The following is a 56,404-nucleotide window of genomic DNA, read 5'->3' as shown; positions in this document are numbered from 1 at the left end:
ACAAAATTCAGGCGTCCATGACAAATTCCTGACAGAAGACTGATTTGTTATACTTCCTCGCGGTGACGACGGGAATGCTCTACGAAGAGCTTAACGGATGCTCCTGTATAATCTCTATGGAAGATCCTTCAATCTTGCAATGGACTGAAAGACACCACTCTTTTGTAATAACCACATGCCTAATTTTTCGTCGGCTACCCCTGATACGATCTTATATGTGAAGCGAGGTTCTCCCTGTTCGTCACTTTCGATATTCATTTTATAAAAATCTACTAAAGGAAGAGATTGTAGTTTCTCTGCCAGATCGGTGATATGCGAGGACACGATTACATAGGGACCATCGGTATGGCTGAGGTGCTCTATAATGTCAAAAATAGCATTCGAGGCATCAATATGGTTTGTGCCCTTAAAAAGTTCGTCTAAAATAACCAGCGCATTCGTGTTTTTGTCAAGCTGATCCACTATTTCCTTGAGTCGGATCGCCTCTGCATAAAAATGGCTATACCCCAGTTCGAGGTTATCTTGCAAATTGATGCTGGTAAACACTCCGTCGATCAGGTCGGTTTTCATAGAACTAGCCGGAGCAGGAAACCCAATGTGGGTCAAGTATAGCGCAGTTGAAATAGTTTTGATAAAAGATGATTTGCCCGCCATATTAGCACCTGTCAGATACCATATCCTCTTCTCTCTGGTCATCTGGACAGTGTTCTTAACAGGCTGCTGATGAAAAATATGATAGACATCTTGCATGTGGATCTTGCCCGTATGATGTTTTGGGTAAATTTCTGGATAACAGAACTCATACTCCTTTGCGGTTCGGGCCACGGCGAAATATGCATCGATCTCATAGAAAAAAGCAATTGCCTGTTTGAGCTTACTCGCCAGTTCGTAACGAATAAGACGATCATACGCATCGAGGTTGAATCTATTGATTTTCAGTTGCTCTGGATTGTAAGGGCCGCCCTTGAATATTCTGGACAAGCATTCTTCATGGATTTGGATCATTTCTGCGATATCCTCGTACGCTTGATGGGCATTTACCTTTTCGTAAAACGCTTGGGATTTCAACAAAAAGTCACAAGTCTCGAGGATCGAACTTACTTTGTAATAGTAGATCGGTGCTTTGGCCACAAAAAGATCCAAAAGTCCCCATCCTGATCGTTCTCCTGAATGGGATCTCTTGATGTATTTCTCTACATCCATAACGACCATCCTGTAAAAGGGAAAGTCTTCTTGAACGACCGGTTCTAAACGACGTATTTTTTGCTGGCGGTCTTTGATCGCATCAACATCCGATAAAGGCTTCAAAAAAACTTCGCGCAGAAAATCTTCACCTCCAGCTGTGATAGCATGATTGAAAAATCCCCAAATGGAACGGCCTGTCACCTCAAGTAGTTGAATATCTTGTGTGGTCTGCGGATCGATTAAAAATCTTTTGCTCATAGAACGTTAATATAGCAAAAAAAGAGCGGATCAAATAATTTTCGAACTTCTCGTCCAAGCGCAAGGGAAACATACGATTGGCTTTCCTAAAATTCAGATTTTGTGATAAACTTCGTTAAAGGGAATTCTGAACCGTTCACCCCAAATACCTTCATTTCCCTTTCTTACACCACAGGACACTACCATATTGATCTCCGCACGATAAGGTAATTTAAGAAGCTTTTTGACACGCTTACTATCGAAACCTTCTAAGGGACAGGTATCGTAACCTTCATTTGCCATAGCAATCATAAACGTTTGTGCGGCTAGCGCACAGCTTTTGTGAATGACTATACGCATATCGCTTTCTGATACCTGATATACTATAGGACGGAATATACCGATAGTACTTACTGCTAATTTTCTGGCAAAACCCAACACGCCAAAAAATCGGGCGTAAAGAAATGGCATCAGCTTGCCATAATACAACAGCCTGTCTTTGATTCGCTTTTCTTGGCGTTCCTCAGGACTATTCCTTTGGATGTTTTCATGCTCGAATGCTATATTCGCATTTGCACGTTTTCGATATAGGTCCTGACGAGTTACAAAAACAACCACTTGTGATGCCGTTGAAACGCTTCTCTGGTTAAGACAGGCCCTTGTCATCTGATCTAAAACATGGGGTGTTATGATATGATATGCTTCCCACAGTTGCATATTGGAACTGTTAGGCGCTAGTGTGGCTAGTTCAATACAGTTCTTAACGATATCTGCATCTATATTTTTTTCTTTATCGTAAACCCTTACCGACCGACGATAATTTAAAACTTCTTTTAAATTCATATGGTTATTCCTGAACCGCCAAGAATTTCAAGTTCCTGACCTTTTGTTGGCTGCGCGCCTAAAATCGGTTTTACTCTCGCTATTAGTTCTCTTACACTTTCGACTTTCAGAGAGTTGTCATGATCCTCTTTACTATCCCATATTTCCGTTACGTAAACTGAGTTTAAATCGTTTTCATCTTTACCAATAACATATAATCTGCATCCAATTGCAGTGGAGACGAGTTTAGATGCGTCTAATAACATATCAGCAAGTCGATCGGCTTTTCCATCCTTAGCTGTGAGTTTTCCGTGAAGTAAATACATAATCTCTAATTTATTAAAATTTTCGGGATTCAAAGTTAGTTGCTCTATATCTTCATTGGAAAAATAATCAAACAGAATGTTATATATAATATAAATTTCTAGAATTGAGTCTAATGATCTCATGCCTGCCCTTTTCGGTATATGGCGGATCGAGAGAGGATTAAAGTTTAATTATAAAAATCATTTAGCTAACTTTGTGGCTTGATATTCATTTAACTATTCAGCAGTGTCCTTAGATAAATTAAAGCTTAGTAAACGTCTTCATGCATCCATGAATGATTTGAGTTATTTTACAGCAAAAGAAATTCAGTTAAAAGCACTCTCTCGAATAATCGGTGGCCATAGTATTATCGGCATTGCACCTGAAGGGGCTGGAAAAACGACTACCTACGTTCTCGGGGTATTGATGCGCTTAAAATATACGGAAGATGAGGCGCCGAAAGTCTTAATTTTAGCTCCTAATGAAGAAAGAATTACTGAAATAGTTGATCGTTTTCTGAACGTTAGCAAGAACAAAGACCTCCATATCATAGGGCTTAAAGCTAGTGGAAGTATAGAAGAAGAGATCGAAAATCTGGTCCGCGGGGTAGATATTGTAGTAGCAACTCCAAACCGCGCCCGTGCTATATACCTGAAATTAGGACTTAATTTAAACCGTATTCAGATGTTCATCGTTGATGATGCGGAAGAAATAGTGAAGCAAGGAATGCAAACTCCTGTAAGGGAACTGGCACAAAGCTGCGGAAAAGTCCAGTATTTAGCATTTAGTACCGTCGAGCATGACAAATTGCATTTGATGATCGATGACTTTATGCCGTTTGCTACACTGATTGAGGCGGATGAGCTTAGTGATAAAACAGCTGAAACACATGAGCTCATGTTATATCAGGTTCCTAATTTTACGACGAAAATCAATTTGCTAAATGTTTTGATGAGAGATGATGACGTATTTGATAAAGTGGTCGTATTTGTGAATAGTCGACTTACTGCACAAAAACTAGGTCAAAGTCTACATGCTAAAAATGGAGAAGTGGCTGTATTAAACCCTTTGCTTCATGAGGATGCTGGTATTGATGATATAAACGATTTTAAGCAAATCCCTGAATGTCGAATACTTATTATTGCAAATGAAGGCACAAATGACATTGATCTAAATGGGATTCCTTTTATATTTCATTTTGAAGTACCAGAAAATAGAGAAGTGTTTGTGCAGCATGTTGAAAAAACTTCAAATGATGAAGTTATAGCGATCACATTTGCGACAGATCTCGAACTTCCGGCACTCAAAAAAATAGAACAATTTTTGGGAAAGAAAATTCCTGTCATGCCTCTTCCAGATGATCTTATTATCTATCGCCCACCCAATAATCCAAAAGAAAAGACTGAGGTGGACGAGTCACAAGGTGGAGCTTTTCATAAAAAGAAAGAAAGCAATAGCAAAAACTACAACCTCGGCGCTGGGATAAAAGCCAAAATGACGAGGAAGAATAAGAAAAGATAGTATCATAAAAGCCGTATAATACGGCTTTTATGATAGATATTAAACAGCATACTTATTTACCCATTCTTGTCAGAATGGTTTCCATTTCTGTCATTACTTTATTGATCTTAGCAATAGTCAGGTCAAAAGGTTCTGAGGTATTCATATCCACACCTGCATCGACAAGTAACTCTACAGGGTACTTGGTACTTCCAGATGCTAGAAAATCAAGGTATTTTTTGCGATCCTCATCTGTTCCCTTAAGCACCTTTTCTGAGAGCGCAGTCGAAGCGGTAAAGGATGTCGCGTATTGGTACACGTAAAAATTGTAATAAAAATGCGGGATGTAAGACCATTCGGATTTGACATAGTCATCGATTATACAAACATTTTTATCATGACCGTAGTAACGCTTGGTCAGGTCTAAATACAACCTATCAAAATCTTCTCCAGTGAGTGCTTCGCCCTTTGCGACTTTTTCGTGGATCAACGATTCAAACTCTGCAAACTGGGTTTGACGGAATAATGTTCCTTTGGCACCTTCTAGATAATTTCCGAGGATAGCAAGACGGGTCTTATCGTCTTTAATCTGTCGCAGCATATAATCGTTCAACAACTCTTCATTCAACGTTGACGCTACCTCAGCGACGAAAATCGAATAGTTTGCGTTTGCGAAATGTTGTTGCTTATTGGTCAGATAGCTATGCATGGTATGCCCCAATTCGTGGGTCAACGTAGACATATCATTATACTTCCCATTGTAGTTCATGAGTATATACGGATGTACGTCGTATGCAGAACCGTTGGAATATGCCCCGGATCTTTTTCCTTCATTTGGATACATATCAATCCATCTTTCATTGAACGCTCTTTTTGATACGTCGACATAATTGGTACCCAAAGGTTGTAAGGATTTTAAAATATTCTCAACAGCTTCTTCTACCGTATATTCTAAATCGACTTTTTCAACCAAAGGAGCGTACAGATCATAATAATGCAGGGTGTCCAGCCCCATCATGCGCTTTCGGAGATTTAAATATCGATGAAACGTCTCCAAGTTTCCAGTCACATTTGTAATGAGATTATGGAAAACATCTGTCGGGATATTACCGCCATCCAGTGCCCTTTTTAACGTGCTCTCGTAATTTCGGGCTTTTGTAGTAAACAATGCGGCATTGATATTTCCGTATAGCTGTGTTCCAAAAGTCTGCTGAAATTCATTTAATTTACGAAAATAAGTGGCAAACACTGTGCTCCTAACTTCCCTGTCTTCGCTCGCTCTATACAGTGCAAAATTGGCGGAATTGAGCTTTATACGCTCACCGTTCAATTCAATTTCGGGGTGCGGAAACTCTGCATTAAAAAAAGTACTGAAGATATTTGCAGCATTGCCGGACATTAATGCCGAGTAGGCCATTACTTTTTCGACTTCTTCGGAACCTCTGTGTGCTCGCTTGCGGAGTAGATCCGTGAGGTAAAATTTGTAGGTTACCAGTTCTTTTTCTTCCGCAAAAAAGGCGTTGAGCTTATCTTCATCTAGGGTTAATAACTCGGGTTCCATGAAAGATGTTAATGCGCCATATTCAGAAAAAAGCTGTTGCAGCTCTTGTTTCATGCCAGCGTACTTGGTCACTTTGGTATCTTGATCAGATTTCATCGATGCATAGGATGAAAGCCGAGACATTTCCTTAATGAGTGCGCTATTGAACGCTAGAGCTTCTAAAAGTACGGTAGCGGACTGTGTAAGCTTACCCTTGTAAGAGGCTGCTTTTTGCATGTTTTGTTGAACCTTTTCCTTTTCTTCTTTCCATTTATCATCTGTAGCATAGAGATCGGACAGGTTCCATTTATATTTTTCAGGCAGTTCTTCCCGAATTTTCATCTGACTTACAGCAACCGTCGTAGAAAATAGCATCATGGCGGTGATCAATTGTGTTTTTTTACGCATACTTTATTGATATTGATAGTGTGCACAATTTACAAAAAAGATCTCACCGATTTCGGTTAATATACTTTACATCCCCAGCTATACCTCTAATTCCTGTTGTTTTTCTTTCACCAATGCGGAATGGGTTACCCCCCATACATCAATTTGTGATAGAATCGGAAGAATGGTCCTACCAAAGGGCGTAATTTCGTATTCTGATTTTTTGGGATAAACATCTTCTGAACATTTATCGATAACACCAAAGAACAAGAGCTCGGCCAACTGCATTTCGATAACCCGCAAAGTAGAATTAGGAATATTTTTATGAATTTCAACGGGACGGACAATGCCATTATTGATAGCCTCAAGAATGCATAATTTCCATTTTCCGCCAAAAACCTTCATTGCTACTCGAATGCCACAATTCAGGTCCTCTTCAATTTTCTTTGTGTACATAATGAATTTTATTTAGAAAATAAAGGTATCAATTTATCGAATACCTACAATTGCTCCATACCGAATCTTTTTTCGGTTATTGCCTGTCCTTTTTGTTTGCAATAATTTCGTACCATAAACAATAACAATATGACAACGATAAAAAAATCAAAAACAATATCCATAATTGGATTAGGACAAATGGGCAAAAAGTTAGCACAGCTGTATGTTGATGCAGGCTTTGAGGTAATTGTTTGGAATCGCTCTAAAGCCAGAGCATCGGATTTGAAAAATGTAAAAATTGCCGATAACGTTCTTGACGCAATTAAGGATAGTAGGCTTAGCATTATTTGTGTTTCCGATAACAATGCTGTTCTTGAGATACTAGACGGCATAAGGGATAAAAAAGCATTCATGAATAAAACGCTTCTCAATTTAACTACTGGAAGTCCAAAAGAGGCAAGCAAAATAGAAGCTATAATTACCGAGCACAGTGGCGAGTACATTAATGGTGCTTTACAGGTTGCCCCAGATCAGATGGGACTCGAAGGCACGACAATACTCGTATCAGGAATCCAAAATGCTTACTCACAGCATAAATCTTCTCTGGACGTTCTCGGAGGCAATCTAAAATATTTAGGTGAAAAAGCAGCCGCCTCATCGGCCATGGATCTGGCCACTTTAACGTGGCTCTATGGTTCTTACATTGGTTTAATATATGGTGTAACCTTGGCGCAACAATATGGTTTAAAGCTGGAAGACTTTAGCACCATTATTGGTGAGATAACACCGGGATTTACCGATTTTTTCAAACACGAAATTGATGTCATCAATCGCGAGGACTATCGTATTACACAAAGTCCATTACCCATTAGCGTATCGGCAACACAACGAATAGCAGATAGCTTCGAGGAATTGGATGTTATTCAGGAATTCCCCCAGACTCTTGCAAGAATTCTAGCAGAAGCTGATCGTAAGGGACTATATAACGAGGAGTTGGCTTCAATCATTAAAGTTATAGCGAAAACTGCAGACAGTTGACCGCAGTGACGAAGGGGATGCTTCCTATTCTGAGGGGGGCATCGCCCTTGTACCTGTATTTGAATCTAATGATAATTCAGCAGAGGTTTGCAGAATTCTTTCACTTCGATTTATTTTTAATAAATGATCGTATTGATTCGTAAATATAGTGATTAAGATATTACTGTCTATAAAATAATCCGACTGTCACACTATGTGTACCAAATCTATTGTCTATGATATCGCTAAAGGCATGATAGGGGGCATAATTGTATCGGGTCTGCAATCCAAAATCCCGAATTCGAAGTTGTAGGCCTTGTCCAACATGGATGGTGCTAAAAGGTCTGATAAAAACGGGCTTATCTTCTTTATCCTTTTTTGATTCTGACCAAGTTTCATATTCTGCCCGAGCTCTGACATCATCAAATAAATACATTCCATAGCCCAACACCGAAGACCAAATTATATCTATATTTTTCGCTTTGTTGAGCGTATAGTGTTTATCTAAACGAAATCCTATGACCCCTGAGAACGATTTTGTTTCGGTTTCATAATCGTCGTTTATATATTGAAATGTCGTTTTTTTTGGAAAATTGACACTGAAACCAAAAGCCCAAATGCTTTTTTCAGTGTAGGGCTGTCTTACCCATACGCCAATATTTGGGGCAACATTCATGGTGTTTTTTAGATTTCCCAAGGGAATAGTTGCCCCAGCCTCGACTTCGACATACTTAAATGTACTGTCTTTTGTTTGTGCAGATACCTCGATTGAGATGAGCGACAATCCGATCATAAGAAATAATGTTTTCATAGCTATTAGAAATTTATAAATGGTAGTGTTCTTTTCCCATTCGAGTTGATAAAACCTAATTGCAAACCTTTAAGTGCATTGGTACGGTTGAATAAGCCAATCTGTACCCCTTTTAGTTGTGTGGATTTATTGACAAGACCTATTTGCACACCGGTCATATAGTCATGTTTGTTGTACAGAGCCAAGTTGAGACCCTGGCTATATTTTCCGGCATTAAATGCGGGATGTATACCGAGTCCCGTAGATTTATTTGTTATATTGTATAATGATACACTTGCTCCATTGTGTTCAACACCTCCCATGTATCCGCCAATCCCGAGATTAAGTCCATTTGAAATTATCTTGGTTCTTTCGTCATGAGGATATTTGTCTATGCTGCCGTACATAAAAGTGAGCATTGTAATTAACGGCGAAAACACCATTACGTCCAAATTTACTCCGTTAATTGTTTGCACGTGATCAGGTTCCTGAAAATGCCCTATTCCTACGACCAAACCATTTACTTTTTGTGTGTTTTTAGTCATCGGTGACAAACTAAATATTTTTGTTTCCTGGGCTTGTGTTGCAATACTTATAAGCGACATCAAGCAAATCATGAATGTTTTCATCTGTATATAATTTAATTGTTTATTCATTTGTGACTGTTTCCAAACGCATTATTCAGGCGTGTTTATTTTTAAATGCCTGCATGAGATCGCTACGCTAAGTTCATGCTGTCTTCGACGGTATGCATGTTCGGTTTCATATTATTTTAAATTTGATTACGTCAAAGATATTGCGATATTCACACCCATAAATTGCGATATATCCTAAAATATTTGTTTATTATTGTGATAATCACAAAAGCAGAAGTTATGTATCAAGAAAAGTTAATACGGGCCATTCAAAAAAGAATAGACGCACAAGATTCTTTGATTGAAAGGATTTCAACTGCTTTGGACATCAGTTATGATGCTGCACATCGTCGAATTTCAAAGAAGAGTAAATTTACAATCGAAGAAACTATTCGATTGGCTCAGGTATTTGGAATTTCATTGGATGCTTTGCTTGAAAACAAGGGACATGTATTGGTCCGCAAGACAAAAGAGATACGCTCAGCTACGGATCTATCAGATTATCTTGGGAATTCTTTTCACGCATTGACAGAATACAATGCGGATGAGCATACCTCAGTATATTATTCGGCGAAAGATATCCCCCTATTCTACACCATCGGACACAATTTGCTTTCTAAGTTTAAACTGTTTGTATGGCTTAATCTTTTGGATTCTGGAAAAGAAGAGGTTAGCTTTGAGGATTTTAACTATCAAGCTCCGTTGGTTGATAATAATGAAAACTTACTAAAGTTCTATTCTTCTGTTCAAGTTCACGAGATATGGAATGATACTACGATCAATAGCACATTACAGCAGATTTTGTATTTCTTTCAATCCGGACTCCTACAGCTAGATAATGCTGTTGCATTGTGTGATAACTTAACGGATTTAATCAAATCGTTGGAACGAAAATGTACACCAAAAAATAAATATTTTCAAATGTATTACCATGAACTGTTGATCTTGAATAATAATGTATTAATTTTAAATGGGCAGCAGAGATCATTTTTTGTTCCTTATACGATGTTGGGGTACTTTATTACGAAAGATATTGACACCTGCCAAAATGCATTGGAATTCTATCAACATCAACTAAAGAATTCTGTATTGTTGAATACTGCAGGAACACGGGACAAAAATATTTTCTTTAATAAAATGTATCAAAAGATAGATTTTTATAAAAAGCAAATCAAGTCTTTTGCGGAATTGGGATAGCTTAGACAGCTGGGATTAGTAGGGACAGGAAACTACAGTTGGCAAACTATTATTCAACAAGATACTGTTGTAACATTGTGTACGACCTTCGTTTGATTCTATCACGAAGGATTTTTGGTGCTAACACTTTGATGCATTCGCCAAAGCCCAGTATTTCCCGTTCTAACTCGAAATTTAACACTACATCCAAGCGGATCAAAATGCTCCCATCTTCCTCGGTTTTTAAGATCTGCTGCGACGAATGTATGGGTTTCGTAATGACGTAAGGCGCATTGTAGCTTTCTACCTGTAGAATGACCCGATGGCCTCTATCCTTTTCGGATTTCGTTACGCCGATTGTATCCGCATAATAACGTTCAAAATCTATGCCTTCATAGGGTACATATCCTGCTTTTGCCATTTCATCTATATCCACGATCCGATCCAGCGCCAATGTAACCAGGGTTTTCCCTTTTTTCGGTTTGCAGATTACGAACCACCTGTTACGGTATTCCTTCAATAGATAAGCAAAGTATACGGCCTCTTGTTCTGTTTTGGATTTAAATGATTTATAGGTAATCAATAGAGGTATTTGTTCCCTGATAGCTTTATGAATAGGTGTTATCCAATTCAGTCCTTTTAGCAGTTTATTACTTTCCATTTGTATACAAGAGGGAGATATGTCTTCCTGTTTAGACAGATTATTTTCCAATCGGGCGATTATATCACTCATTTCTTCAAAATAGGCAAAGCCATTCAAATGTTTCAGGATATCGACCGCATCCCTCATTTTGGACAAATCACTGTCTGAGAAGGGGGTATTGCTAATCGAATAATTCGGATCCCCGTATGTATAAAATTTACGCTTGATAACCACAATTGGTGCATTATAACCCAACTTATTGCTGCGCATCAATTGGATGTCACCTTGTATCGTTCTTGTACTTACACCGTTATGAATACCCTCTAATTCATAGAGTCCTTCCGAAACCCTCTCTATCAGGTCTTCCAACGTCCATTTACGATGCGTCTGCCGAAGACAGTTATCGATGATTTTGTAACGGATAAGAGCAAGTTTATTAATAGACATAATGATTTACAGCAAATTTCTTATTGAATAAAGATAACTTTTATATTTTACTACGCAATACATTTGCGCAATATCCATATAAGGAATCGTAAGCGCTATCAGTTTTAAATTTTATCAAACTTGTTATCAGACAATTACATAATAAACATATTTTTTATCGCTTTTAGTTTGAATCACGCAAAAAAGCTGCGTAGTACACTTCGCACCTTTGTCATGTCAGTATTGACAATCGCTCTTTGATGAAAATAAGCGAAAGCTTTAAGCATTATTTATCAAATAGAAACGAAGAGGCGCAAGGGGCAACGTAAAGAGGTTGTTGCTCCTTGCTTAGGAAAGAGGATAAGAAAACTTTCATAACTTTATAAAAATGGAAAATAAAAGAATTAATGGCAATGATTTGATTGCCTTAGGGTATAAAGAGAATCATGCAATGGGTGTTGCACTGAAGATCAACAAAAAAAGATTAGGCTTTAGCAGGGAGCAAATGCTAGAAAATTTCAAAAATGTACTCGAAAATCCAACATCGTATCTGGAGGATGCTATTTTTAAACCCCTCGCTGAAGTACTGTTGAAGATCGATACCATTGAAGCAGAAACCATTCGGCTAAACGACGCTCCACAGGTCTATTCCATCTTCGGCAAAGAACATATTGAAGAAGGCGCTACAAAACAAATGGATGTAGCAATGAAATTACCTGTAGCGGTGGCTGGTGCCTTGATGCCGGATGCGCACCAAGGTTACGGCCTACCAATCGGAGGTGTGTTGGCAACAAAAAACGAGGTTATTCCTTACGGTGTCGGTGTGGATATTGGTTGCCGAATGGCGTTGTCTATATTTGATCTACCTGCGTCTTATCTTGAGGGGCATACAGGCAAACTTAAGGACATACTGATGAAAAACACGCGTTTTGGTGCAGGAAATGGCTACTTGAAGCACGAAAGAATAGATCATGAGGTTTTGGACAGCTCCTTGTTTGAAACCGACAACTTTATTCGATCATTGAAAGACAAGGCATGGACACAATTAGGCTCCTCGGGAGGAGGCAACCACTTCGTGGAATTTGGGGTGATGGACGTGGACACGGCCGATGAAGTATTAGGCTTAGAAAAAGGCAAATATCTGGCTTTACTTACGCATTCGGGATCACGGGGAATAGGTGCTACCATTGCTGGACATTACACTAAATTAGCCAAAGAAATCTGCAAACTTCCCTATGAAGCCCAAAACTTAGCCTACTTGGACTTAGATAAGGCAGAAGGACAGGCTTATTGGTTGGCCATGAATTTGGCGGGCGACTACGCTTCGGCTTGTCATGGCGTTATCCATGATAAAATACGATCTGCCTTGGGCGCTGAGCTGTTAGCTAAAGTCGAAAATCACCATAACTTCGCTTGGAAAGAACTATTGAATGACGAGGAAGTAATCGTTCATCGTAAAGGAGCTACTCCTGCAGGGAAAGGTGTATTGGGAATTATACCGGGATCGATGGCTACACCGGGATTTTTGGTTCGCGGTAAAGGTGAAAAGCGTGCCATCCACTCGGCTTCGCACGGTGCGGGCCGATTAATGAGCCGCACGCAGGCTATAAAAACCTTATCTTCAATGGAGCTAAAGACTATATTGGCAGCCAACGGAGTTTCCCTGCTCGGAGCCGGAATGGACGAAGCACCAATGGCTTATAAGGACATCCATACGGTCATGGCTTCGCAAACTGACCTGGTGGATGTCGTGGCGACATTTTTACCAAAAATAGTACGTATGGCAGATGACGGATCGAGAGAGGATTAAAATCCCATACTAAGGCGTATGGGATTTTTATATGTAGCTTAACCGACAGTTCTATATGTTATTCCTGAGGTATCCCTGAAAGTTATCCTGAAATTGTAACCCATTGTCCACTCTGTATTTACTCAACTTATTATACAAGGTCAACCCCCACAACACAAACTCACTGAGAAAATAGACATCTTCTTTTCTCGTATCCGGCTGGTATTTCTGTATCAACCTACGAATGGCATCCACTTGGCCCAATGTATCATGATAATCGTCATCATTAAGTTCATCCGGTAGTTGGATACCATCCGAATTTAAGAACCATCGCACAATTTCATCGTAGGGGTATTGTTCATTTTCCTTTTCTAACTTCTCTATCTTAGGAAATAGGGTTATGAACAAGGTCTTAACCGCACTTTCTATCAGTTGTATTGCTACAGCTGCAGCGCCTTCTTGCTCGCCTTCATACACCAACTCTACCTTCCCCGTGATAGCCGGAACGATTCCCATAAAATCGCTCAACCGTACTGCTGTAGCTGTATCTCCGTTTCTCAGCATACGCAATTCGGCAGTACTTAGCAAATTTTGAAATGCGGTAATCCCCATTCTGGCGCTGACACCACTTTTTACATCGATGTATTCGCTATTCCGAGCTTCAAAACTAATCTGTTCCAGTATATCACGTGCCAATTCAGGTACATAGATCTGTTCTTTTTGTCCGGCTTCCAAACCAGCTTCCTGCTCGGTGATCGCTTTGGCTACTGCCACAGAGGTAGGGTAATGTGTGAGAATCTGAGAACCTATACGGTCCTTCAAGGGTGTCACAATACTTCCTCTATTGGTATAATCTTCGGGATTGGCCGTAAAGATAAACTGCAAATCCAGAGGCAACCGCAACTTAAATCCACGGATCTGTATATCGCCCTCCTGCAGTATATTGAAGAGCGCGACTTGAATCCTGGCTTGCAAATCGGGCAGTTCGTTGATTACAAATATCGAACGGTTGGCACGAGGGATCATCCCGAAATGGATCACGCGATCATCCGCATAACTTAGTCTCAAATTCGCTGCTTTTATAGGATCCACGTCGCCGATTAAATCCGCTACCGTTACATCGGGTGTCGCCAGTTTCTCAGCGAACCGTTCGCTCCTGTGAAGCCAGCTGATGGGCGTACTATCGCCTTTTTCTTTCATTAACTCCACAGCATAACGAGAAATAGGCCGGTATGGATCGTCATTGATTTCAGAGCCCTCGACTGTCGGGATATATTCATCCAATAGGTTCACCATCAGTCTGGCCAACCGTGTTTTTGCCTGGCCACGAAGCCCCAACAAATTGATGTTATGCTTGGAGAGGATAGCTCTTTCCAATTCGGGAATCACCGTATCCTCGTAACCATGCACACCTTCAAAAACGGTCTCGCCGCTGCGTATTTTCTCAATCAGGTTCTGACGCAGTTCCTCTTTTATGCTTTTGGGCTTATAGCCTGCATTTTTTAATTCTCCGAAAGTTTTAATCGTTGTATAATTCATTTACTGTTGTTGTTAAATCAATAGTTTATCGTATTCTCTTTTTCCGATTGTCCTCGTAATCTTCAAAGATCATTTCGCCTAAGTCGCCCAATCCGGTATAGTAGGCCTTACCCCGGTTAGAGGCCGTAAATTCATCGACAAACTCCTGAAGATATGGATCAGAAGTGATCATAAATGTCGTGATCGGGATTCCTAGTTTTCGGGCTTGCGCGGCGATACTATAACATTTACCGGTAATTACAGGATCTAACCCCATGGGATTTTTATAGTATGTGCCATCCGGCATGTTTAAGCAGCTCGGTTTGCCATCCGTAATCATGAATATCTGTTTGTTTGCATGACGTTTCCGTCTTAGTATATCCAAGGCCAATTGTACGCCGGCGACGGTATTCGTATGAAATGGCCCCACTTGCAAGTAGGGCAGATCTTTGATCGCTATAGGCCAGGCATCGTTGCCAAATACGATAACATCCAATGAATCTTTGGGATAACGCGTGAGTATTAGCTCCGACAGGGCCATAGCTACCTTCTTCGCGGGTGTGATACGGTCTTCGCCGTACAAGATCATACTATGGCTGATATCAATCATCAACACCGTGCTCATCTGCGACTTAAATTGCGTATCTTCAACTACCAAATCATTCTCCGATAAGCTGAAATCACCTATTCCATGGTTTACCTGCGCATTTTTCAGGCTCTCGGTAACAGAAATTTTGTCTAGACTATCTCCATATTGATAGCTTCTAAAATCTCCTGTATTTTCGTCACTTTGTCCACTGTATTTTGTTTTATGATTTCCGGTTTTACCTTTACGCATCTTTCCGAAGATCTGATCCAACGCATTTTGCCGCAGGGCTTTCTCCATCTTCGAGCTGATCCCCACTCCCCCATTTCCATTAAAATCCAGACGATCGACGATATAGCCCTTACTCTTCAAATCTGCTATAAAATCATCAATGGTATACGTTGGGGTAGTTAATTTAAACTCCTTATCTAACTGCCGCAACCAATCGATAGCTTCGTCAAAATCACCGGAAGTATAAGTAATAAGTTCCTTGAAAATTTCAAACAACTTATCAAAAGGTGTCTGAAAGGGCTCTTCATATTGCTTAAAGACAAATCCTTTATTTCTCTCCGTCTTGTTCATATGCTAATTTAAGATATAAAAATCTTTTATTTCGCTTCGAAATATCATAATACATTCATTTCTTTCCATAATATCGCCCTCGGATGAATACCCATGCTAAACAAAATGATCTTCCTAATTCAGCTATCAATTTAAGGATACCATTTTGTGCAGGTACGAAATACAGGTTCATTTACGATTAGTTCTTCCAAATAATTGAACTTATTATTATATTCGTTCAAATATTATTGACCCCATGAAATTAGGTAAGATTTTTAGCCTCACACTTTTTTTTCTTTTTACAGTGGTGATTACCTATGCCGTATCGCCTACATTGACAAAGACAGCCGTCCCTAATTGGGTGCGGTACTCACAACATCAGCCAAAAACACCTAATCTGGAAGACATCAGTGATGGCTATTATTTTGAAAGTATCGAATACCAAGTCGATCTTGCCACACAAACCCGTTTTTCGCGTAATGTCAAAGTTTTAACGGAAAATGCGGGTGCGGAAAATGCGGGTCAGATTCACATCAGTTTCGAACCTAAATATCAAACACTAATCTTACACGAACTTTATCTGATACGCGATGGAAAGCGATTGGACCGCCTAAATTTGGGAAAATTCGAACTCATGGCCTACGAGACCGAACTGTCGCGATCGATTTACAACGGAACCTATTCCGCTTATTTGCTACTCGAAGATTTAAGAAAAGACGACAAGATTGTATTATCCTATTCTGTGAAAGGCTTCAATCCGGTATTCGGAGGGAAATTTTTCGATAGTTATACCCTTCAAGGTTTTGAACCTATGGGATTGCTCCACATAAGCTATATTGTACCAAAAGGACGTAAACTCCATTTTAAAACCTTTATGGGTGCTGTTGCGCCTACTAAGCAAGATCTTGGCAATGCCACGGCCTATTATTGGGATATTGCCGGTACGGATAAGACAGAGTACGAGCCGAATGTACCACTGTGGTATGCAACAAGACAACGGATAGAATGCTCGGAATTTGAGAAATGGTCGGACGTGGGTAAGTGGGCTTCTGACGTCAATCCTATTCCGGTATTGGCAAAATCGGGCAAGTTGCGGCAGTTTGCAGAGCATCTTTGGCAAAAGGCAAAGGGCGATTCCATGGAATATGTAAAAGAGATTGCCGATTTCGTGCAAAACGAGATACGATACATGGGTATAGAAGTTGGTGAATATTCCCATCGAGCCAACAACCCAGAAAAAGTGTTTGCACAGCGATACGGCGATTGTAAGGATAAATCGGTCTTGCTCGCCGCCATGCTTCAGCATAGGGGCATCAAGAGCCAGCTTGTGCTGGTAAATTCTTTCGAAGAATATAATCTGGATGAATCCCTCCCCTCTCCCGCCGCATTCAACCATATGGTGGCTTACTTCAGTGTGGGCGGACGTGGGCAATTTATTGATCCCACCATTACGAACCAAGGTGGACCGATTCGCGATCGACATTTCCCTTTCTACGGGAAAGTTTTATGGGCAAAGCCGGGAGCCGAAATGTACGATACGGAAAAAATTGTGGCTGGAAACACACGCGTAGAAGAACAATTCAACCTGCAAAAAGACGGTGCTGCTATTCTCGATGTGCTAACCATCTATACAGGATCAAATGCAGACGATATTCGTAGTTATTTTAAACAGACCGCTAAGAATCAAATTGAGAAATCTTATTTAGAATACTACCAACGACTCTACAAACAGGCCACGAAGCGGTCGGCTTTGACATACGAAGACGATATAGCCAACAATGTATTTCGTGTTAAAGAATCATATTCCATTAAAAAGCTATCGGAACTGGATCTGACGACGAACAGACCAGCCGTATCCGTATATGCAGCCAACTTAAGTTCATCGCTCCCTGACGTGATGGAAACACGCATGACTCCCATCGCCCTATACTATCCGCTAGCTTTAGAACACGATGTCTACATCATCAACCCAGACGATGTAACCATTCCTGCTATACGAGAGAATAACTTTACGACCAGGGAAAGCTACTATTTTGGGAAAAGCATCACGACAAATAAAGACACGATAAAGATTTCTTTTCGATTGGGCTTCCATGACACGTTTGTGAAGGATGAAGGTATTAAGGATTATCTTTCTGATTTCTCTGACAAAGACGCTTTTTTTAGTACTGCCGTCTACTTGGATAATGATGGTTTCGTAACGGGATCAAATACACAGAATCAGGTAAATTGGTGGTCGGTTCTAGGTTTTATCAGCCTGCTAGCCTTATTTACTTGGGCAACATTTCGATACTATCATCGACAAAATGCCTCATCTTTCATTTCATTATATGATGAAGCACAATATGACACCATCGGCGGTTGGCTGGTCTTGCTGGCCATAGCATTGTTTCTGAGTCCTATCCGGATATTTTTTGGTGTAATGATGCCGCTTTCTTTTAGCGAACAGCTATGGGCTACTTTGAGTTACAACGTGGGAATCTCTCCTTTTCTATATGGTATGTTTCTAATTTTTGAGTTTGCTGCTAATACGATGATCATTTTCCTATCTGCATACTGTTTCTATCTGCTGATCAAAAGACGAGATATTTTCCCACAAACGCTTTTTGCTTTATTGATGTTACAGCTAATCGTTGTAATCTTGGATATAATTGTCGCTTGGGTTATATTTAAAAATCAGACCGAGATGTACAGTGAACCTTCGGAAATCGTTCGCGCTATCGCTTTTGCTGTTATATGGTCTCTTTATCTGTTCAATTCTACGCGTGTGAAGGGTACCTTCGTTGTACAGCGTGAAATGAAGGCCGCACATCAGCTTGCCTTGGTACAATCACCGCCTCTTATTCCGTCGGCTACTTCCATACAGCATGAAACGGATAACGACAGTGAACGCAAGCAATGATACTTACGAAATAGCTACACGATTAGACGCTTAATGATGGGCATGTAACTTCGTCCTATGCTAATTTCAGATCCGTTTTCTAAAATGAGAATTGATTTCCCTGATTCTCGTTGAAGTGCGCTGACAAAGGATAGGTTTACGATATAAGACCGCTGAACCCTCTTGAAAAAAGTTGGATCCAATCGCTCTTCTATGTATCCAATACCAAATGAACTGAGGTACTCTCCTTGCTCGGTATATATTATACTATAATCCTTCGCTGCCTTGATATAAATTATTTTCTTCACATCGATTTTCTTGAAACTTGTTCCATCCAGCACAAACATAACGGCCGAGAAAAGCGCTGCTATGTCTGATGTACTAAATAATTCCTTCACAAACTTGTAGGAGATCCTTCGTAGGGTAAATTCAAACCGTTCCCGGGAATAGGGTTTTATTAGATAATCGAATATCCGTTCTTCAAAAGCTTGTTTCGCAAAAGAATCATCTTCTGCCGTAATAATTATTAGGGGACAGATATCACTTCCATTGGAAAGTTCGGAAATAATCCAACGGTAAAGTTGTTCATCTATAAACAAGATGTCAGGAGTTAACATGTTAACAGCACGAATTGTTTCCTGTGGTGTTGCACTTTCACCTACGATATGAAATCGGTTACTATCCTGAAGGAGTTTTCGAATATTATCCCTTCCAATCCCATCCCGATCTGCTATCAATACGCTCATGGTTAAACTTCTCATTATATCTTCTTAAAAAGCCTTAAGCAAATGGATGCAGAAATGAAAAACAATAAAAAATTCCCCGTTAAAAACCCAGCCCCATAGGGACTAAGGTTTCCGCGATTAATATACAGTGTATTAAACGATTCAATTGCACTGATGAGTGCCAATGTAAGTGATGCTGTTAATATAATCTTCTTCATCTTGTAAAGTTATGGAGCTAATATTTATTTCATAATCTGGTAAAGACAACCCAAAAGTAAAAGCAGACAATAAGCCATTAATGAAACTTCGATCACTTCGTCCATTATCACCTCCATAATTCCCTAATACTGTATTGGCATAGTTTCCCCCATGCGTTATCATGCCATAGCCGGAATAATGATAATGTATTACAGGTTCTAGGACCGTGTTCGATACCGATAGTTTCTGTGTCTGATCTGCCTCGCATGAACTGAACGCTACTACCGACAATAACAACATACATCGCATAAAAACGGTCTTACTCAGATGAACCATGATTAAAGGCTGTTAATAGGTCTATTGATAAAATGCTCTTCATTTGCTCAAAATTGTTTAGTTATTTATATGTAATTGTATGCAAAGTTCGTAGAAAACGATACCCCGATAAAGATACCAACCAAAAACACTGCGAAATTAACAGGAAGCTATTCGGATTTGTAGTGTAATAGTTCGGGTTTGGATTATTCCGTAATAATACGGAATACCTTCAATTTTGGGAATAATCCGAGATGTTCTTTTAGATTTTATATTTAGTCGTTAACCAATGTACTTTGGTCGAGAAATGAATCATTTGGTAGAAAGGATTATAAAAAATTGAAAAGGACTTATACTTTCAGCCTAGATAAAATGTAAGACAATGCAATTACAAAGGCCAACAAAATTGAATTTAAACTAAAACGCTTCCTTATTTAAATGAATGGAAACAATTGAACTATATTTAAGATTGCCCTCAAAAAGCATTAGATTGTTGGATCAAGCACTATAATTAATTACGGGAACATGTATTCACTGTGTATATTTTTTTTGGTAATAGCAGCGCCATCCACGATTTCCTTCCATACAGAAAAGCATGACACGACCAAAGTACTCAGGCTTATCGAGCTAGCTAAGGAAAAACAAAAACTTGGATTTCCAGATTCATCCGAATATTATTTTAAGCAAGCGGGAGATCTTGCCGAAAAGCTTGATTTTATTAATGGAAAACTTCTATTTGCTGGAAACTATAGTGCATTTCTATACGATCAGGTGCGATACGATGAAGCTATGGAACATGCACAGAATGCACTAAAAATAAGCCTTTCCCTAGACAACAAAATTAAGCTCGCATCTGCCTATAACAATATTGCCCTCCAAGATCAGGCGCAAGGAAGGCTTAAAGAAGCTGCTAAAAACTTGATAAGGGCATTAGATATTTCCAACGAAATAAAAAATCCGACAGACGAAAACTTGTCGGACCGAAGAAAATATCTTAACAATTTGAGTTCGTTACTTCTGGACCTTAACGACCTAGATAAAGGCCTGCATTATGCTTGGAGATCTTATGAAATTGCTCGAGAATTGAAGGATTCCGTATCCATGGGAAAAAGCTTGGTCAATGTTATGGTCGCTGAGGCAATGGCCGGAAAGTTAGATGACGCAGTAAGGCACGGAAAAGAGTATCTCGTAATAGGACGTTCTTTTGGTGATCTTCCAATGGAAATAAAAGCACTGAATAACTTGGCTGATGTATACCGAATGCAGAAAAGATTTCCCTTGGCCCTAAAAACATTCAATGAGGCGTTAAAAATAACACCGGCCACTATGCCGGGAAATGAAGTTTACTCGCTTACGGGTATGTCTAATGTATTTAAAGAGATGGGGAAACCAAAAGAAGCCAAAATATATTTCGAAAGAGCCTTTAAACTTGCAAAAAAGGAACTTAACATGCCACAGCTCGCAGACATGTATCTAACTGGAGCGGGAATCAACGAGGCATTGGGAGATTACAAAAGCGCATTGGACCTATACAAACAACATTTAAAATCTAATGATTCGTTGCGGAGCAATGAGACTCAAAAAACCATAAACGAACTCGAGGTTAAATACCGGGCCGCACAAAACCGGGAAATGATCGCAGAACGGGATCTTAAAATTGTCCAACAGGAGGCGGAGCTTAATCGAAAGAACAAATGGCTGATTATTTATATTTTTTCTTGGATTATACTTATTTCGGGGTTCTTTGTTTTTAGGACGCTTTACCGTCAACGAAGACGGACGCAAGAGACGGAGTTGCAGCAGAAACTAGCCGAAGCGCAGCTAAAAGGTGAGGAAAAAGAGCGTGCCCGAACAGCAAAAGAACTACATGATGGTGTTGCCAGTATCCTTTCTGCAGCAAAGCTACACCTTACTGCCATTAACGATTTGCAGGATGTACAAGTCCCTTTTCAGGATGTAAGCCAGCTGATTGATATTGCGGTACGAGAAATACGAAATATTTCCCATAATCTCGCACCTGAAATGATTCTTGTAGAAGGACTTGGGTATGCTATCCGGTCTTTCTGTAGAAGGGTTAATAAGCCTAACTTTCAATTGCACTGCTATATCATTGGCAACTTAACAGAACTGGACAAGAGCTGCCAATTAACCATTTATCGTATTGTACAGGAGTCGGTAACCAATATCTTGAAGCATGCTAACGCATCGGAAGGAATTGTACAACTTATGGAAGAGAAGGGACGGTTATTTATAACGATTGAGGATAATGGAACTGGATTTGATGCAGAAAGTACGTTGGCTAACGGGATCGGTTTCAACAATTTATTCTCAAGGATAAAGCTAATTAATGGCAGTATTGATATTCGGTCTAATCCAGGGCGAGGAACCTCGGTATACATAACGGTGAATAGTCATCTCCATAAATCAAAGCGAGAAAACCTAAATAGAGTAAATGCTACACCTTTATGATACCTAAATTAAGCCTTATTAATTTCTTTTTTTGTGTACTAAATATGAAAACCAAATATGACAACTATTGGAATAGTAGATGACCATTGTTTGATAGTCAATGGATTGAAAATAATGCTGCAAAACGAACCGGATTGCCTAATTTCGTTCACTGCGCGCAACGGTTCGGATCTACTACTGGAATTAAATGAAAGACGTCCAGATGTTCTTCTATTGGATATTGAACTGCCGGATACCAATGGAATAGAACTATGCGAAAAAGTGTTAGCCATGTATCCCGAATTGTTGGTCATTGCATTGACAAACTATGATGATATGGTATATGTCAGGAAAATGATCAAAAAAGGAGCTAGAGGGTACTTACTTAAAGGCACCGATCAAAAAAGTCTTCTTGAAGCCATTTCCGCGGTTAGATCTGGAAAACAATATATCGACAGGCATATCGAGCAAAGCATCCTTGAACACACCATAAATGGAAGAAAGGCGGCTGTGAATGTCAAACTAACGAACAGGGAACTAGAGGTTTTAGAACTTATTGCCAATGAGTATTCTAATCAGGAAATAGCTGATCGACTCTTTCTGAGCGTCCGTACGGTAGAGTCGCACCGGCATAGCCTTAATCAGAAACTCAACATAAAGACTACGGCAGGACTTGTAAAAGAAGCTTTTTTGAGGGGATTAATCTAAATCTAGCCCTTCTGTACAAGATTTTTGCGTATCCGGCTCAGGCTGTCTTGATGGATAGCCAGTAGGGATGCTATGTATTTAAGAGGTACCCGCTGAATGACGAGGGGCTGTGTTTCCATAAGATGTATATAACGTTCCTCGGCCGTCATGCATATCGAATTGATTTGGTTGTCCTGCAACCAATTAAGCAGACGGTCCATCACCGCCAAGTCCATTTTATTCATCTTAGGTACTTTTTGCTTTAGTTGAAGGACACTTTCCAGATCCCACACCAGCACATCGATCTCGCTTAATGATTCAAGGGAGCAGGAAGAAATTTCCCCGCTCTGAACGTACAGTGGTGTGGACAAAAAGTAATTGGTAGAAACAATACCCAATGTATGATCTACACCATTGTGAACCCGGAAAAGCCTAGCAATCCCCTGATTAAGGAAATAAAGTTTATCAACCTTCTTACCCTGTTCCATAAGAAGCGTATGAGCTGGCATAACCTCGTGCCGCGTATGGGAACGGATAATATCAAACTCTCCGGGAGTGAAATATATCTTATATTCTCCCGCAAATAGGCACACGTGCTGAAAATGATGTCGCAAAAGCATATTTGTCAAACGGTCTACTGTCTGTTTGACACTAAAGTAGCAAAAAAAGATGAAATACGGGATTTATTCTAGTGGCGTACGAAGCAATGTAGCGCTATAATTTTTGAAGGAAAACCGGCTTTGTATCCCTAGCTATTTATTGTATTCCAATTTAAAGCAGTTATCACACTGTCCTGCTATCTGTGGTTGGAAATCAAAAGTAAGGGATTCCTGAAATACATCATCGCTGTTCCAGCGTCTAAGTTTCAATTTTTCGGTTTTATAGTGCGCAGTTACAGTATATCTTCCAATCGGTATATCTTGGATCTGATTTCCATCAGACGTCTTCCGTGTTAGCACCTGTCCGGGTGAACCGTCTACAAGATTGCCTTCAGCTGTAAAATGAAATTCGATCAGGTCATTTTCAAGATACACCCCCGGAAAATTATCAATGGTAACCAATCCGCCATAATATCCGGAAAGTGGAGCGGGCTTTTCGCCCGTGAGCTTCCACGAAAAATTTCGAATCGCACCTTCCCCACCAAACCCGGAAGGGTTGTCCGGGTGTAGGTACAACTGATATTCAAGATTGTTATATATCACCTTAAGCTGTGCAAAGGCATACCACGCCCCTGTAGGAACTGTTACCATATAGCTACCATTTACATCTGATCTGGTCGATAGGTGACTATTAAAAAAAATGCTATTATCAATCAATATAGTAACTCCTGCTAGTGGTTTTCCGCTGCCATCCAAAGTTTTCCCGCTGACAACGCCGAATTTGTCTGCTACAGTATCTCCTGAGCAGGCCATATTTAACAGTACTATTCCCAACAAGTATTTTTTCATCTGTATATAATTACTTCGCGAGTTCGCATGCTCTGTTATTCATTAATATATCTTCTCAACGGTATTCATATAGACAAAGGTATCCTCATAATTATTCAGATGCTATCGTATTATTCCCATTTGAGCACATTCCGTAGTACTACTTAATTCACCTTCTTAATCAATGATATCAGCAAGACATGACTTACTGATTTTTAATGAATCAGTAGTAGCACGTAGATTTAGTGTGACTTCCGCATGTAATTTTGAATCCAATAAAATTTAATAATTTATCATGACTCAAATCAAAAACATTGCGTTCATTACGTTGGCATGTATCCTTTATGCCACCAATTCTCATGCTCAATCCTTTAAAAAGGAAGATAAAACCCTAGATGTAGGTGTTGGAATCGGAGGAGGATTAGGTATTCCAATCGGATTAAACTACCAGCAGGGCGTCTCCGATCGAATAAGTGTGGGAGCTTATACTGCCTTTGCAACTGAAAAAGAATCTTTTGGTAGTTATGGCAATTGGCGATACACTTATATTCTTGTTGCTGCTCGAGGAGCCTATCATATCAAAACCAATTCGGAAAAGTTTGATCCCTATGGTGGATTAATACTCGGTTATAACATTGCTTCGGTAAAATGGGACGGTGCTACGGATGAGCCAATTTCTTCTTCTGCCGGAGGTTTTCTTGTGGGTGGCTATATTGGATCTAAATACTGGCTAAGTAACAAGCTCGGCGCCTTTGCTGAAATTGGTTACGGCGCAAGTATACTAAATTTAGGTTTGACGCTAAGACTCAAATAACTTCATTCATCATGCCAGAGTAGTTCGTGATTTATAGTGAAAACTCATCGGAAAAAACTGAGTACTGAACGTTTAAAATAACGTCTTGTCGAAAAACTAAATTTCAATATCTACTCTGGTGTAAATTGATGAAAAATTAAACAATTCATATTTGGGATGGAAAAATCAAATACCGTAAGGAATAGCATGTTTTTGGCTGTTGCCTTATCTTCTGTATTCTCTATTAGCCCGGTGCATTCGCAGGGAATTTTAAAGAGAGTAAAAAGTAAAGCAGAAAGCACTACAGTTAATAAGATTCTGAATGAAACAGATAAAGCGGTTTCAAAAGGAATCGATAAGGCTATCGAATCGGTTTCCACGTCTGAAAAAAGTAAGACAACTCCACAACAGGAGGAAAAGCCGATGGATGCAGCGCCCAACGATTTGCAAGTAAATAACAACATGAAATCATATAGTAAATATGAATTTGTACCTGGCGATTCTATACTATATGTAGACGATTTTTCAGGGAGCCCTATTGGTGAACTGCCGGCAGGTTGGAATGGTAACGGTAGTTCAGTGGTTGTCAACCTAGACAATATCCCCGGAAGGTGGCTTCGAATGGCACAAAAAAGCGTCGTTCTTTCGGGGAATGAACAAGGTTTTGGTCAGGATTTCAGTGTCGAATTCGACATGATTTTCGATATCGACTTCAAGGGTTGGGTTGCACCTTCGTTTCAGTTTGGTCTATTAGCGTCTGGCGAGAAATCTCCTAGTTCAAACACACTACTGAACGAGCAAAAAGGAGATAAGTCTTTTTATATGGAGATCTCGCCGCAAACCACCTCAGGTACTTATACCTTGGATTCTTACGAAAAATATATTCGGTATTTCAACAGTTCCGCCAAAACCGACAATAAGGTGAAAGATTGGTACGGAAAAATTGTGCATGTATCCATCCAAGTGCAGAAAGAGCGTCTTAGAATTTGGATCAACGGCGAAAAAATATATGACATACCCAAGGCGATAGCAAAAATGGGCGAACTCAACCAACTTTTCTTTAAACTCGCAAGCAGTCCTTACGATGATGAACAGATTGGCGTGTTCCTTGGCAACATCAAAATAGCAAAAGGATTATTCTCTCCTATTCAACAATTAATGGAGAAGGGGTCGTTTTCTACTACCGGAATACTATTTGACACCGGATCATCTCTCATAAAACCTGAATCGTTCGGTATTATTAAATCTATCGCTAATCTCCTGATTCAGGATACCGAACTCCGACTACAAATTGCAGGACATACCGACAATGTGGGAGATGAGCAAAGAAATTTGGTCTTAAGCCAGCAGAGAGCAGCGGCAATTAAAAGTCTATTGGAGTCTGAATATGGTATCGGAGCTGATAGATTGGAAACTCTAGGAAAAGGAGAATCTGTACCGATTTCTACTAATACCTCAGAGGCTGGAAAGGCGAAAAATCGACGTGTTGAATTCATTAAATTGTAATGTGAATTTTTCGCCGACTAGTTTTCCTTATTCACCGATTAAATTAGCGCATTGATCTAATTGCTGTTTAATAGCGTCGATTTCAATCCTACTTTTGAACCAGACAATACGACATAGCAACTTTAAAAATATAAAAACTAAAGACATGAGAACTATCACCACAACCATCGCAACAGCATTTATAGTAATCGCTTCATTCAGCTCTTTTGCTGCCGAAAAATCAAATCCGTTAAAGGACATGAACACAATGGCCATCCTCGCAGCCTATTTAGACGCCGCAGCATTGGGCAACGTTCAGTTTAGCGAGCAATTATTTGCTAAAGATTTCGAATACTATAATACAGTAAACGACAGCAAATACGGCAAAAAGGATTACACTAAATTCTTAAAAGAAAACAAAGGGTTACAATACGACTGTAAAACGACTTACGAAATACTGGATGAAAGCGGTAAGTCTTGTGTAGCGAAAGCTACAATGGAGTTCGAAAAATTCACCCGTGTAGACCACATTACACTGAGCAACACCAAAAATGGCTGGCAGGTAAGCAAAGTGGTAACGACATACCCCTAAAACTGGGTATTTTTGTTTCAACCTAGGCCTGCAGGAGTGCAGGCCTTATTTGTATTACGATCCGCTGAGCAGTACTGCTCCACTAGTTACTCCAAGAATCAAGACTCCATTTTACTACTTTAGCTACAAATAACAAAATCAATAGTGCTGATAGATATGAACACACGTACAACGAAAGAAAATAGGGGAAATATCGAAACGGTAAAAAAAATGTACGAACTTTTTGCTACTGGAGACAATAATGCGATCAGACAAATATTTCACGAAGATATAAAATGGAACCAAATGACAGGTTTTCCGGGGGGCGGTCAGTATATAGGGTCAGAGGCCATTTTTGAAAAGGTTTTTGGCGGATTTCGCCAAAACTGGAGTGATTGGAAAGCTACAATTGCTCGTTACATCGACAGTGGTGATGGAGTTTTTGTTATCGGATTTTACGAAGGAACATATAACAAGACAGGAAAGTATATGAAGTCCAACTTTGCTTGTGAATATAAAGTGAAACATGGAAAAATAACAGAATTTAACCAGTATACAGACACATTTCTCATTGCACAGGCAATGGGACTTACAAAAGAAATGAATGATCATCTAACCTCAGCATTGCGTATAGGTTAACGGTAAAGCTTGCCATAAGACAATTCACTGGAGCTACTTTTAGATAGACATTATAAAAAGGTGGCTATCGAAGCTAAACGCCCAATACCCACCTCACATCGAAAGCATCGGTTAATTCAATTAATCGTTGGCGATCTGTATTCTTGACAACAAGATTCTTCTTATCAACTCCCAGTATTTCAATAAGCTCTTTTCTATCAATGGTATTTTTGCAATGAAGAAAAAGGGAAATATAGTTTCCAATCTTCCTTCCTTCGTTATGTACCAGATCTGAACCGTGAATAATTATCCTATCAGATATTAACGATCCACTAACGATAGGAATTTCGGTGTAGTGTTGCAAGTCTTTTTCAAAAGTTTCAAATTGCAATATGCCACCAAAGCAGCTCTGGTAGAATGTAAGTGCCTTTTTACAGTTACCGGAAAACGTAATGAAGACTGCACTTATTAAATTAGAGTGATTATACCCTACCATAATAAATTAACATTAAGCATCTGGAATTTCAGGCTGTACAAGCTTTATCAATTTCTCAAGCGATTCTTGCCAACCTAAATAGCACATTTCGGCTGGTATTACATCAGGAATCCCTTCCTGTAACACCCGAAGTTCAGTGCCACACGAGACCTTCTTCAGCTCTACAGTTGTTGTCATTTCACCGGGTAAACCTGGGTCGTCAAATCTATCCGTATACTTAATAAATTCATTGGGTTTTATTTCAAGATATTCTCCTCCGAAGGAATGTCCATTCCCCGTACTGAAATTGATAAAGGTCATATTAAACTTACCTCCGACCTTAAAATCCATTTGTTGTACAGTGCATAGAAAGCCATACGGTGGGAACCACCATGAATTTGCGATCGGGTCTGCAAATGCCCGGAACACTTTTTCGGGGCTTGCATTAATTATTCGATGTAATGAAACAGAATTATTTTTCATTTTGTTAAAATTTAAATGGTGATTAATCAATTATTTTACGCGTTATCTTCAGGTGCAATAATCCACCTTAACTATTATGCCGGATTTTATTTCCGTAGATATAGGAAATGGCAACAATACCCAATACCACAAGCGGCAATACCATAAACCCGACATTTTGATCAACATAGGCATGACTGATGAATGCGAAAATTAGACTAAATGTAAGGCCTGCATATGCCCATTCTCTTAACTTACCCGGTGTTTTAGGGTATGAAATAGCCAATACACCGAGTACTTTAAAGACAATAAGTGCATAGGCAAAGTAATCAGGATAGCCCAAAGGTTTTGTTCCCATATTCACATACTCTGGTGTAAATAACATGGTGCTAAGTGGCATTATTCCCTCCCAAAGTATTAAGATGATAGTCGCTACCCAAAAGATTATTCTATTCTTTTTCATATTATTGATATATATTGTTAACTAATTGTTTGCTTCGGTATATTTCACAAAGTTGTCCAAGATAGCTTGCCACCCTTGTTTCTGCATTTCTGGGTCATTTTCCGTTTCAGCGTCAAATGTTGTTGCTACATTGGTCTTTCCATCTTTTTCAGTAAATAGCGTGGTAGCTATTCTTCCATCACCCATAATATAGGTAATTTCCTTGTTTAGTTCTACACGATCATAAACACCTTCAAAATCAAAACCGAAGCTTCCATCCTTGGCTTCCATCCTGTTCTTAAACTTACCGCCTACTCTCAGGTCGTTTTCACTACTTGGCGTATGCCAACTCGGATCAGGACTGTTCCATTGTATAATGTCGCTTGGCGTATTCCAAACCTTCCAAACTTTTGCTACGGGAGCGTTTACTGTCGCTTCTACCGTAATTTTTGTTACTTGTGCCATTGTTATTTTTTTCTTGGTTTATCAAATTCTATAATTCAAAGGTACATGAGTGCATAAAATTATATCTGTTGTAAAAACGACAAGTTTAGGGGCGAATTATGACAAAACTATTTTTTAGATTTGAAACTTAATACATTAGTAAAAAATGACCGTTATGATTTCACTTAAAATATTTAAAAACTCATCAATACATTAATACGATGAAAATTTCAGTCTTTGTGCCTGAATACGGAGTAATAGAAGCCATTACACCGCCTTTCAGAACCTTTCATACCGCCAACGAATTTTTAGCCGCATTTGGTAAAAAGCCTATTTTCGAGGTTGAGTATGTAGGCTTAAGGGAATATGTACCTGCCAATAATGGTGAATACACGATAAAAACCGACAGGTTGCTCAAAGACGTTACCAGCACGGATTTACTCATTATACCGCCTACGTTTGGCGATACCTCCAAAGGAATTCAGAACAACGCATCAGCAATACCTTACTTCAAAAAGTTGCACGAGCAAGGCTCGAGCCTTGCCAGTTTGTGTATCGGCGCTTTTCTTTTAGCAGAAACGGGGTTACTCAATGGTAAAAAATGCTCTACACATTGGGCTTATATCAATGAGTTTAAAGAAAAATATCCGGATGTGGAAGTTGAAGATGGCGCGATAATAACAGAACATGACAATATCTACAGCAGTGGTGGAGCAAGCAGCTTATGGAATTTAATATTATACCTTGTTGAAAAATTTGCTGATCGAGAAACTGCAGTGTTGGTTTCGAAATACTTCGCTTTAGATATCGGAAGAGATAGCCAATCGCAATTCGCTATATTCAAAGGTCAACGAAACCACGGTGATACTGATATTCAAAAGGTACAAGAATATATTGAACAGCACTATGATAACAAATTAACAATAGAAACGTTGGCAAATTTAATTAATACAGGTCGCAGAACTTTTGAAAGAAGATTTAAAGAGGCGACTAATAATACACCGATAGAGTATATTCAACGGGTAAGAATAGAAGCTGCCAAGAGCTCTTTTGAAGCATCAAGAAAGAATGTAACAGAAATAATGTTTGATGTAGGTTATACGGATACGAAAGCCTTTAGAGATATCTTTAAAAAAATTACAGGGCTTACTCCTATTGAGTATCGGAATAAGTTCGCAAAAGTAACGAATGAGGTGTAAACAGAATCATCATTTAGAATAATAATTGATTGTTAAAGATTCGATTATTCCCAAGACACCGTAGTAGTACCCAAGTGTTATATAGCAGTACGTAATAAGTTGGAACCAGAGATCGACCTTTGGAAGAAATAGTATAAAATATCGTCGGTATACTTCTTGACCAATTAAAAGATAGAAACTGAACGATTACAGAGAAAATTATCCTCAGGAACTAAAAATACGACAAAGTTCTTTTTAAAATTTGGAGATTTCATCAAAAAATTATAGCTTTATAGGGTTTGCTAAACCGATTTTTCTAATTGTATAAAAACCACCATGTATAATTCATTTTTTCTAGAAAATCGACATTCCTATCCGTGACGTTTCTTTTAACAAGTGGAATTTATTTTTTGGTTTAGCATCATCTATTATAATATGTAACATACTAATATTTCCGAGACCGAATATAATGAATTCAAATACGCGAATAAAAACAGATAATTATAAATACAAGCATATTAAATATAACCATTAAAAGGCACCTTATATAATATATCTATGAAAAACGTCTGGAAGTACTCTTTAATTGCCTCCATGGGAGGGTTCCTTTTTGGTTTCGAAACTGCCGTGATATCGGGTGCCGAGCAGATTATTCAAAAACTGTGGCAACTGAATGCCCTTTGGCACGGATTGACCGTTTCTATTTCGTTAATAGGCACCATCATAGGAGCTTTAGCTGCCGGAAGATTCTCGGAACGTTACGGTAGAAAACCCATCTTAAAGGCCATTGCAGTCTTATACCTTCTGTCCGCCATCGGATGCGCTGTCGCTCCTATTTGGTCGATGTTTTTACTTTTTAGATTTTTGGGAGGTATTGCTGTAGGTATCAGTTCTGTAGTCGGACCTGTTTATATCTCAGAGATATCACCGGCGAAAGATCGGGGGAAACTTGCCGGTTTATTCCAAATCATGATTGTAAGCGGTATTTTTATAGCCTATTTGACAAATTTTGTTTTTGCGGGCATGGGAGAACATGCGTGGCGTTACATGTTGGGTATTATGGCTCTACCTTCCGCAATATTTTACATACTCTTGAAAGGTATTCCAGAAAGTCCACGTTGGTTGGCTCTACACAAAAATTTGATTGACGCAAATATTGTTTTTGATAAATTACAACAAAACCGCATTGAAGAAAAATCAGCATTACCTACTGCAAAAAAAAGTACCTCCATATGGCAACGCAAATATAGCAAACCAATAATATTCGCGGTACTCCTCGCCTTTTTCAATCAGATGACGGGTATCAATGCCATCCTGTATTATGCACCACGAATTTTTGAAATGGCTGGATTTGATGCACAATTAGCTTATTTACAACCTATTTATATTGGTGGAACAAACGTTTTATTCACGTTTTTGGGCATGAGCATTATTGACAAATTTGGTCGGAAAAAACTTCTCCTTTTAGGTGCTATTGGTATGTTTATTTTTTTACTACTAACTGCTTTCGGATTGAAAGAAGGAAACTCTTCTTTTCTACTGTTTTATATTATCGGATTTATTGGAGCATTCGCCTTATCACAAGGGGCTGTAATTTGGGTATTTCTTGCTGAGATATTCCCCAATGAAATACGTGCTAAAGGCTCGTCGTTAGGAAGTACTACCCATTGGATCTTTGCTACCATTATATCCTGGCTCTTCCCAATTATTGTGGAAGCCAGTCAACACGGTGGTTTTTATGTCTTCCTATTTTATGCTATCATGGTGATATTATCTTTTGTCTTTATCCTGTTTTTGCCGGAGACAAAGGGAAAATCTTTAGAAGCAATACGTGAAGAAACTGTTTAGTGAAAACAATTGGCCGATTAAACGGCGGCCAAATAATCAATGTAGGTAAAAACCTATTAAGAAACAAAAGAGAAGATAATGGCAACAATTGCTGCCATGCTATTCAAAAGTTTGGCATTATTTGAAAAAACAAAATAAATACAATGATGAATAAATTATTTGGTGTAGGGATTGCGATGGTACTCACAACCAGTCTCCTAGCACAGGAAACGACCAAAAAATCATTTCTAGGAAAAGCCTCAGAAACCCTTTCCAATATTGAAAAACATTATGCTGTCAGCGATGGCCAACAGCTTTTCAGAGAAACATACCCATACAACGATAACTACAACGCCAGCTACCTAGGCGGTGGAGAAAACTCGACAAAATCCAATCCCTACTCCTACCTCTGGCCGTTCTCGGGAAGTTTATCTGCTTATGTCGCCCTACTTGAAAAGACTGATGACCACAAAACCAAAGCGCATATCGACAAATCTGTTCTAAAAGGACTGGAAAAATATTACGATACCCGGCAACCGGCGGGGTATGCCTCCTATGTGAATAGTGCCCCCTTATCGGATAGATTCTACGACGACAACATTTGGCTGGGTATCGACTTTGCTGACCTGTACCTGCACACTCGTGAACAGCGGTATCTGGACAAGGCTTTGGAAATATGGACCTTTGTGGCTAGCGGCATGGACGATAAACTGGGCGGCGGGGTTTATTGGTGCGAACAAAAGAAAGAATCAAAAAACACTTGTTCCAATGCCCCTGCCGTCGTTTACCTGTTAAAGCTTTATGAAGCGACACAAAAGAAGCATTACCTCGATGAAGCCATGGAACTGTATGGCTGGACAAAAAAGAATCTACAGGACCCATCCGACAAGCTTTACTGGGATAACGTCAATCTAAACGGGAAAGTCAATAAAGCAAAATATCCTTATAATACCGGACAGATGATCCAATCAGCAGCTTTACTTTATAAGATTACAAAGGAAGAACGGTTTTTAAAAGATGCACAAGAATCTGCTCAAGCTGGACTTGGATATTTTTTCTCAGCTCCGAATAGCGAAAATAAAGCTGCTGCTTACCCTGTATTGAAAAGAAGCGATAATTGGTTTATTGCTATTATGCTTAGAGGATATGTAGAGCTGTACCAGCTGGATAAAGATAGCCGGTTTATTGATACCTTCAAAGCTAATCTGGATTATGCATGGAATTCAATGCGCGACAAAGAAGGTCTTTTTGGAAAAGATTGGTCGGGTAAGGTTGATCCGTCAAACCAAAAATGGCTACTGGATCAGTTCGCTATTGCCGAAATGTATGCTCGGTTAGCGGGTTTGTAGTTTAGAATAAAAAGTTATGCCTAAGGCATGACTTTTTTTATTCTAAACAAAAACATAACGCGGCGGTTGTATATCATGAAAGCATTGCCTTAAGTAATGTTGATTCAATCAGAAATAAATCATCATGAAAAGCATTATAAACATCGACGTACCATCTTTTTATCGATCAAATTACAAAATATTATCTTGGACTATAGCAGAACTGACCGACAATGGGACGACAACCTCCGTTCAGGAGGATTCAGTGACCGACAAAGAGGATATCAAAGAGGCTATTAAGGATCACATTGATAATATAATCGTCGTAATCCAAGAGAATGGCGATCTCGTGGATTATGAAGTGAAATTATCCTCGAACTTGGTCGAACCTAATAGCAAAGCGCAGTTTAACGAGGTATTTCACGAGTATTATACTGGAGATCAGTCTATTTAATCAGATAAATAACAATCGTGTTCATGGGCTTGATTATGCGTAGTAATCCCAGACAAACCCATTACTGAAAGATGAGTGCCCATTTGACTTCAATTTTAATGTTTTCCATATTTTGATTGTAAAAAACGAATAGTTTCCGTTACCAGTATTCTCAAAACGGCTTGATCGATGTCGGATAATTTTTTAATATAAATACAGGCTTTCCCTATTTTAAACTTTCCAAGATCTTTAAGCAAATGTGTATGTTCCTCTAAACCCGTAAAAACATATAGGGAAATTGCTGCTTTTCTCGGAGAAAAGCCAATAAGTGGGGCATCACCTTCGTGCCCGCTTTCATATTTGTAGTGATAGTTTCCGAATCCAATAATAGAAGGTCCCCACATTTTGGGTTCATAGCCGGAAAAATCCTTCATCAGCTTTAAAAGCTCGAAACTATCTTTCCGTTTTTGTTCGGTATCCGCAAAAGAGTGGATAAACTCTCCAGCATCCCCGTCAGTTTCTGTAGTTTTATTCTTCGCCATTGCTTATTTGTATTTATCGTTCAATCCGACACCTCGTATAATATCAGTGGTTTTATTTTTTCAATACGCTTTATTTTAATCGCTTCCTGCTTAGCTTCATCAATATATAGGCTATACTCTTTTTGTTTCCCTGAAGTCAGTTGTTTAAACGCATCGTTAAGATCTTTATCTTCATTCAGCGCTACAATTAACAATTGCGGAACAGGAACGGGCTGATGCTTTTCGGGTTTTACTTGAAGACCTTTTTCCGCAATTAAAATGGCGTCTGCAATATAGGCCGCGCCCTATTATTAAATTTATCATTGGTTAACTACGTTATTTACAGATTTCCTTCAGCTTTTTCAGGGCTTTGGGGTATGTGGTGTTAAAATAACTGAGGTAATCGTCCGTGACGTCAATCTCCGCTGTAACGGTAGTTATACCATTAATCTCTTCAAATGTATAATTCTCGAATCCTCCTGCCCATTTTTCAACTTCTTCGCCTACCGTAATTTCAATTTCTCCTTGAAGAATTCCATAATGGCGGACAGAAACAAACTTGTAAGGAATGTTCTCTACAATTTCCGAAACCATCCCCCTTCTTCTCCATTTTCATCTACCCCGGTAAAATAGATTTTTGCCCCCTTATTCCAGCTACCTTTATAAGTAGAAGTTGGATTAAATTCAGCCGTCCTATGTTCATAAGTTTTGATATCGTCTAAGCCAAGCATTGTGTTATACACCTTTGCTGTTGGTGCATTGAAACTATTTTGACTTGTATTTTTCGCATGGTTATTTCTCTTAATTTTTCATTTTTCTTGTACCTATTTATTCTTATTTTAGTTTTTCCAAAACTCCTTTTCGTTTGACTATATTTTTGTAATCCCACTGAATATCACGAGATTTTTCGAGCCATCGCTTTAAATCACTTGTTTTGATCTCAGAAACTAAGTTATAGAAAACAGAAGCATCTTTAAATTTTGATCCTTTTACATGAAGGTTTTGTTCTTCAAAATCAGCACCGCTCCAAAACATCAGTCTTATTCCCGCTTTCTGCTTGCTGTAACCCACAACAGGATTTTCGTCTAGAAACCAGACGGGATGTGCATGCCATATTTTATTTTCAGCCTCTGAGAGATGGGTAGAGATTTCCTGTGCTAGTAAATCGCAGATTGCTCTATATTCCGGCATCTGCTTGTCGTTATAGGTTTGAATATCAGAATTCATATGTAAATAGTTAATTCGTAGGTTCATAAACGCCGTCATTAATATGCTTCTGCGGCTTCAGTCGTAGAGCATTTGCATTATATAACGCAATTTACAGCATTTCTTCGTTATATCAGTTTTCATAGGACAAGAAAAAACAAATTTATTGATCACTATATCACGATAAATGACTGGTCGGAAGGCCAGGTTGGTGATCCATCGATCGACTTTTCGGGACATATCTCGGTTTTCGGAGAAGAAAGTTTGAAAAGCTTAGTTTATTGGTACGAAAAACTCGGTGAAAAGGTTTGGAAGAACATGTTTGAGCAGATTGTGAAGCGACACGCATCATCATCCTTGAATTATGCTTTGTTTGCTATTAAAACAGCGAGTGACATACATAGGAAAGTGGTGAAAGAACAGCTTACCGGGCGTTAACACTACATTATTATATAACTTAACGGTTCTGTGCCCGTCGTATGCAGGCAAAAAACATTTATGCTCTATTAATTTTTTAAATTTATTATTAGCTTGCCATTGAGCTTCGGCCTCTTACCGACTAATTTTTTATCGACCCACACACAAAGCATACTCTGGTCGCCCGGTTGCTGCGGATCCCAATCTTTCTTCCAAATGATATCGACATCATGGTGATGATAGCGTAAGTTTCCTAAGAAAAAATAATCCCATTTATTCTCAGGTAATAAAGGTTCTAAGGTGAATTTATGCTCATGAGATGCCTTAAACCCTAAAAGATCTTCAATGATGATATCTGGAAAAGTAGAATGGAAATAATCCTGCTGTCCTCCAAACGCTTCGCCATCACTGGGGATATACCATTCGCCAATATTTAACTGCGCTGTACCGTGCATATGGCTCAGCTTTTGGACATAATCATACAATAAATCCTTGTCTGTCTCTAGTATCTCTTTCTTATAATGCCGCAGGTAGTTGGCATAAGCTTTATATACGATTGAATTCTGGAATGGCCAACCACGTCCGTTCCAAGCGTACGCCTGTTCGTTATAATAGGGGTGTTGTCTTTCGGCAGTCGTCATTCCCATATTGTTGTAAAATCCTTGAGGTGAAGAAAACATGTCCCAAGCCTTCTCATATTTATGATGATCCTGAAGCGGGATCATATTAAAATACCATGGCGTATACCCTACAGATTCCCGCACCCTCGCCTCATAATCGCCTATTCCAAACGGATTATCACCTGCACTGTAAGTGTTGAAAAACTGATCTTCCTCATTCCATAAAACATTTAAAACGTTTTGCTGTATCGCTTGGGCACGTAAACCGTACATTTTTATCTTTTTCTGGACAGCGTCATCATGAATCACATTGCCATCCAATTTATACAAGTTGGAAAGCGATCTCATATTAGCATAAGCATATGCGTTAACGGAAGGACGTACCAGATAATAATCTGGATACCCCTTCCGATAGGCCTTTGGAAATTGTCTGGCTTGAACAGATTGAGCTGCCTTGTCCGTTGTTCCCCACCCCAGGTAATAATCTCTCCAATTTTCGTGTGTATAGATATCATAAGCGCCTTTACTTTCAATCAATCCCAAAACGGCTGAAAGACTGAACTCCATCCCGTCATACAAATCCAAAATCTTGTACATTCCGGCTGTTTTGGAGTCGCGGTTATGAACAGTGAACAAACTATCCCACACCTGTTGATGCACCTCCAGATGGGGCAACATATCATGAAGCCAAACTGTATTAGGATGTATCTTTAAAAATGCTTCCACGCCATCAATCATCCAGCTCGAAAAATGATGACTTTCGGGTCGGCTTAAATACGTAAGGAAGTTGCCATTTTCCCGTTGATTTAATCGAGAGGCGGATCCCTTCATAAAATAGTCGGCATAGGAATTCAAAAACCGAGGATCCCGTAGCCACCTCACATCGTAAAACTGATGGCCTGCCGGACAGGTTATGGCGCCACTAAGGGATGCCCAGGCTGGTACACCGAAGAACTCTGTAATAACCCAGTATTTTTGTTGATCTTCTGGATCTTCGTATTCTTTCAAATGTTTACTGATCATCCACCAACGGTAATTATAGACTTTAGTGATCGCATCATCCGAACTAACAAAAAAAGGAATATTTTGCTGTAAAAAAGCTTTATTATTAGATGCGTTAAATGGCCCATCAGATTCTGGACGACCGGTATAATTGTTGAATTCGTCGACATGCGAAACAAGGGTGTCTTCTGAAGCTGTTCTGAGACGCCGTAATTCAGTTTCGTACAGCACCTTTTTGGGTGTAGAACAGGATATGGAAAGAGTTACGATCAAAAGCAATATACTTCCGATAAAAGGGAAAAGGATATTGATCTTAATAAAAATTATTTTCATTGTGGTTTATAATAGATTCATGGGTTAATATAAGTGCATGTAGCGTTACAGTTTATTATTTAAATACACACTATGGAACACTGCATTTTCATCTTCTGTACCTTGAAAATGCAGTCCTGGTCTAGGACTCCTATCCCAAGGGGAGATACCACTAACACGTGTAAGTCCGCGATCTTCTGGCACGATCTCAACCCAGGTGGACCACCGCTTGTAAAATGCGCGACATTGTAAGTCCGCACCCAATTCCAGTTTTAGTTCCAGTGTTGTTAAATCTTTGGGAAGTTTCTCCTGTTTTATTTGAAATTTCTCACCATCTTTCACCAACCATAATTGAATGTTATTTCCTGTAATTCCCACACCTATTGATCGATCTTTATCACCATAGATGACGATGCCTTTTTGGGCACCTTCACTACTGTTGATCAGATCGACCACGGCACCCAATTCATACACTACTGAACTTGGGCGCCATGTTAATGCTATACCTGTTGGATTATCCGGCGGGATTATCCCTCCTAGCCGAATCCCCTGTGCTGTATGGCTGAGCTCCGGCTTTGCATACCGAAAATCCCATTGCCAATACGGATTTATGTTGGGATCACCGCTGAGATCAAGCTGTACATTGTGTTGCTCATTTAAACTGGTAGCAGGTATAAACACGAAAGAAGGTTCACCCGACGATGACCATTGAAGTTCGGCCAACAATCCTTCCCTCCCCGTATAGGTTGTACCTACTTTATTGTATCCATGAAACAGGTAATACATTTTATTCTCCTTCCCCTCAACAAATGTACCGTGGCCCATGCATTTCCAATCGGTATTTTCTCCGAGGAGAACTCCTGTACCTATTCGTTCATAAGGACCTGTAAGTGATTTGGAACGTACTGCTTGTACGTGGTAATCACATCTTACTCCACAACAGTTTCCAGCCGAATAGAACATATAATAAAATCCGTCTTTTTTTAGAAAACTTTGTCCCTCTATACCAACAGCAGCAGTATCTAAAAGCAAAGAGAATGGCTCACCTTCCAACCGAAATCCATCAGCAGATAACTTACTACCGATCAACTCTATAGGGCGATCGTCAAGTCCGTAGGCTTTCCAAGTCATATAGAGTTCATCCCCCTCTCTTACTACAAAAGCATCTATGGATTCCGTACCATAGTCGACAACTATTCCCTGATCCACGAAATCGCGATCGGGGTAACGCGAAGTTGCTACACCGATACATGAAACTCCGTCTTTCTTTCTTTTTGCCGAATAATAGACGTAATAAATTCCGTTATGATAGAAATATTCTGGTGCCCAAAACGCCGATTGTGCCCATTCAGGAGGTGATGAAAAAACGAAGCCTGTCTGCTTCCAACTCAGCAAATCTTCAGACGTGTAAATCGGAAAATGTGGGCCCCATTCGCTGGATGTACCAATACTGTAATATTTACCATCTGCATATAGCACAGTTGGGTCAGGAAAATCACCGTTGATCATCGCCTTTTGTTGGCCAAAGGTCAAACAGGAAAAACACAAAAAAGAAAGGAGCAGCCCGATGTGTGAAAGCTTCTTTTCGTGGTTTAATCGAATCATAAATCGTTTTAACATAGTTAATATGCAAAATACAAAAAAAATCTTACTTTCTTCAATTGCACCTTACATCCGTTGATTAAAATGAGCCTCGGTTTATCCGTTAAAACACCTCAGTACTCCGGTTAAAAAAGGAAAATCATATTATGAAACAGTATCGGGCGGACGTTACATGTATGCGTATTCAAGCTGTATTCCAATTTTGTAAGTTTTTCACCGCCCATTTGGGGTAGTAATCACGATATCTTATTTAAGGTTGCATCAAGTTGTTCCTCGTCTAATTGATTTTCCCATTTTGCAACGACAACAGTCGCCACTGCATTACCAACTAAATTAGTAAGTGCCCGACACTCGGACATAAACTTATCTATCCCTAGTATCAGCGTCATCCCTGCTATGGGAACTTCAGGTACAACAGCTAATGTAGCTGCTAGTGTGATAAAGCCTGCTCCAGAGACACCCGCTGCTCCTTTGGAACTAAGCATTGCAACTAATAACAACAGGATCTGTTGTTCTAGACTTAGATCAATATTACATGCCTGCGCAATAAACAATGCAGCAAGTGTCATGTATATATTTGTCCCATCTAGATTAAAAGAGTAGCCTGTAGGAACAACCAGCCCCACCACGGGCTTCGCACAGCCCGCTTTTTCCATTTTCTGCATGAGAGACGGAAGAGCCGATTCTGAAGAACTTGTTGCCAACACCAACAATAACTCGTCTTTGAGGTATCTTAATAATTTAAAAATTGAAAATCCATTGTATCGCGCTACGGCCCCTAATACGACAGCTATGAAGAATATTGCGGTCATGTAGAATGTAGCGACCAACATCATCAAATTACCCATAGAACTTAGCCCATACTTCCCAATGGTAAAGGCCATTGCGCCAAAAGCACCAATTGGAGCTAACTTCATTAAAATACTAACAACTTTAAATATGGGATATGCCAGCGCATGTAAAAAATCGAGAACAGGTTTGCTTTTATCTAATGTTAATGAAATACCTATACCGAATAAGATCGCAGTAAACAATACCTGCAATATATTTGTACCACTTAAGGGGCTTATCAATGTTTGGGGAATTATATTTAGCACGAAATTCAGCAGACTTGAGTCCCTTGCATTAGTCACATAGTCCGAAACGCTATTGAAGTCTAATGTTGCGGGATCTATATTCAATCCCTTACCGGGCTGCACTACATTGCTTACAATTAGTCCCAGTATCAGTGCCAATGTAGAAAACGTGATAAAGTAAATAAAAGATTTGCCGGCAACACGCCCAATTTTTTTCATATCACTCATCGAGGCAATACCTGTTGAGACTGTGATAAAAATAACCGGTGCAATAATCATTTTAATCAATTGTATGAAACCATCACCGAGAGGTTTCATTTGCTCTCCCAAAGCTGGATAAAAATGTCCCAAAGATACGCCGATTGCTATCGCAAATAAGACTTGAATATAAAGCAGTTGATAAAACTTAGGTTTCTTTTTAGATTCTGTTGAAATTACGTTATCAATTATCATATTGGTTAGTTATGGACTTTTTCAAGAAAAAAACAGCAAGGCTCTAGCATAAGGCGTACCGCTCATTACATTAATTCATGTTGCAATTTAGAAAAAACCTGTAAAAAGTACGCTTTTTAAAAAATATGGATTTTATTGCAAGGAAGCTTTATTATCATACACATTGTCCAAAGGTTAGTAGATTATTATCTGGATCCAACATCGAAAACTCCTTTTGTCCCCAAGGTTTTATTTGTAAATCTCCCGATGGGTGTATGGTTAGCTTATTATGCAACATAAACTGGTACAACGTATCAATATCACCCGTGCGTATATATACCTGTCCATAATTTTCTTGTGGATCAAGTTCTTTGAATTCAAAAAAGTGGATTTGTATATCGTCTTTTTGTACCATTAAATAACCCTCATAATCCGCATTTCCAAATTCATGGAATCCTAATTTATTCAAGTAAAACTCTTTTGTGTTGGCTTTATTACGCATGGGTAATTTGGGGTTGATGTCTGTCAGCATATCAATAAAATTATGTTAGGTAATTTCGGTTTTTTTTTGAAAACAGTAAAATATTTTTAAAATCTGTACGTTATTATAATACAAAAAGCTTATTTGTTAGCTGTATGCAGATTAGTTACAAACTAGGTGTATAGGGTATAATGAATAACTTAAAAAAATAGAAAGCCCAAGATGTGAATCTTGGGCTTTTGAACTATTGGTATTTTGCTGAATACCATTCCATTCCCAGATTTTATTTCATAACTTCTTCTCTGCCGTTCATTCGGCGCCCCATAAGTAAAATATTAGGTTCTCGTTTTTAACTAAATCCGTCCACTTTTTGCTGACGATTTACATGTTACAACCGAAAATTAGATCCATTTATAAGCTAGAAAGAAACCAGATAATAGAAGTATTTTCTTTTAAAAATTTTATATTTATAATGCCCTGTTGAGAAACAAAATCTCTAAGGACAAGCGATCATTATCCACTAAAATTGTTTAAATTGCTATTCAGGAGAATATTACTTGTACTGTGAAGATAAAAAACAAAAGAAAATAAATTATTGCAAAATGAAAGAGCATATATACAAATCGCAAATTGAATGGACGGGCAATAAAGGAACAGGAACGGATAATTATAAAAATTACGAAAGAAGCCATAAAATAATAATAGAAAACAAAAAAATTATAGAAGGTTCTTCAGACCCCGAATTTAACGGAGATCGTAAAAGGCATAATCCAGAAGAGCTATTACTATCGTCCTTATCATCCTGCCATATGCTTTGGTATCTTCATTTTTGTTGCGTAAATAATATTGTTGTAGAAGAATATCTTGACAATGCTCAGGGTATAATGATAGAGGAACAAAATGGAAGTGGTTATTTTAAAGAAGTGACCTTAAATCCAGTAGTTCTTGTTAAAAATGATGATATGATCGAAAAGGCAATCGAATTGCATAAGAAAGCAAATGAGTATTGTTTTATTGCCAACTCTGTAAATTTCCCAGTCGGACATAAACCCGTGGTCAACTCAAAACAATAACTTATGTAACAATTGAGGATTACTCAATCGTTTAGACATCCGAAGTTTTTTAACAATGACAGATACACTTTTGTATCTTGCAGTATCATAACCTAGTTTTACAGATATGGAAGGAATAACTGGAATCATCGCAATGGTATTAATAGCAATAGTCGCTATAGAACACCTATACATTCTATGGATGGAAATGTTTGCATGGGAAACTGTCGGAAAAAGAACATTTAAATCACTACCTGCGGAGCTATTTGGAGCAACTAAGAGCCTCGCTGCGAATCAAGGTTTGTACAATGGTTTTCTAGCCGCTGGACTTATTTGGTCCTTGTGTATTGACAATCTGGAGTGGCAACGCTACGTTGCACTTTTCTTTCTCGGATGTGTGATCATCGCTGCTATCTTTGGAGCTGTCACCGCATCGAAAAGCATACTGATAAAACAGGGTATTCCCGCTATACTTGCTTTAATTTTCGTTTTGCTTACCTATGCGTAAATTTGCTTCGTAGGTAGTTCCCTTTTACGCACTATTAAATAGATGATGTTAGGTGTGGGATTAGCTCCTACACCTAACAAAGCTATCTTCTGTTTCCCCGGCCGTTGTTTTGTTTGCCTTTGTTTTCCTGTTTGTTGTACTTTTTTTGAGCATTATGTCGGCGATCATCTCTTCTGTAATCATCCCTTCGATATTCGCGTTCTCTACGCGCATCTCGCAGTACCACCTGCGAGTAATTATTGGCGTATCTCGAATACGAGATACGATGTATTCGATGATGTTGCCATGGATTACGATCGTTTAATACGACTTTATATGTACGGTACAAATTAATTTTTTTGTGCTTAGCAGGAAGCTTCGACTTTGTAACCCATCTATTACCCTGATAATAGGTATACCTTCTATGTATCACATCGTAATACACGTCAATTTCTGGCATGTAATAATAACGGGCATACGCATGACCAACAGGCCCCCAAAGTGGTTGGTTTCCGATATTGATACTGACATTAACTTGAGCTTTACCGACCTGTACAAAGCCAATTCCTAAAAATACGAGTGCGAAGTAAACTACTTTTTTCATAATAACCTCCTTTAAATTAAATGCTCCTAAGAGACGATAAATCTTTTATCTAAGTTTATTATTATGACTGCATAGTATTGCAAAGGGATTAACAGGCTAAACGTTAAAATATGTAAAGAAAATGCGACAATTAAAACGTTAATCCGACTTTAAGCCCCCAATTAAACAGATTCAACTCTTCTCTATGCTGAACCACTGCGTCTCCTCCAATTAGTTCAAAAATCTGTCTTTCAGTTTGTTGATACTCAAAATATGGACCTGCAACAAGCCCCAGTCTATTTCTGAAACGAATACTAACTCCTGTAGACACATCAGCAATAAAACCAGATTTGAATTTCGCATCATCTGCGTCAAAATTGATCCTGTAAAAATCTTTGACATCAGAATTCAAATTTACCCCAAACGCATACCCCAAAGATGTGCTAATAAAAGGTGATGCTTTCTTATCCAGGAATCGAACATTAAGATGACCATATAACGGGATCATTAATTCTTGATTAAAGTCGAGGTCGAACCAGTCATTTCCAGAAGTAGAATAATCGAAATCCAGGTAATGCCGGATACCTGTCCCCGCACCTAAGGACACGTACGGACTTAATGCAAACTGACCGACGTAATCAAACTTCAATTGCATCATCTCTACCTCCTCATCCAAGACAGTAAATCCTGAACCAAATGTTACCTTACTTTGAAAGCCAGGTGTAAAACCGGTTTGACCAAAAGCTGTAAAAGAAGCAAAGGTCAATAATAAAAAGAAAAATTTCTTCATAATTTTATTTTTTGTTGATAAAGATAGTTTTTGTTAGAGAAATATCAAATACACTTATTCTATTTAATTGGCATCATTTTCCTATCTTTGTGGAATTTTAAAATTATCAGCAAAACTAATGGCTTTACAATGTGGTATCGTTGGCCTACCGAATGTAGGTAAATCAACATTATTCAACTGTTTGTCCAATGCAAAAGCGCAGGCGGCTAACTTTCCTTTTTGTACTATAGAACCTAATATTGGTGTCATCACTGTTCCCGACGCCCGTTTAAATAAATTAGCCGAATTGGTAAATCCGCAACGCATTGTACCCAATACGATCGAGATTGTAGATATTGCAGGTCTGGTAAAAGGTGCTTCCAAAGGAGAAGGGTTAGGCAATCAATTTCTAGGTAACATCCGTACGACGAATGCGATCATACACGTACTACGTTGCTTTGACGATGGTAATGTCATTCATGTTGATGGATCCGTAGATCCTATTCGTGATAAAGAGATAATCGATACAGAGCTTCAACTGAAGGACTTAGATACTGTGGTAAAACGTATCCAAAAAGTCGAGAAAATGGCGAAAACAGGTGGGGATAAGGATGCAAAAAAAACTTTTGAAATTCTTTCTATTGTAAAAGAACACCTAGAGGCTGGTAAATCTGCACGCACGGCGGCAATATCAGAAGAAGATTTTGAATACATCGAGGATCTGACCTTACTAACCATCAAACCCGTTCTATATGTATGTAATGTGGATGAAGCTTCTGTAAACACGGGAAATGATTATGTAACTCGCGTTAAAGAAGCAGTAAAAGAAGAAAATGCAGAGGTGTTGATTATTTCGGCACAGATCGAATCTGAAATTGCTCAACTGGAAAGCTATGAGGAACGTCAGCTATTTTTGGATGATCTGGGCCTGACCGAATCGGGAGTGCACAAGTTAATTCGTGCAGCCTATTCGCTATTGGATCTAGCCACTTACTTTACCGCCGGTGTACAAGAAGTGCGCGCCTGGACGATAGAAAGAGGATTTACAGCGCCTCAGGCGGCGGGTGTAATCCATACCGATTTTGAAAAAGGCTTTATCCGTGCTGAAGTAATTAAATACGATGATTTTGTGAATTTCGGTTCAGAAGCAGCCGTGAAAGAAGCAGGAAAACTCGCTGTAGAAGGAAAGACATATATTGTAGAAGATGGTGATATCATGCACTTTAGATTTAACGTATAGTCTATTATAATACTATAAAAATAAACGGGGATGTTTACACATCCCCGTTTATTTTTTCTCCAATTTGGACAATTTCAGATAACCTATTTCAAGTTTATCCTCAGAAAGATTTTCAATTACGGGTTCTATCTGTAATGCATATTTTGCCTTTAATTTGGCAGGAAGCATATCTTCTACTTGATAAATATCATCCAGATCTATACCATACTTTTCGTCGATATGCGACGATGTATGGTGTTGCCAAAAGACGGTCTCCTTTCCTGTTCGTATTGCTTCGCTCATATCATTCGCAACGACCAATTGCTTGTAATGATATTCTTCAAAATCGCCAGCTTTATAACCTCCTAAATTAAGAAAGTAAAGTTTGACATCCCTATTGACCGCTGCGTCACGAGGCACTATGTTAATGGAATACGACTTCACTTTCGTTACTTTCCGGTAAGAATCTATATGTAACTTATCACCTGGTTCTGGCCAAAAGTCGCGCATATCAGGTACGAGATCTACTATAGTATCGCCTATTCCAAAAAAAACATCATGTTGCTCAATAAATCGCGTAGGCGGGTTGGCACCTAACAAAACCATAAAAAGGTGCATTACAAATTATTTTGGGCTTGTTTGGAACGAATTTCTAAATTGACAATAATATCGCGTTTTCGACCTTCGATCAGTGATAAGTTTCCTGCCACAAATACACCTTTATGGCCCGAAATTGTATTCCGTATTCCATACACGGATGACTCATCGCTAGGATCAGTTATCCCTTCATACCGGTATAAATAATCGATCGTAAAATTATCAGATTCTGAAAATAACTCGTCAAATTCTTGATTGTAATCGATTGTATACCCTGCTTTATTTAATTTTTCTAATGCTATGACAGGTGTGTCATAATTGAAAATAGTCTCCATAAATTGTGTTCTTGATATACAATTATAACAAATAATGATGCTTTAGGTTTCCATAATATAAACTTTTAAAAATTGCTGTACCTTTGCACTTAAATAATACGCATATCATGCCACATACGCCACCCGAAACAAAACATACATCTTCAGAAGCTTTTGATCGATTATTGCAGGTTCTGCACACGTTACGCGAAGAATGTCCCTGGGATAAAAAACAAACGATGGAGAGTCTTAGGCTTCTTACAATAGAGGAAATGTATGAGCTAACGGATGCCATATTGGATAAAGATACAGAAGAAATCAAGAAAGAACTCGGCGACGTCATGATGCATCTAGTCTTTTATGCACGTATTGCAGAAGAACAGCAGCGATTTGACATTGTCGATGTGTTGAACGCAGTATGTGATAAATTAATCACAAGACATCCCCATATTTATGGCGACATCCAGGTAGCTAACGCCGAAGAAGTAAAACAGAATTGGGAAACAATTAAGCTAAAAGAAGGTAATAAATCCGTATTATCTGGTGTTCCGAATGGACTCCCTGCCCTAGTAAAAGCCTACCGCATACAAGACAAGGTGCGCGGAGTAGGATTTGATTGGGAAGATAAAACACAGGTATGGGAAAAAGTAGAAGAAGAGCTTGCGGAATTTAAAGCGGAATTTAATCTTGAAAACGAGACCGAAGTAGATTATGATAAAGCCGAACAGGAATTTGGTGATCTGCTTTTTTCCCTGATCAACTACGCCAGACATATGGGCATCAATCCCGAGAATGCTTTATCGCGAACAAATAAGAAATTCATGTTCCGGTTTTCTCATCTTGAAAAAAGAGCTCGTGAAAATGGGCAGGAACTTAAGGATATGACACTAGCCGAAATGGACGTATATTGGAACGAAGCGAAAACGTTGAAATCGTAAGATGTGATTGTACCTATCAAGGTTCATCGCAATCTAACGTTTCTAAACTAACGAATAGCTTTTCAAAAGCCTCAAATTGACGCCCATCGTATGAAATATGGGGTAACTGGTGATTTACTGCATTCCACCAGCCATATACCAAAACATAGTCAAACGCTAGGTCGTACTTATTGGATTGAGCAATATTCGACTGGTAGTTATTCCAAAGCCTTTCCGGATAACCGTTTTTTTCCATTTGCTTTTTTGTTAAATATTCATAAGACTTTAATAATTTAGTTTTTCGATCCACTAAAGCCTCAGCATACTGTCTTATCTCCGTATTATCCTGATATAAACGCAGTAGCACATTGGGGTTATGCTCTGCTTCTAACTGAATTAATTTTGCTTTATAAGTCTTATCCAAATAAATAAGAGTCGAATCAAGCAGGGCCTCAAAGAAAGGTTCTTTTACAACAGATAGATTTTCTAACTTATTTTTGATCTCTACATAACTCCTTTCTATTTTTTCTTTGTCGCCACTATAACGAAAAAATATACCCTTTATCAATTCATATGTATCTTTCAGTTCTTTCTCGGTATACTTTCCACTATCGTAAAAGCCTTCATAAGTACACAATTCATCCGAAAAAACAACCGACTTTTCCTGTGCATAAACAACATTGAGCATAGCGCAAAATAATGCAATGTGTATAAATTTCTTTCCCATCACTGTACTTTATTGGTGCATCTAAATATAAGTAAGATTAATAAATTAACGAATTAATATGTAAATTCGCAGGTATATGGAAACTGTTGTCAGCGGTATCAGAAGTACCGGAAAATTACATTTAGGAAATTATTACGGAGCATTGGGTAATTTTGTTAAGATGCAAAATGAATACAATTGCTTCTTTTTTATAGCGGATTTACACTCTTTAACAACTCACCCTACTCCACAGGACTTACAGTCTACTGTTCGACAAGTGGCAGTCGAGTATTTAGCAGCAGGAATCGATCCCGAAAAATCTACTATATACGTTCAATCGGATGTACCAGAAGTTGCAGAGCTGTACCTTTACATGAATATGAACGCCTATCTAGGTGAATTAGAACGAGCGACCTCTTTTAAAGATAAAATTCGTTCGAACCCAAATAACGTGAATGCTGGTTTACTGACTTATCCGGTATTAATGGCCTGCGATATCTTGATACACCATGGCGTAAAAGTACCTGTAGGAAAGGATCAAGAGCAGCACCTCGAAATGACCCGAACATTTGGAAATCGTTTTAATCGCATATACGATGTAGATTATTTCAAAGAAGCATTTGCATTTAGCTATTCTGACAAACTGGTGAAAGTACCTGGATTAAGTGGACAGGGTAAAATGGGTAAGTCCAACGGTGAAGGCGATTGCATCTATTTATCGGATTCACCGGACGTGATACGTAAAAAGATAATGCGTGCACAGTCTGATTCGGGGCCAACAGAAATGAATCAGGTAAAACCGGACTCCATACAGAATCTCTTTGACCTTATGAAGGTAGTGTCTACTGCAGATACGCTACAACATTTTGATGATCTCTATAACAGCTGCGAGATACGTTACGGTGATTTAAAAAAACAATTGGCGGAAGATATGGTTTTAGCAACAGAGCCTGTTCGGTCTCGTATAGAAGATATATCCAACGATACTGATTACATTAAGAAAGTAGTACGATTAGGAGCTGAGAAAGCGCAAGCCAGTGCACAGAAAACGATTAAAGAGGTGAGGGAGATTATTGGACTTAAAAAACTATATTAAATTTAGATATGCATATAGCCATAGTAGGAAATATAGGTGCGGGAAAAACAACATTGACAAAATTGTTGGCACATCATCTGAATTATGAACCTCAGTTTGAAGCGGTAGACAACAACCCTTATTTGGAAGACTTCTACAGCGATATGAAGCGTTGGGCATTCAACCTTCAAATATTCTTTTTAAATAGTCGATTCAGACATATCGTTGAATTACAAAATAAAGGTATAAAAATGATCCAGGATCGTACCATTTATGAAGATGCTTACATCTTCGCAGAAAACCTGTACGATATGGGACTGATGAGTGCACGTGACTTTGAAAATTACAGCAATATTTTCCAAAGCATCATACATTATATAAAACCACCCGATCTCTTAATTTATTTGAAAGCGTCTGTGCCTACTTTAGTAAATAACATCCAACTTAGAGGAAGAGATTACGAATCAGGCATTCGCTTGGATTACCTATCCAAATTAAATGACAAATACGACAAGTGGATAGGCAGCTATGACGAGGGTAAATTGTTAGTACTGGATAAAGATAATTTAGACTTTGCTAATAATCCAGAAGATCTGGGAACTATCATTCGAAAAATCGAAACGGAACTGTTTGGGCTTTTTTAATTTTTCACTTATAACTTTTGACGTTGATGAAACCGAGATGGCAATAATACTGACACACAAGACAATGATTATTGCCATCGAGTTCTCATCAGCCATTAAAACAAAAAAATAAATAGATGAAAATAATAGGAATAATTCCCGCTCGATATGACTCCTCTCGCTTTCCAGGTAAGCCCTTGGCGGATGTTGGAGGAATATCAATGATCCAACGGGTATACAATCAGGCAAAACATGCGTCCGTTCTTAGCGAAGTAATAGTAGCTACAGACGATCAACGCATCTATGATGATATTAAAAGCGCCGCTGGTAATGTCGTTATGACCAGAAAGGATCATCAGTCAGGGACTGATCGCTGTGCTGAAGTAATCACATCACTTCAGGGTTTTGATATCGCTATCAACATTCAGGGCGATGAACCTTTTATTGACCCTCAGCAAATCAACCTATTAGCCTCTTGCTTTGAAAATCCGACAACACAAATTGCTACCTTAGTACATAAGGTATCTTCGAATGAAGAACTACTAAATGAAAATAAACCAAAAGTGGTGTTGAACAAAAATGGAGAGGCTATTTATTTTTCCAGACAAGCCATCCCGTTTTTAAGAGGTACAAAAATCGAAGACTGGTTGACTAAGAGACCTTTTTACAATCATATAGGCATCTATGGTTACCGAACAGAAGTTCTGAAAGAGATCAGTGCATTACCTATATCCGATCTAGAGCAAATGGAAGCTTTGGAGCAGTTGCGTTGGTTGGATAATGGATATAAAATTCAGACCGCGGTATCTGCACATACTAATGATGCCATAGATACACCTGAAGATCTAAAGTATATAGTAGACAAATACTTTAACAGTTAAGGGTTCATAACAAAATGTCTACCGTTAACTTAAATGGCCTGTATAGTGAATGGGCTGCAGATCAGTCAAAAGCATGCTGAGGTCTTGATTTCTCAGCTTTTCCAGATCGCGGTAGGCAAGCCAAAGTTCCTTCATCTGGTTTGCTGTACGTATTCCTACCACCGCACTGGCAACTACATCATGTTGTAATACGTATGCTAGCGCAATAGCTTGTTTAGATACCTCTAGTTGTCGGCCTAGTTTTCCGACACTACCGTTTAATAATTCAATTTCCCCAAGTTCATATCCGAGATAAGGTTTAGCTTTTTTATCCAATAAAAGACCTTGAGCCAAACTCCCCCTGGATATTATACTCGTATTATGCGCTTCAAATATTTCAAAATATCGTTCTGGTCTCCGATCTAACAAACTATACTGCATCATATTGGAAACAATATTTGACTTGTTGAGATACTGCGTAAAGACATTGGGACGTATGGACGAAATTCCATAGTATTTTATTTTCCCTGCTTCGACTAATAGTTCAAATGCTTCAACGACTTCATCTATAGGATCCTCTTTAGTGCCGCCATGTAGCTGATAGACATCGATATAATCTGTTTTAAGCCGTTGGAGGGATTTGTCCACCATACGTAGGATATAATCTTTGCGCGGATTCCAATCCCATCCCGATCCATCGGAACGCCATTCATTTCCTACTTTAGTCGCCAACACCACCCGATCCCTGAATGTGTTAACAGCTTTCCCGATTAACTCTTCATTAAGACCATTCTCGTACAGATCTGCTGTGTCAAAATAATTTATTCCATGATCAAAAGCTTCAGCAATAAGGTCAATATTTGCTTTGGAAGCACCGCCTTCTAAAGACATGTTTCCAAAGCCTATTTCTGAAATTTTTAGATCTGACTGTCCTAAATTATTATACTGCATTCTTTGCTTTGATTTCCAGAAGTTCGACTTCAAATATTAACGTACTAAAAGCCGGTATTTCACCAGCTCCACGTTCGCCATATCCTAAGTTATATGGAATGTAAAACTTATATTTCGAACCGACTTTCATCAACGGTATGCCAATCTTCCATCCTTCGATCACACGGTCGAGTTCTAAATTAACAGGTGCGCCTCGGTCGTAAGAACTATCAAATTGTTTGCCATCAATCAATGAGCCTTTATAATGCACAACGACTTCATCTTCAACAGTAGCCTGCGCGCCTTCTCCTTGTACCAAAACTTCATATTGTACACCTTCGGGTGTTACCTTTATACCGGGGTGGGCTTTATTTTTTGCTAAAAAATTTTCACCCGGTTGTCTCAAGACGGCATTACGTTCATCCATTAACTTTTTAACGACCCCCTGTATGATCTGCGAATTCTTTTCGTCACTGAATAAACCATCTTGCTGTGCCAACGAAGAAGAAATAGCATGACTAAGCACCTGGATATCTATATCAAAACCAGCATTTTTTAGTGAAGCGCCAATGTCTCTTCCGAGCGCATACGACAATGAATCTTTAGGTGTCACAAGGCTTTGGGCCTGAGTCGCGGAAACAGCTAGGGAACTTATAAAAATCAGGTTCAAAAATTTGTTCATATATTTATTGATGTTTATTGATAATTTGTTCAACGATCTGTAGTGTATTATCGCGATAATCCACCTGTACAGTAGATTTACTATTAAGCCAAAGCGCTATATCGTATTCGTATTTCTTTTTTAAACTTTTAATCACAGGTACCCCCATTTCTTCCAATGCTGCAGAATTCAGATGCTGTTCGTATTGGTTTTTCATAGGAATAACCAGCAATTTTTTTCCAAGATACAAAGCTTCTGCCGGAGTTTCAAAACCAGCACCACACAATACGCCTTCCGCAGAAGCCATACTTTTCACAAAAGCCTCGCTATTAATAGGATTGATGGAAATATTTTTATAGTGCATCGGTCTCATATTGTGCTTCGAAAACACTTCCCATTTTATATTTTGGAACTTCGAAAGATGTTTCAGGATATGGGCGTCATCGTAGGAAGGCAGGTATACCGTATAATGCCCTTCATTTGTCGGCTCCAACATTCGAATAGGTTTACGGATAACAGGCGTAAAAATATCTTGGTGATAACTTTTGAAATGAAAACCATATGAGTGTGTGCATGGAGCATAGTTTTTCATGATAAACTTTCCCATCATATCACTTTCTTCGGGTTTCGGACTGTTTTTATGCATGGCTCCGATCTGATGGCTCAATCCAATACAGGGTATGTCGCGCGTATGGCATGCCCAGGCGGTAATGGGTTCGAAATCATTGATAACCAAGTCGTACTTTTCTACCGGAATAGAATTTATTTCTTGGATGAATTTACGCACAGTAGAACTCATAAAAGTTTTCCAAATGTCTACCCCACCGGACTTACCAAAAATAAAACTCATGCCATGGAGGCGATATTTGATCTCAAAAGGAAGACAAATATCTGCTTGAATACCGCTGATAAGCACGTCCACCTCACCAAATTTTTGAAGACAAGGTATAACATCCATTGCCCGACATAAATGTCCGTTTCCCGTACCTTGAATCGCATAAAGTATCTTCATATGGTTCAATATATTCGTCCGAAAGTAAGCATTTTTTTATAATGATTCTGTTAAAACCTGTTTAAATAAAATTTACTTAACTTTAAGTTTACAATCAATTGATTATGATCATTAAAAACTAATCATATATGAAATTTATGGCGACGGTACTTTTCGGTTTAACTCTCTTTCTACTACTTACATCGTGGGGATTCTATGCGCATAAACAAATAAATGAGAATGCGGCATATACATTGCCAGCTTCGTTAGCCCAATTTTACAAAAAGCATGTTAAAACCATTACCGAAAAAGCAGTAGATGCCGATAAGCGTTGCTATATCGATACCTTAGAAGGACCTCGGCACTACATCGATCTAGATCGATACGACGATGGCACAGATTCTATTCCTATCCATTGGAGCAAAGCTGTAGCAAAATTTACCGAACGCCAATTGCTCGCGAATGGGGTGGTCCCTTGGCAGATATGGCGAACTTATCAAAATCTAGTAAATGCCTTTAAAGAACGTGATAATAACCGCATCATCCGATTCAGTGCCGATCTAGGGCATTATGTAGCAGATGCACATGTTCCTTTGCATACGACCAGCAATTACAATGGTCAGTTTTCAGATCAAATAGGAATCCATGCATTTTGGGAAACAAGGCTACCTGAAATGTTTAGTCATGAATATGATTATTTTGTAGGTGTTGCTACTTACATCGAGGATCCTTTACAGTTAGGTTGGCAGATTATAAAGGAAAGTAACGCACTAGTCGATTCTGTCTTAAATATCGAAAAAGAACTCTCAAAAACCACCAAGGAAGCCGAACAAAAAAGTTATATCACACGCAATAATCAACTGACATTAAACTATTCAGATACCTATGCCACCTCTTACCATCGGGCTTTAAATGGTATGGTAGAGAGAAGATTCAGATCCTCAATCTATTATGTAGGATCGTTGTGGTACTCAGCCTGGATCGATGCCGGTCAACCTAATCTTGCTCTTAAGGCCGGTTCGACAGAAATTGTAGAAGAAAACATTGAATATTCTGATAAGAAAATATTAGGCCGAGAAGAGTGGCACTAAGAAAAGTGTGTAGCAAAAAAAAGAGCGATTGTTCGCTCTTTTTTTGTGCTTTTAAATAAAATAACTACGACAATTGTTTATCTAGTTTTTCTACCAATACAGATTTAGGCACAGCACCGATTTGCTTATCCACAATCTCACCATTTTTGAAAAACAATAATGCAGGGATATTTCTGATACCGAAGCGAACGGAAATATCTGGATTATTATCCACATTAACTTTTCCTACTACTGCTTTGCCTTCGTATTCATTTGAAATCTCGTCAACCAATGGTCCCACCATACGACATGGTCCACACCATTCTGCCCAAAAATCAATTAATACGGGTTTATCTGATTTTAACACAACTTCTTCAAAGTTGCTATCTGTAATTTCTAATGCCATAATATACTATCTTTTAAAATTGATCAAATTTATAATACAAATATAAATAAATCCATACAAATGAATTCTAATCGCGGTGTAATAATAATCTATAGCTTATCAATTTAATCTATAATTGACACCTTCCATTTCTTCCAAACCGTCCAATAGTTCGTTAGTAATATGGATTTTTGTTGTTTTAGCGGGCATTTCCACCACGAATTCGTCTTGGATATCCATTACCTTAAACTTCAACGCGCAGTTGGCAGGATTGGTTTCGTCGATAGTCGACTGTACCAAATTGTTGATCTCGTTTACCATCTCATTATTCAATTTATGCAATGCGATCTGAATCGTAAAGCTCTTCGCCAGCTTGTCGCGGAGATCAGATAATAATTGAATCCCCTTTAGCTCGAACCCCCAATTCCCAACCTGCTTAAAGCGTTCCTGAACCAAGCCTCTAATCTGTACAAAATAGCCTTCCTGTAGGTAACCTTTAAATTTGACGTAGTCTTCTCCAAAGACAGCAATTTCATAGGAATCGTAATAATCTTCAAGAATAAAAGAACCAAATGGTTTGCCAGATTTGGCCACTTTGTGGGCCGCACTGGCAATAATACCACCAATGATAACTTCTTTATTCTTGATCCGGTTGAAATCTAATAACACCTCTTGTTCCACTTCAGAGGCTTTTACTTTATTGATCAACTGTAAATCAGTCACGTTATTCTGACAGAAGTGTTTAATTTCAAACTTATAATTATCCAGTGGATGGCTGGTTAAATAAATTCCGATAACATCTTTCTCATATTTCAGTTTTTCGATCAATCCCCATTGCGGACAAGACGTCAAAATAGGCTCCGGCAAGTCGGCTGCCGCTCCTCCGCCAAACAAACTGGCCTGAGCCGACTGCTCATTTTCTTTGAAACGTTGACCAAATTTCACTGCTTTCTCTATACCCGTCGAACCATCTCCATCCCTAAAGAAATATTGTGCACGGTGGGTATCGGTAAACCCATCAAATCCACCTCCATAGGCTAGACTCTCGAACGCTTTTTTATTCGCCGCACGAAGATCAATCCGTTTGGCAAAATCAAAGATCGATTTGTACGGACTTGTCGCCCTAGTCTGTACAATGGTATCTACTGCACCCGCTCCCACACCTTTTACGGCACCTATTCCAAATCGTATCGCACCCTGCTC

62 protein-coding genes (2 of these 62 cut by a window edge) are annotated in these 56,404 nt (G+C 38.9%); 25 read left to right on the top strand and 37 right to left on the bottom strand.

What is annotated here, in order from left to right; genetic code table 11:
- Positions 1–32: the 3' portion of a DinB family protein gene (locus FAZ15_RS00995; protein ID WP_136899253.1), read on the top strand. Its footprint begins 520 nt before the window's first position; the window shows 32 of its 552 coding nt (coding positions 521–552); its start codon lies off the left edge, out of view; its stop codon occupies positions 30–32.
- An 82-nt stretch (positions 33–114) separates the two neighbouring features.
- Here the strand turns inward: FAZ15_RS00995 and FAZ15_RS00990 are convergent, their stop codons facing one another.
- The 3 genes from FAZ15_RS00990 to FAZ15_RS00980 all read right to left on the bottom strand — a co-directional run bounded on the left by FAZ15_RS00990 (position 115) and on the right by FAZ15_RS00980 (position 2,693).
- On the bottom strand, positions 115–1,443 hold the full coding sequence (locus FAZ15_RS00990) for a MutS-related protein (protein WP_136899251.1): 1,329 nt from the start codon (positions 1,441–1,443) through the stop codon (positions 115–117).
- A gap of 93 nt (positions 1,444–1,536) precedes the next feature.
- On the bottom strand, positions 1,537–2,265 hold the full coding sequence (locus tag FAZ15_RS00985) for a nitroreductase family protein (RefSeq protein ID WP_136899249.1): 729 nt from the start codon (positions 2,263–2,265) through the stop codon (positions 1,537–1,539).
- A complete protein-coding gene (locus tag FAZ15_RS00980; RefSeq protein ID WP_202912283.1) occupies positions 2,262–2,693 on the bottom strand; it encodes a putative quinol monooxygenase in 432 nt (143 codons plus the stop codon). Before FAZ15_RS00980 ends, FAZ15_RS00985 begins: the two co-directional genes overlap by 4 nt.
- Before the next feature lie 148 nt (positions 2,694–2,841).
- Here FAZ15_RS00980 and FAZ15_RS00975 point away from each other — a divergent pair, with 148 nt between their 5' ends.
- Positions 2,842–4,071: a DEAD/DEAH box helicase gene (locus FAZ15_RS00975; protein ID WP_238387105.1), complete on the top strand. Its 1,230-nt coding sequence runs from the start codon at positions 2,842–2,844 to the stop codon at positions 4,069–4,071.
- A 52-nt stretch (positions 4,072–4,123) separates the two neighbouring features.
- On the opposite strand, the gene pepF is transcribed toward FAZ15_RS00975, so the two are convergent.
- The gene (pepF, locus tag FAZ15_RS00970; protein ID WP_136899245.1) at positions 4,124–5,998 is read right to left on the bottom strand and encodes an oligoendopeptidase F; all 1,875 of its coding nucleotides are present in this window, start codon (positions 5,996–5,998) and stop codon (positions 4,124–4,126) included.
- A 78-nt stretch (positions 5,999–6,076) separates the two neighbouring features.
- Positions 6,077–6,433 carry a winged helix-turn-helix transcriptional regulator gene (locus tag FAZ15_RS00965; RefSeq protein WP_136899243.1) on the bottom strand — a complete coding sequence of 119 codons (357 nt, stop codon included), beginning with the start codon at positions 6,431–6,433 and terminating at the stop codon, positions 6,077–6,079.
- Between the two features lie 129 nt (positions 6,434–6,562).
- On the opposite strand from FAZ15_RS00965, the gene FAZ15_RS00960 reads away from it, so the two are divergent.
- Positions 6,563–7,453, top strand: a complete 891-nt coding sequence (locus FAZ15_RS00960; protein ID WP_136899241.1) for an NAD(P)-dependent oxidoreductase — start codon at positions 6,563–6,565, stop codon at positions 7,451–7,453.
- Positions 7,454–7,613: 160 nt separating this feature from the next.
- On the opposite strand, the gene FAZ15_RS00955 is transcribed toward FAZ15_RS00960, so the two are convergent.
- Both FAZ15_RS00955 and FAZ15_RS00950 read right to left on the bottom strand, forming a co-directional pair.
- Entirely contained in the window at positions 7,614–8,243 is a 630-nt protein-coding gene (locus FAZ15_RS00955; RefSeq protein WP_136899239.1) for a hypothetical protein, read from the bottom strand.
- Positions 8,244–8,248: 5 nt separating this feature from the next.
- Positions 8,249–8,851 (bottom strand): LA_2272 family surface repeat-containing protein, encoded by a 603-nt coding sequence (locus FAZ15_RS00950; RefSeq protein WP_136899237.1) that lies wholly within the window; start codon positions 8,849–8,851, stop codon positions 8,249–8,251.
- Between the two features lie 246 nt (positions 8,852–9,097).
- On the opposite strand from FAZ15_RS00950, the gene FAZ15_RS00945 reads away from it, so the two are divergent.
- Complete coding sequence (locus tag FAZ15_RS00945; RefSeq protein WP_136899235.1) at positions 9,098–10,054, top strand: helix-turn-helix domain-containing protein; 957 nt, start codon at positions 9,098–9,100, stop codon at positions 10,052–10,054.
- 49 nt (positions 10,055–10,103) lie between these two features.
- Here the strand turns inward: FAZ15_RS00945 and FAZ15_RS00940 are convergent, their stop codons facing one another.
- A complete protein-coding gene (locus tag FAZ15_RS00940; protein WP_136899233.1) occupies positions 10,104–11,123 on the bottom strand; it encodes a helix-turn-helix transcriptional regulator in 1,020 nt (339 codons plus the stop codon).
- 367 nt (positions 11,124–11,490) lie between these two features.
- On the opposite strand from FAZ15_RS00940, the gene FAZ15_RS00935 reads away from it, so the two are divergent.
- Positions 11,491–12,912 (top strand): RtcB family protein, encoded by a 1,422-nt coding sequence (locus tag FAZ15_RS00935; protein WP_136899231.1) that lies wholly within the window; start codon positions 11,491–11,493, stop codon positions 12,910–12,912.
- Positions 12,913–12,963: 51 nt separating this feature from the next.
- Here FAZ15_RS00935 and FAZ15_RS00930 read toward each other — a convergent pair whose 3' ends face one another.
- Both FAZ15_RS00930 and FAZ15_RS00925 read right to left on the bottom strand, forming a co-directional pair.
- Positions 12,964–14,430, bottom strand: a complete 1,467-nt coding sequence (locus FAZ15_RS00930) for a magnesium chelatase (RefSeq protein ID WP_136899229.1) — start codon at positions 14,428–14,430, stop codon at positions 12,964–12,966.
- A 25-nt stretch (positions 14,431–14,455) separates the two neighbouring features.
- A complete protein-coding gene (locus tag FAZ15_RS00925; RefSeq protein WP_136899227.1) occupies positions 14,456–15,577 on the bottom strand; it encodes a vWA domain-containing protein in 1,122 nt (373 codons plus the stop codon).
- A 235-nt stretch (positions 15,578–15,812) separates the two neighbouring features.
- Here FAZ15_RS00925 and FAZ15_RS00920 point away from each other — a divergent pair, with 235 nt between their 5' ends.
- Positions 15,813–18,458, top strand: coding sequence for a DUF3857 domain-containing protein (locus FAZ15_RS00920; protein ID WP_136899225.1), 2,646 nt, complete (start codon positions 15,813–15,815; stop codon positions 18,456–18,458).
- Between the two features lie 14 nt (positions 18,459–18,472).
- On the opposite strand, the gene FAZ15_RS00915 is transcribed toward FAZ15_RS00920, so the two are convergent.
- Positions 18,473–19,198, bottom strand: a complete 726-nt coding sequence (locus tag FAZ15_RS00915) for a LytR/AlgR family response regulator transcription factor (protein ID WP_136899223.1) — start codon at positions 19,196–19,198, stop codon at positions 18,473–18,475.
- Between the two features lie 126 nt (positions 19,199–19,324).
- The gene (locus tag FAZ15_RS00910) at positions 19,325–19,696 is read right to left on the bottom strand and encodes a hypothetical protein (protein ID WP_136899221.1); all 372 of its coding nucleotides are present in this window, start codon (positions 19,694–19,696) and stop codon (positions 19,325–19,327) included.
- A gap of 504 nt (positions 19,697–20,200) precedes the next feature.
- Between FAZ15_RS00910 and FAZ15_RS00905 the strand changes: the two genes are divergently transcribed.
- Positions 20,201–22,144, top strand: coding sequence for a tetratricopeptide repeat-containing sensor histidine kinase (locus FAZ15_RS00905; protein WP_136899219.1), 1,944 nt, complete (start codon positions 20,201–20,203; stop codon positions 22,142–22,144).
- Positions 22,145–22,201: 57 nt separating this feature from the next.
- Positions 22,202–22,831 (top strand): response regulator, encoded by a 630-nt coding sequence (locus FAZ15_RS00900; protein WP_136899217.1) that lies wholly within the window; start codon positions 22,202–22,204, stop codon positions 22,829–22,831.
- A 2-nt stretch (positions 22,832–22,833) separates the two neighbouring features.
- Here the strand turns inward: FAZ15_RS00900 and FAZ15_RS00895 are convergent, their stop codons facing one another.
- Both FAZ15_RS00895 and FAZ15_RS00890 read right to left on the bottom strand, forming a co-directional pair.
- On the bottom strand, positions 22,834–23,430 hold the full coding sequence (locus tag FAZ15_RS00895) for a Crp/Fnr family transcriptional regulator (protein WP_136899215.1): 597 nt from the start codon (positions 23,428–23,430) through the stop codon (positions 22,834–22,836).
- Between the two features lie 132 nt (positions 23,431–23,562).
- Entirely contained in the window at positions 23,563–24,258 is a 696-nt protein-coding gene (locus FAZ15_RS00890) for a carboxypeptidase-like regulatory domain-containing protein (protein ID WP_136899213.1), read from the bottom strand.
- A gap of 274 nt (positions 24,259–24,532) precedes the next feature.
- On the opposite strand from FAZ15_RS00890, the gene FAZ15_RS00885 reads away from it, so the two are divergent.
- From FAZ15_RS00885 to FAZ15_RS00870, 4 genes are all read left to right on the top strand, one after another.
- Positions 24,533–25,051, top strand: coding sequence for a hypothetical protein (locus FAZ15_RS00885; RefSeq protein WP_136899211.1), 519 nt, complete (start codon positions 24,533–24,535; stop codon positions 25,049–25,051).
- A gap of 156 nt (positions 25,052–25,207) precedes the next feature.
- Positions 25,208–26,536, top strand: a complete 1,329-nt coding sequence (locus FAZ15_RS00880) for an OmpA family protein (RefSeq protein ID WP_136899209.1) — start codon at positions 25,208–25,210, stop codon at positions 26,534–26,536.
- A 145-nt stretch (positions 26,537–26,681) separates the two neighbouring features.
- Positions 26,682–27,107, top strand: coding sequence for a nuclear transport factor 2 family protein (locus FAZ15_RS00875; RefSeq protein WP_136899207.1), 426 nt, complete (start codon positions 26,682–26,684; stop codon positions 27,105–27,107).
- 156 nt (positions 27,108–27,263) lie between these two features.
- A complete protein-coding gene (locus FAZ15_RS00870) occupies positions 27,264–27,725 on the top strand; it encodes a nuclear transport factor 2 family protein (protein WP_136899205.1) in 462 nt (153 codons plus the stop codon).
- Positions 27,726–27,798: 73 nt separating this feature from the next.
- Here the strand turns inward: FAZ15_RS00870 and FAZ15_RS00865 are convergent, their stop codons facing one another.
- From FAZ15_RS00865 to FAZ15_RS00850, 4 genes are all read right to left on the bottom strand, one after another.
- Positions 27,799–28,200: a VOC family protein gene (locus FAZ15_RS00865; RefSeq protein ID WP_136899203.1), complete on the bottom strand. Its 402-nt coding sequence runs from the start codon at positions 28,198–28,200 to the stop codon at positions 27,799–27,801.
- A 12-nt stretch (positions 28,201–28,212) separates the two neighbouring features.
- Positions 28,213–28,662, bottom strand: a complete 450-nt coding sequence (locus FAZ15_RS00860) for an SRPBCC family protein (RefSeq protein ID WP_136899201.1) — start codon at positions 28,660–28,662, stop codon at positions 28,213–28,215.
- A gap of 67 nt (positions 28,663–28,729) precedes the next feature.
- Positions 28,730–29,104 carry a DoxX family protein gene (locus FAZ15_RS00855; RefSeq protein ID WP_136899199.1) on the bottom strand — a complete coding sequence of 125 codons (375 nt, stop codon included), beginning with the start codon at positions 29,102–29,104 and terminating at the stop codon, positions 28,730–28,732.
- 21 nt (positions 29,105–29,125) lie between these two features.
- A complete protein-coding gene (locus FAZ15_RS00850) occupies positions 29,126–29,548 on the bottom strand; it encodes an SRPBCC family protein (protein ID WP_136899197.1) in 423 nt (140 codons plus the stop codon).
- 200 nt (positions 29,549–29,748) lie between these two features.
- Between FAZ15_RS00850 and FAZ15_RS00845 the strand changes: the two genes are divergently transcribed.
- The 4 genes from FAZ15_RS00845 (at position 29,749) to FAZ15_RS00830 (ending at position 34,314) form a co-directional block, all read left to right on the top strand.
- Complete coding sequence (locus FAZ15_RS00845; RefSeq protein WP_136899195.1) at positions 29,749–30,726, top strand: GlxA family transcriptional regulator; 978 nt, start codon at positions 29,749–29,751, stop codon at positions 30,724–30,726.
- A gap of 537 nt (positions 30,727–31,263) precedes the next feature.
- Entirely contained in the window at positions 31,264–32,553 is a 1,290-nt protein-coding gene (locus FAZ15_RS00840) for a sugar porter family MFS transporter (protein WP_136899193.1), read from the top strand.
- 143 nt (positions 32,554–32,696) lie between these two features.
- Entirely contained in the window at positions 32,697–33,881 is a 1,185-nt protein-coding gene (locus FAZ15_RS00835; protein ID WP_202912282.1) for a glycoside hydrolase family 76 protein, read from the top strand.
- 124 nt (positions 33,882–34,005) lie between these two features.
- A complete protein-coding gene (locus FAZ15_RS00830) occupies positions 34,006–34,314 on the top strand; it encodes a hypothetical protein (protein ID WP_136899191.1) in 309 nt (102 codons plus the stop codon).
- Between the two features lie 95 nt (positions 34,315–34,409).
- On the opposite strand, the gene FAZ15_RS00825 is transcribed toward FAZ15_RS00830, so the two are convergent.
- The 5 genes from FAZ15_RS00825 to FAZ15_RS00810 all read right to left on the bottom strand — a co-directional run bounded on the left by FAZ15_RS00825 (position 34,410) and on the right by FAZ15_RS00810 (position 36,041).
- The gene (locus FAZ15_RS00825) at positions 34,410–34,835 is read right to left on the bottom strand and encodes a DUF1801 domain-containing protein (protein ID WP_136899189.1); all 426 of its coding nucleotides are present in this window, start codon (positions 34,833–34,835) and stop codon (positions 34,410–34,412) included.
- A 20-nt stretch (positions 34,836–34,855) separates the two neighbouring features.
- Positions 34,856–35,089 (bottom strand): YdeI/OmpD-associated family protein, encoded by a 234-nt coding sequence (locus tag FAZ15_RS23075; RefSeq protein ID WP_394343804.1) that lies wholly within the window; start codon positions 35,087–35,089, stop codon positions 34,856–34,858.
- Positions 35,090–35,150: 61 nt separating this feature from the next.
- Positions 35,151–35,408 (bottom strand): hypothetical protein, encoded by a 258-nt coding sequence (locus tag FAZ15_RS00815; RefSeq protein WP_202912280.1) that lies wholly within the window; start codon positions 35,406–35,408, stop codon positions 35,151–35,153.
- On the bottom strand, positions 35,390–35,545 hold the full coding sequence (locus tag FAZ15_RS22655) for a hypothetical protein (RefSeq protein WP_202912279.1): 156 nt from the start codon (positions 35,543–35,545) through the stop codon (positions 35,390–35,392). Before FAZ15_RS22655 ends, FAZ15_RS00815 begins: the two co-directional genes overlap by 19 nt.
- Before the next feature lie 103 nt (positions 35,546–35,648).
- Positions 35,649–36,041 (bottom strand): DUF1801 domain-containing protein, encoded by a 393-nt coding sequence (locus FAZ15_RS00810; RefSeq protein ID WP_136899187.1) that lies wholly within the window; start codon positions 36,039–36,041, stop codon positions 35,649–35,651.
- Between the two features lie 72 nt (positions 36,042–36,113).
- On the opposite strand from FAZ15_RS00810, the gene FAZ15_RS00805 reads away from it, so the two are divergent.
- Positions 36,114–36,458, top strand: a complete 345-nt coding sequence (locus FAZ15_RS00805) for a protein kinase family protein (protein WP_136899185.1) — start codon at positions 36,114–36,116, stop codon at positions 36,456–36,458.
- A 68-nt stretch (positions 36,459–36,526) separates the two neighbouring features.
- Here FAZ15_RS00805 and FAZ15_RS00800 read toward each other — a convergent pair whose 3' ends face one another.
- The 4 genes from FAZ15_RS00800 to FAZ15_RS00785 form a co-directional block, all read right to left on the bottom strand.
- Entirely contained in the window at positions 36,527–38,392 is a 1,866-nt protein-coding gene (locus tag FAZ15_RS00800; protein WP_136899183.1) for an MGH1-like glycoside hydrolase domain-containing protein, read from the bottom strand.
- Between the two features lie 45 nt (positions 38,393–38,437).
- Entirely contained in the window at positions 38,438–39,976 is a 1,539-nt protein-coding gene (locus tag FAZ15_RS00795) for a glycoside hydrolase family 43 protein (protein WP_238387104.1), read from the bottom strand.
- Between the two features lie 233 nt (positions 39,977–40,209).
- Positions 40,210–41,502: a dicarboxylate/amino acid:cation symporter gene (locus FAZ15_RS00790; RefSeq protein ID WP_136899179.1), complete on the bottom strand. Its 1,293-nt coding sequence runs from the start codon at positions 41,500–41,502 to the stop codon at positions 40,210–40,212.
- A gap of 154 nt (positions 41,503–41,656) precedes the next feature.
- Complete coding sequence (locus FAZ15_RS00785) at positions 41,657–42,013, bottom strand: bleomycin resistance protein (RefSeq protein WP_136899177.1); 357 nt, start codon at positions 42,011–42,013, stop codon at positions 41,657–41,659.
- Between the two features lie 551 nt (positions 42,014–42,564).
- Here FAZ15_RS00785 and FAZ15_RS00780 point away from each other — a divergent pair.
- Together FAZ15_RS00780 and FAZ15_RS00775 are read left to right on the top strand one after the other, a co-directional pair.
- Positions 42,565–43,035, top strand: a complete 471-nt coding sequence (locus FAZ15_RS00780; protein ID WP_136899175.1) for an OsmC family protein — start codon at positions 42,565–42,567, stop codon at positions 43,033–43,035.
- A 106-nt stretch (positions 43,036–43,141) separates the two neighbouring features.
- Complete coding sequence (locus tag FAZ15_RS00775; RefSeq protein ID WP_136899173.1) at positions 43,142–43,522, top strand: DUF1304 domain-containing protein; 381 nt, start codon at positions 43,142–43,144, stop codon at positions 43,520–43,522.
- An 82-nt stretch (positions 43,523–43,604) separates the two neighbouring features.
- Here the strand turns inward: FAZ15_RS00775 and FAZ15_RS00770 are convergent, their stop codons facing one another.
- Positions 43,605–44,105, bottom strand: a complete 501-nt coding sequence (locus FAZ15_RS00770; RefSeq protein ID WP_136899171.1) for a hypothetical protein — start codon at positions 44,103–44,105, stop codon at positions 43,605–43,607.
- A 130-nt stretch (positions 44,106–44,235) separates the two neighbouring features.
- Entirely contained in the window at positions 44,236–44,874 is a 639-nt protein-coding gene (locus FAZ15_RS00765; RefSeq protein ID WP_136899169.1) for a hypothetical protein, read from the bottom strand.
- 118 nt (positions 44,875–44,992) lie between these two features.
- Here FAZ15_RS00765 and ychF point away from each other — a divergent pair, with 118 nt between their 5' ends.
- Positions 44,993–46,093: a redox-regulated ATPase YchF gene (ychF, locus tag FAZ15_RS00760; RefSeq protein WP_136899167.1), complete on the top strand. Its 1,101-nt coding sequence runs from the start codon at positions 44,993–44,995 to the stop codon at positions 46,091–46,093.
- 48 nt (positions 46,094–46,141) lie between these two features.
- On the opposite strand, the gene FAZ15_RS00755 is transcribed toward ychF, so the two are convergent.
- Positions 46,142–46,678: a DUF1543 domain-containing protein gene (locus tag FAZ15_RS00755; protein ID WP_136900074.1), complete on the bottom strand. Its 537-nt coding sequence runs from the start codon at positions 46,676–46,678 to the stop codon at positions 46,142–46,144.
- An 11-nt stretch (positions 46,679–46,689) separates the two neighbouring features.
- Positions 46,690–47,004, bottom strand: coding sequence for a hypothetical protein (locus FAZ15_RS00750; RefSeq protein ID WP_136899165.1), 315 nt, complete (start codon positions 47,002–47,004; stop codon positions 46,690–46,692).
- Positions 47,005–47,111: 107 nt separating this feature from the next.
- Here FAZ15_RS00750 and mazG point away from each other — a divergent pair, with 107 nt between their 5' ends.
- The gene (mazG, locus tag FAZ15_RS00745) at positions 47,112–47,921 is read left to right on the top strand and encodes a nucleoside triphosphate pyrophosphohydrolase (protein WP_136899163.1); all 810 of its coding nucleotides are present in this window, start codon (positions 47,112–47,114) and stop codon (positions 47,919–47,921) included.
- A 16-nt stretch (positions 47,922–47,937) separates the two neighbouring features.
- On the opposite strand, the gene FAZ15_RS00740 is transcribed toward mazG, so the two are convergent.
- Positions 47,938–48,627: a hypothetical protein gene (locus FAZ15_RS00740; protein ID WP_136899161.1), complete on the bottom strand. Its 690-nt coding sequence runs from the start codon at positions 48,625–48,627 to the stop codon at positions 47,938–47,940.
- Positions 48,628–48,703: 76 nt separating this feature from the next.
- On the opposite strand from FAZ15_RS00740, the gene trpS reads away from it, so the two are divergent.
- The 3 genes from trpS (at position 48,704) to kdsB (ending at position 51,185) form a co-directional block, all read left to right on the top strand.
- Positions 48,704–49,702 carry a tryptophan--tRNA ligase gene (gene trpS, locus FAZ15_RS00735; RefSeq protein ID WP_136899159.1) on the top strand — a complete coding sequence of 333 codons (999 nt, stop codon included), beginning with the start codon at positions 48,704–48,706 and terminating at the stop codon, positions 49,700–49,702.
- Between the two features lie 8 nt (positions 49,703–49,710).
- Positions 49,711–50,325: a deoxynucleoside kinase gene (locus FAZ15_RS00730; RefSeq protein WP_136899157.1), complete on the top strand. Its 615-nt coding sequence runs from the start codon at positions 49,711–49,713 to the stop codon at positions 50,323–50,325.
- A 116-nt stretch (positions 50,326–50,441) separates the two neighbouring features.
- Entirely contained in the window at positions 50,442–51,185 is a 744-nt protein-coding gene (kdsB, locus tag FAZ15_RS00725; protein ID WP_136899155.1) for a 3-deoxy-manno-octulosonate cytidylyltransferase, read from the top strand.
- A 24-nt stretch (positions 51,186–51,209) separates the two neighbouring features.
- Here kdsB and FAZ15_RS00720 read toward each other — a convergent pair whose 3' ends face one another.
- From FAZ15_RS00720 to FAZ15_RS00710, 3 genes are read right to left on the bottom strand one after another with little or no spacing between them, the layout of a single operon-like run.
- On the bottom strand, positions 51,210–52,115 hold the full coding sequence (locus FAZ15_RS00720; protein WP_136899153.1) for an aldo/keto reductase: 906 nt from the start codon (positions 52,113–52,115) through the stop codon (positions 51,210–51,212).
- Positions 52,105–52,776 (bottom strand): FKBP-type peptidyl-prolyl cis-trans isomerase, encoded by a 672-nt coding sequence (locus FAZ15_RS00715; protein WP_136899151.1) that lies wholly within the window; start codon positions 52,774–52,776, stop codon positions 52,105–52,107. The genes FAZ15_RS00720 and FAZ15_RS00715 overlap by 11 nt, the downstream gene beginning before the upstream one ends.
- A gap of 4 nt (positions 52,777–52,780) precedes the next feature.
- Positions 52,781–53,767, bottom strand: a complete 987-nt coding sequence (locus FAZ15_RS00710) for a glycosyltransferase family protein (RefSeq protein ID WP_136899149.1) — start codon at positions 53,765–53,767, stop codon at positions 52,781–52,783.
- Between the two features lie 128 nt (positions 53,768–53,895).
- On the opposite strand from FAZ15_RS00710, the gene FAZ15_RS00705 reads away from it, so the two are divergent.
- Positions 53,896–54,837, top strand: coding sequence for a zinc dependent phospholipase C family protein (locus tag FAZ15_RS00705; protein ID WP_136899148.1), 942 nt, complete (start codon positions 53,896–53,898; stop codon positions 54,835–54,837).
- 64 nt (positions 54,838–54,901) lie between these two features.
- Here FAZ15_RS00705 and trxA read toward each other — a convergent pair whose 3' ends face one another.
- Both trxA and dnaE read right to left on the bottom strand, forming a co-directional pair.
- A complete protein-coding gene (gene trxA / locus FAZ15_RS00700) occupies positions 54,902–55,222 on the bottom strand; it encodes a thioredoxin (RefSeq protein ID WP_136899146.1) in 321 nt (106 codons plus the stop codon).
- Positions 55,223–55,321: 99 nt separating this feature from the next.
- Positions 55,322–56,404, bottom strand: the final stretch of a protein-coding gene (dnaE, locus tag FAZ15_RS00695) for a DNA polymerase III subunit alpha (RefSeq protein WP_136899144.1). The gene runs 3,336 nt beyond the window's last position; the window shows 1,083 of its 4,419 coding nt (coding positions 3,337–4,419); its start codon lies beyond the right edge, outside the window; the stop codon is at positions 55,322–55,324.

The organism is Sphingobacterium olei, assembly GCF_005048855.1.
GTDB classification, from domain to species: domain Bacteria; phylum Bacteroidota; class Bacteroidia; order Sphingobacteriales; family Sphingobacteriaceae; genus Sphingobacterium; species Sphingobacterium olei.
Note: the sequence above shows the minus strand (reverse complement) of the source record. Positions and strands in the feature narration are given on the sequence as shown.

What these genes read in the sequence shown, in the direction of transcription:
- FAZ15_RS00880 (WP_136899209.1), top strand. Translation starts at nt 25,208, where the DNA reads ATGGAAAAATCAAATACCGTAAGGAATAGCATGTTTTTGGCTGTTGCC.
- FAZ15_RS00860 (WP_136899201.1), bottom strand. Translation starts at nt 28,662, where the DNA reads ATGAAAAATAATTCTGTTTCATTACATCGAATAATTAATGCAAGCCCC.
- FAZ15_RS00765 (WP_136899169.1), bottom strand. Translation starts at nt 44,874, where the DNA reads ATGAAGAAATTTTTCTTTTTATTATTGACCTTTGCTTCTTTTACAGCT.
- FAZ15_RS00830 (WP_136899191.1), top strand. Translation starts at nt 34,006, where the DNA reads ATGAAAAGCATTATAAACATCGACGTACCATCTTTTTATCGATCAAAT.
- kdsB (WP_136899155.1), top strand. Translation starts at nt 50,442, where the DNA reads ATGAAAATAATAGGAATAATTCCCGCTCGATATGACTCCTCTCGCTTT.
- FAZ15_RS00840 (WP_136899193.1), top strand. Translation starts at nt 31,264, where the DNA reads ATGAAAAACGTCTGGAAGTACTCTTTAATTGCCTCCATGGGAGGGTTC.
- FAZ15_RS00770 (WP_136899171.1), bottom strand. Translation starts at nt 44,105, where the DNA reads ATGAAAAAAGTAGTTTACTTCGCACTCGTATTTTTAGGAATTGGCTTT.
- trpS (WP_136899159.1), top strand. Translation starts at nt 48,704, where the DNA reads ATGGAAACTGTTGTCAGCGGTATCAGAAGTACCGGAAAATTACATTTA.
- FAZ15_RS00780 (WP_136899175.1), top strand. Translation starts at nt 42,565, where the DNA reads ATGAAAGAGCATATATACAAATCGCAAATTGAATGGACGGGCAATAAA.
- FAZ15_RS00955 (WP_136899239.1), bottom strand. Translation starts at nt 8,243, where the DNA reads ATGAAAACATTATTTCTTATGATCGGATTGTCGCTCATCTCAATCGAG.
- FAZ15_RS00875 (WP_136899207.1), top strand. Translation starts at nt 26,682, where the DNA reads ATGAGAACTATCACCACAACCATCGCAACAGCATTTATAGTAATCGCT.
- FAZ15_RS22655 (WP_202912279.1), bottom strand. Translation starts at nt 35,545, where the DNA reads ATGCTTGGCTTAGACGATATCAAAACTTATGAACATAGGACGGCTGAA.
- FAZ15_RS00800 (WP_136899183.1), bottom strand. Translation starts at nt 38,392, where the DNA reads ATGAAAATAATTTTTATTAAGATCAATATCCTTTTCCCTTTTATCGGA.
- FAZ15_RS00930 (WP_136899229.1), bottom strand. Translation starts at nt 14,430, where the DNA reads ATGAATTATACAACGATTAAAACTTTCGGAGAATTAAAAAATGCAGGC.
- FAZ15_RS00950 (WP_136899237.1), bottom strand. Translation starts at nt 8,851, where the DNA reads ATGAAAACATTCATGATTTGCTTGATGTCGCTTATAAGTATTGCAACA.
- FAZ15_RS00870 (WP_136899205.1), top strand. Translation starts at nt 27,264, where the DNA reads ATGAACACACGTACAACGAAAGAAAATAGGGGAAATATCGAAACGGTA.
- FAZ15_RS00835 (WP_202912282.1), top strand. Translation starts at nt 32,697, where the DNA reads ATGATGAATAAATTATTTGGTGTAGGGATTGCGATGGTACTCACAACC.
- FAZ15_RS00940 (WP_136899233.1), bottom strand. Translation starts at nt 11,123, where the DNA reads ATGTCTATTAATAAACTTGCTCTTATCCGTTACAAAATCATCGATAAC.
- FAZ15_RS00855 (WP_136899199.1), bottom strand. Translation starts at nt 29,104, where the DNA reads ATGAAAAAGAATAGAATAATCTTTTGGGTAGCGACTATCATCTTAATA.
- FAZ15_RS00890 (WP_136899213.1), bottom strand. Translation starts at nt 24,258, where the DNA reads ATGAAAAAATACTTGTTGGGAATAGTACTGTTAAATATGGCCTGCTCA.
- FAZ15_RS00785 (WP_136899177.1), bottom strand. Translation starts at nt 42,013, where the DNA reads ATGCTGACAGACATCAACCCCAAATTACCCATGCGTAATAAAGCCAAC.
- FAZ15_RS00815 (WP_202912280.1), bottom strand. Translation starts at nt 35,408, where the DNA reads ATGGTTTCGGAAATTGTAGAGAACATTCCTTACAAGTTTGTTTCTGTC.
- mazG (WP_136899163.1), top strand. Translation starts at nt 47,112, where the DNA reads ATGCCACATACGCCACCCGAAACAAAACATACATCTTCAGAAGCTTTT.
- FAZ15_RS00730 (WP_136899157.1), top strand. Translation starts at nt 49,711, where the DNA reads ATGCATATAGCCATAGTAGGAAATATAGGTGCGGGAAAAACAACATTG.
- FAZ15_RS00845 (WP_136899195.1), top strand. Translation starts at nt 29,749, where the DNA reads ATGAAAATTTCAGTCTTTGTGCCTGAATACGGAGTAATAGAAGCCATT.
- FAZ15_RS00975 (WP_238387105.1), top strand. Translation starts at nt 2,842, where the DNA reads ATGAATGATTTGAGTTATTTTACAGCAAAAGAAATTCAGTTAAAAGCA.
- FAZ15_RS00965 (WP_136899243.1), bottom strand. Translation starts at nt 6,433, where the DNA reads ATGTACACAAAGAAAATTGAAGAGGACCTGAATTGTGGCATTCGAGTA.
- FAZ15_RS00900 (WP_136899217.1), top strand. Translation starts at nt 22,202, where the DNA reads ATGACAACTATTGGAATAGTAGATGACCATTGTTTGATAGTCAATGGA.
- FAZ15_RS00715 (WP_136899151.1), bottom strand. Translation starts at nt 52,776, where the DNA reads ATGAACAAATTTTTGAACCTGATTTTTATAAGTTCCCTAGCTGTTTCC.
- ychF (WP_136899167.1), top strand. Translation starts at nt 44,993, where the DNA reads ATGGCTTTACAATGTGGTATCGTTGGCCTACCGAATGTAGGTAAATCA.
- FAZ15_RS00895 (WP_136899215.1), bottom strand. Translation starts at nt 23,430, where the DNA reads ATGCTTTTGCGACATCATTTTCAGCACGTGTGCCTATTTGCGGGAGAA.
- FAZ15_RS00710 (WP_136899149.1), bottom strand. Translation starts at nt 53,767, where the DNA reads ATGAAGATACTTTATGCGATTCAAGGTACGGGAAACGGACATTTATGT.
- FAZ15_RS00915 (WP_136899223.1), bottom strand. Translation starts at nt 19,198, where the DNA reads ATGAGAAGTTTAACCATGAGCGTATTGATAGCAGATCGGGATGGGATT.
- FAZ15_RS00935 (WP_136899231.1), top strand. Translation starts at nt 11,491, where the DNA reads ATGGAAAATAAAAGAATTAATGGCAATGATTTGATTGCCTTAGGGTAT.
- FAZ15_RS00755 (WP_136900074.1), bottom strand. Translation starts at nt 46,678, where the DNA reads ATGGTTTTGTTAGGTGCCAACCCGCCTACGCGATTTATTGAGCAACAT.
- FAZ15_RS00925 (WP_136899227.1), bottom strand. Translation starts at nt 15,577, where the DNA reads ATGAACAAGACGGAGAGAAATAAAGGATTTGTCTTTAAGCAATATGAA.
- FAZ15_RS00980 (WP_202912283.1), bottom strand. Translation starts at nt 2,693, where the DNA reads ATGAGATCATTAGACTCAATTCTAGAAATTTATATTATATATAACATT.
- FAZ15_RS00750 (WP_136899165.1), bottom strand. Translation starts at nt 47,004, where the DNA reads ATGGAGACTATTTTCAATTATGACACACCTGTCATAGCATTAGAAAAA.
- FAZ15_RS00910 (WP_136899221.1), bottom strand. Translation starts at nt 19,696, where the DNA reads ATGGTTCATCTGAGTAAGACCGTTTTTATGCGATGTATGTTGTTATTG.
- FAZ15_RS00945 (WP_136899235.1), top strand. Translation starts at nt 9,098, where the DNA reads ATGTATCAAGAAAAGTTAATACGGGCCATTCAAAAAAGAATAGACGCA.
- FAZ15_RS00960 (WP_136899241.1), top strand. Translation starts at nt 6,563, where the DNA reads ATGACAACGATAAAAAAATCAAAAACAATATCCATAATTGGATTAGGA.
- FAZ15_RS00825 (WP_136899189.1), bottom strand. Translation starts at nt 34,835, where the DNA reads ATGGCGAAGAATAAAACTACAGAAACTGACGGGGATGCTGGAGAGTTT.
- FAZ15_RS00850 (WP_136899197.1), bottom strand. Translation starts at nt 29,548, where the DNA reads ATGGCACAAGTAACAAAAATTACGGTAGAAGCGACAGTAAACGCTCCC.
- FAZ15_RS00920 (WP_136899225.1), top strand. Translation starts at nt 15,813, where the DNA reads ATGAAATTAGGTAAGATTTTTAGCCTCACACTTTTTTTTCTTTTTACA.
- FAZ15_RS00720 (WP_136899153.1), bottom strand. Translation starts at nt 52,115, where the DNA reads ATGCAGTATAATAATTTAGGACAGTCAGATCTAAAAATTTCAGAAATA.
- FAZ15_RS00790 (WP_136899179.1), bottom strand. Translation starts at nt 41,502, where the DNA reads ATGATAATTGATAACGTAATTTCAACAGAATCTAAAAAGAAACCTAAG.
- FAZ15_RS00775 (WP_136899173.1), top strand. Translation starts at nt 43,142, where the DNA reads ATGGAAGGAATAACTGGAATCATCGCAATGGTATTAATAGCAATAGTC.
- trxA (WP_136899146.1), bottom strand. Translation starts at nt 55,222, where the DNA reads ATGGCATTAGAAATTACAGATAGCAACTTTGAAGAAGTTGTGTTAAAA.
- FAZ15_RS00810 (WP_136899187.1), bottom strand. Translation starts at nt 36,041, where the DNA reads ATGAATTCTGATATTCAAACCTATAACGACAAGCAGATGCCGGAATAT.
- FAZ15_RS00905 (WP_136899219.1), top strand. Translation starts at nt 20,201, where the DNA reads ATGTATTCACTGTGTATATTTTTTTTGGTAATAGCAGCGCCATCCACG.
- FAZ15_RS00865 (WP_136899203.1), bottom strand. Translation starts at nt 28,200, where the DNA reads ATGGTAGGGTATAATCACTCTAATTTAATAAGTGCAGTCTTCATTACG.
- FAZ15_RS00705 (WP_136899148.1), top strand. Translation starts at nt 53,896, where the DNA reads ATGAAATTTATGGCGACGGTACTTTTCGGTTTAACTCTCTTTCTACTA.
- FAZ15_RS00990 (WP_136899251.1), bottom strand. Translation starts at nt 1,443, where the DNA reads ATGAGCAAAAGATTTTTAATCGATCCGCAGACCACACAAGATATTCAA.
- FAZ15_RS00985 (WP_136899249.1), bottom strand. Translation starts at nt 2,265, where the DNA reads ATGAATTTAAAAGAAGTTTTAAATTATCGTCGGTCGGTAAGGGTTTAC.
- pepF (WP_136899245.1), bottom strand. Translation starts at nt 5,998, where the DNA reads ATGCGTAAAAAAACACAATTGATCACCGCCATGATGCTATTTTCTACG.
- FAZ15_RS00885 (WP_136899211.1), top strand. Translation starts at nt 24,533, where the DNA reads ATGACTCAAATCAAAAACATTGCGTTCATTACGTTGGCATGTATCCTT.
- FAZ15_RS00795 (WP_238387104.1), bottom strand. Translation starts at nt 39,976, where the DNA reads ATGATTCGATTAAACCACGAAAAGAAGCTTTCACACATCGGGCTGCTC.
- FAZ15_RS00740 (WP_136899161.1), bottom strand. Translation starts at nt 48,627, where the DNA reads ATGGGAAAGAAATTTATACACATTGCATTATTTTGCGCTATGCTCAAT.